The organism is Mucilaginibacter sp. 320_HR (genome assembly GCF_059691875.1).
In genome coordinates, this window is sequence record NZ_JCAWAI010000006.1 from 172,259 (window position 1) to 229,197 (window position 56,939).

At 44.2% G+C, this 56,939-nt stretch carries 58 protein-coding genes, 2 tRNA genes and 1 riboswitch (2 of these 61 running past the window's edge); of the genes, 24 read left to right on the forward strand and 36 right to left on the reverse strand.

The annotated features are described in order from the left end of the window. The 3 genes from purN to AC59GT_RS19555 all read left to right on the forward strand — a co-directional run. A protein-coding gene (purN, locus tag AC59GT_RS19545) for a phosphoribosylglycinamide formyltransferase (RefSeq protein ID WP_497239218.1) crosses the window boundary here: on the forward strand, positions 1 to 81 show its end. It extends 498 nt beyond the left edge of the window; only the last 81 of its 579 coding nucleotides appear in the window; its start codon lies off the left edge, out of view; it ends in the stop codon at positions 79 to 81. Between the two features lie 22 nt (positions 82 to 103). Next, a complete protein-coding gene (locus AC59GT_RS19550; protein WP_497239219.1) occupies positions 104 to 646 on the forward strand; it encodes a hypothetical protein in 543 nt (180 codons plus the stop codon). Positions 647 to 726: 80 nt separating this feature from the next. Then, positions 727 to 2,910, forward strand: coding sequence for a TonB-dependent receptor family protein (locus AC59GT_RS19555; protein WP_497239220.1), 2,184 nt, complete (start codon positions 727 to 729; stop codon positions 2,908 to 2,910). Between the two features lie 50 nt (positions 2,911 to 2,960). Here AC59GT_RS19555 and AC59GT_RS19560 read toward each other — a convergent pair whose 3' ends face one another. The 3 genes from AC59GT_RS19560 to AC59GT_RS19570 form a co-directional block, all read right to left on the reverse strand. Next, positions 2,961 to 3,329: a response regulator gene (locus tag AC59GT_RS19560; RefSeq protein WP_497239221.1), complete on the reverse strand. Its 369-nt coding sequence runs from the start codon at positions 3,327 to 3,329 to the stop codon at positions 2,961 to 2,963. Between the two features lie 108 nt (positions 3,330 to 3,437). Next, positions 3,438 to 3,728, reverse strand: a complete 291-nt coding sequence (locus AC59GT_RS19565; protein WP_497239222.1) for a putative quinol monooxygenase — start codon at positions 3,726 to 3,728, stop codon at positions 3,438 to 3,440. Positions 3,729 to 3,850: 122 nt separating this feature from the next. Continuing rightward, positions 3,851 to 4,435, reverse strand: coding sequence for a thymidine kinase (locus tag AC59GT_RS19570; RefSeq protein WP_497239223.1), 585 nt, complete (start codon positions 4,433 to 4,435; stop codon positions 3,851 to 3,853). Positions 4,436 to 4,513: 78 nt separating this feature from the next. Between AC59GT_RS19570 and AC59GT_RS19575 the strand changes: the two genes are divergently transcribed. Beyond that, complete coding sequence (locus AC59GT_RS19575) at positions 4,514 to 5,686, forward strand: DUF8457 domain-containing protein (protein ID WP_497239224.1); 1,173 nt, start codon at positions 4,514 to 4,516, stop codon at positions 5,684 to 5,686. A 2-nt stretch (positions 5,687 to 5,688) separates the two neighbouring features. On the opposite strand, the gene rodA is transcribed toward AC59GT_RS19575, so the two are convergent. The 6 genes from rodA to purH form a co-directional block, all read right to left on the reverse strand. Beyond that, a complete protein-coding gene (gene rodA / locus AC59GT_RS19580) occupies positions 5,689 to 6,966 on the reverse strand; it encodes a rod shape-determining protein RodA (protein ID WP_497239225.1) in 1,278 nt (425 codons plus the stop codon). Beyond that, positions 6,959 to 8,956: a penicillin-binding protein 2 gene (mrdA, locus tag AC59GT_RS19585; RefSeq protein WP_497239226.1), complete on the reverse strand. Its 1,998-nt coding sequence runs from the start codon at positions 8,954 to 8,956 to the stop codon at positions 6,959 to 6,961. Before mrdA ends, rodA begins: the two co-directional genes overlap by 8 nt. Continuing rightward, complete coding sequence (locus AC59GT_RS19590) at positions 8,953 to 9,471, reverse strand: rod shape-determining protein MreD (protein ID WP_117382744.1); 519 nt, start codon at positions 9,469 to 9,471, stop codon at positions 8,953 to 8,955. The genes mrdA and AC59GT_RS19590 overlap by 4 nt, the downstream gene beginning before the upstream one ends. Beyond that, complete coding sequence (gene mreC / locus AC59GT_RS19595) at positions 9,464 to 10,297, reverse strand: rod shape-determining protein MreC (RefSeq protein WP_497239227.1); 834 nt, start codon at positions 10,295 to 10,297, stop codon at positions 9,464 to 9,466. Before mreC ends, AC59GT_RS19590 begins: the two co-directional genes overlap by 8 nt. Positions 10,298 to 10,390: 93 nt before the next feature. Continuing rightward, on the reverse strand, positions 10,391 to 11,413 hold the full coding sequence (locus tag AC59GT_RS19600; protein ID WP_117382742.1) for a rod shape-determining protein: 1,023 nt from the start codon (positions 11,411 to 11,413) through the stop codon (positions 10,391 to 10,393). Between the two features lie 183 nt (positions 11,414 to 11,596). Further along, positions 11,597 to 13,123 (reverse strand): bifunctional phosphoribosylaminoimidazolecarboxamide formyltransferase/IMP cyclohydrolase, encoded by a 1,527-nt coding sequence (gene purH, locus AC59GT_RS19605; RefSeq protein ID WP_497239228.1) that lies wholly within the window; start codon positions 13,121 to 13,123, stop codon positions 11,597 to 11,599. Positions 13,124 to 13,295: 172 nt separating this feature from the next. Here purH and AC59GT_RS19610 point away from each other — a divergent pair, with 172 nt between their 5' ends. The 4 genes from AC59GT_RS19610 to AC59GT_RS19625 all read left to right on the forward strand — a co-directional run bounded on the left by AC59GT_RS19610 (position 13,296) and on the right by AC59GT_RS19625 (position 17,152). Next, on the forward strand, positions 13,296 to 13,724 hold the full coding sequence (locus AC59GT_RS19610; protein WP_497239229.1) for a lipocalin-like domain-containing protein: 429 nt from the start codon (positions 13,296 to 13,298) through the stop codon (positions 13,722 to 13,724). 157 nt (positions 13,725 to 13,881) lie between these two features. Beyond that, positions 13,882 to 15,300, forward strand: a complete 1,419-nt coding sequence (locus tag AC59GT_RS19615) for an alkaline phosphatase family protein (RefSeq protein ID WP_497239230.1) — start codon at positions 13,882 to 13,884, stop codon at positions 15,298 to 15,300. Positions 15,301 to 15,317: 17 nt separating this feature from the next. Then, positions 15,318 to 16,448, forward strand: a complete 1,131-nt coding sequence (locus tag AC59GT_RS19620) for a lysylphosphatidylglycerol synthase transmembrane domain-containing protein (RefSeq protein WP_497239231.1) — start codon at positions 15,318 to 15,320, stop codon at positions 16,446 to 16,448. A gap of 413 nt (positions 16,449 to 16,861) precedes the next feature. Continuing rightward, positions 16,862 to 17,152, forward strand: coding sequence for a hypothetical protein (locus AC59GT_RS19625; protein WP_497239232.1), 291 nt, complete (start codon positions 16,862 to 16,864; stop codon positions 17,150 to 17,152). Here the strand turns inward: AC59GT_RS19625 and AC59GT_RS19630 are convergent, their stop codons facing one another. From AC59GT_RS19630 to AC59GT_RS19670, 9 genes are all read right to left on the reverse strand, one after another. Next, on the reverse strand, positions 17,153 to 17,515 hold the full coding sequence (locus tag AC59GT_RS19630) for a response regulator transcription factor (protein ID WP_497239233.1): 363 nt from the start codon (positions 17,513 to 17,515) through the stop codon (positions 17,153 to 17,155). Further along, positions 17,512 to 19,062 carry a PAS domain-containing sensor histidine kinase gene (locus tag AC59GT_RS19635; protein ID WP_497239234.1) on the reverse strand — a complete coding sequence of 517 codons (1,551 nt, stop codon included), beginning with the start codon at positions 19,060 to 19,062 and terminating at the stop codon, positions 17,512 to 17,514. Before AC59GT_RS19635 ends, AC59GT_RS19630 begins: the two co-directional genes overlap by 4 nt. 517 nt (positions 19,063 to 19,579) lie before the next feature. Then, positions 19,580 to 21,319: a phospho-sugar mutase gene (locus AC59GT_RS19640; RefSeq protein ID WP_497239235.1), complete on the reverse strand. Its 1,740-nt coding sequence runs from the start codon at positions 21,317 to 21,319 to the stop codon at positions 19,580 to 19,582. Positions 21,320 to 21,514: 195 nt separating this feature from the next. Beyond that, positions 21,515 to 22,069, reverse strand: a complete 555-nt coding sequence (locus tag AC59GT_RS19645; protein ID WP_497239236.1) for a GNAT family N-acetyltransferase — start codon at positions 22,067 to 22,069, stop codon at positions 21,515 to 21,517. After that, on the reverse strand, positions 22,069 to 22,995 hold the full coding sequence (locus AC59GT_RS19650) for a hydroxypyruvate isomerase family protein (RefSeq protein ID WP_497239237.1): 927 nt from the start codon (positions 22,993 to 22,995) through the stop codon (positions 22,069 to 22,071). Before AC59GT_RS19650 ends, AC59GT_RS19645 begins: the two co-directional genes overlap by 1 nt. A 176-nt stretch (positions 22,996 to 23,171) precedes the next feature. After that, positions 23,172 to 23,654, reverse strand: coding sequence for a hypothetical protein (locus tag AC59GT_RS19655; protein WP_497239238.1), 483 nt, complete (start codon positions 23,652 to 23,654; stop codon positions 23,172 to 23,174). A 75-nt stretch (positions 23,655 to 23,729) separates the two neighbouring features. Continuing rightward, a complete protein-coding gene (locus AC59GT_RS19660; protein ID WP_497239239.1) occupies positions 23,730 to 24,269 on the reverse strand; it encodes a YciE/YciF ferroxidase family protein in 540 nt (179 codons plus the stop codon). Between the two features lie 111 nt (positions 24,270 to 24,380). Continuing rightward, on the reverse strand, positions 24,381 to 24,743 hold the full coding sequence (locus AC59GT_RS19665) for a response regulator (protein WP_497239240.1): 363 nt from the start codon (positions 24,741 to 24,743) through the stop codon (positions 24,381 to 24,383). Between the two features lie 240 nt (positions 24,744 to 24,983). Continuing rightward, positions 24,984 to 25,871: a MerR family transcriptional regulator gene (locus AC59GT_RS19670; protein WP_497239241.1), complete on the reverse strand. Its 888-nt coding sequence runs from the start codon at positions 25,869 to 25,871 to the stop codon at positions 24,984 to 24,986. Positions 25,872 to 26,052: 181 nt separating this feature from the next. Here AC59GT_RS19670 and AC59GT_RS19675 point away from each other — a divergent pair, with 181 nt between their 5' ends. Further along, positions 26,053 to 26,889, forward strand: a complete 837-nt coding sequence (locus AC59GT_RS19675) for a phytoene/squalene synthase family protein (protein WP_497239242.1) — start codon at positions 26,053 to 26,055, stop codon at positions 26,887 to 26,889. Further along, the gene (gene idi / locus AC59GT_RS19680; RefSeq protein WP_497239243.1) at positions 26,886 to 27,410 is read left to right on the forward strand and encodes an isopentenyl-diphosphate Delta-isomerase; all 525 of its coding nucleotides are present in this window, start codon (positions 26,886 to 26,888) and stop codon (positions 27,408 to 27,410) included. The genes AC59GT_RS19675 and idi overlap by 4 nt, the downstream gene beginning before the upstream one ends. 282 nt (positions 27,411 to 27,692) lie before the next feature. On the opposite strand, the gene AC59GT_RS19685 is transcribed toward idi, so the two are convergent. From AC59GT_RS19685 to AC59GT_RS19710, 6 genes are all read right to left on the reverse strand, one after another. Next, on the reverse strand, positions 27,693 to 30,344 hold the full coding sequence (locus tag AC59GT_RS19685; RefSeq protein ID WP_497239244.1) for a DUF7133 domain-containing protein: 2,652 nt from the start codon (positions 30,342 to 30,344) through the stop codon (positions 27,693 to 27,695). A 266-nt stretch (positions 30,345 to 30,610) separates the two neighbouring features. Then, positions 30,611 to 31,603 carry a two-component regulator propeller domain-containing protein gene (locus AC59GT_RS19690; protein ID WP_497239245.1) on the reverse strand — a complete coding sequence of 331 codons (993 nt, stop codon included), beginning with the start codon at positions 31,601 to 31,603 and terminating at the stop codon, positions 30,611 to 30,613. A gap of 180 nt (positions 31,604 to 31,783) precedes the next feature. Further along, positions 31,784 to 33,220 (reverse strand): phytoene desaturase family protein, encoded by a 1,437-nt coding sequence (locus tag AC59GT_RS19695; RefSeq protein ID WP_497239246.1) that lies wholly within the window; start codon positions 33,218 to 33,220, stop codon positions 31,784 to 31,786. A 92-nt stretch (positions 33,221 to 33,312) separates the two neighbouring features. Further along, complete coding sequence (locus AC59GT_RS19700) at positions 33,313 to 34,752, reverse strand: ankyrin repeat domain-containing protein (RefSeq protein WP_497239247.1); 1,440 nt, start codon at positions 34,750 to 34,752, stop codon at positions 33,313 to 33,315. 112 nt (positions 34,753 to 34,864) lie between these two features. Next, entirely contained in the window at positions 34,865 to 35,170 is a 306-nt protein-coding gene (locus AC59GT_RS19705; RefSeq protein ID WP_497239248.1) for a hypothetical protein, read from the reverse strand. 516 nt (positions 35,171 to 35,686) lie between these two features. After that, positions 35,687 to 35,759: transfer RNA gene (locus AC59GT_RS19710), tRNA-Phe, on the reverse strand. Between the two features lie 255 nt (positions 35,760 to 36,014). Here AC59GT_RS19710 and AC59GT_RS19715 point away from each other — a divergent pair. From AC59GT_RS19715 to AC59GT_RS19725, 3 genes are read left to right on the forward strand one after another with little or no spacing between them, the layout of a single operon-like run. Next, the gene (locus AC59GT_RS19715; protein WP_497239249.1) at positions 36,015 to 37,316 is read left to right on the forward strand and encodes a 4Fe-4S dicluster domain-containing protein; all 1,302 of its coding nucleotides are present in this window, start codon (positions 36,015 to 36,017) and stop codon (positions 37,314 to 37,316) included. Position 37,317: 1 nt separating this feature from the next. Further along, positions 37,318 to 37,761 (forward strand): DUF2750 domain-containing protein, encoded by a 444-nt coding sequence (locus AC59GT_RS19720; RefSeq protein ID WP_497239250.1) that lies wholly within the window; start codon positions 37,318 to 37,320, stop codon positions 37,759 to 37,761. A gap of 9 nt (positions 37,762 to 37,770) precedes the next feature. After that, entirely contained in the window at positions 37,771 to 38,565 is a 795-nt protein-coding gene (locus AC59GT_RS19725) for a (Fe-S)-binding protein (protein WP_497239251.1), read from the forward strand. A 194-nt stretch (positions 38,566 to 38,759) separates the two neighbouring features. On the opposite strand, the gene AC59GT_RS19730 is transcribed toward AC59GT_RS19725, so the two are convergent. Further along, a complete protein-coding gene (locus tag AC59GT_RS19730) occupies positions 38,760 to 39,218 on the reverse strand; it encodes a hypothetical protein (RefSeq protein WP_497239252.1) in 459 nt (152 codons plus the stop codon). Positions 39,219 to 39,288: 70 nt separating this feature from the next. Between AC59GT_RS19730 and AC59GT_RS19735 the strand changes: the two genes are divergently transcribed. From AC59GT_RS19735 to AC59GT_RS19745, 3 genes are read left to right on the forward strand one after another with little or no spacing between them, the layout of a single operon-like run. Further along, positions 39,289 to 39,774, forward strand: coding sequence for an ABC transporter ATPase (locus tag AC59GT_RS19735; RefSeq protein ID WP_497239253.1), 486 nt, complete (start codon positions 39,289 to 39,291; stop codon positions 39,772 to 39,774). A 19-nt stretch (positions 39,775 to 39,793) separates the two neighbouring features. After that, on the forward strand, positions 39,794 to 40,081 hold the full coding sequence (locus AC59GT_RS19740; protein WP_497239254.1) for a YciI family protein: 288 nt from the start codon (positions 39,794 to 39,796) through the stop codon (positions 40,079 to 40,081). Positions 40,082 to 40,129: 48 nt separating this feature from the next. After that, on the forward strand, positions 40,130 to 40,759 hold the full coding sequence (locus tag AC59GT_RS19745; protein WP_497239255.1) for a YdeI/OmpD-associated family protein: 630 nt from the start codon (positions 40,130 to 40,132) through the stop codon (positions 40,757 to 40,759). Between the two features lie 35 nt (positions 40,760 to 40,794). Here the strand turns inward: AC59GT_RS19745 and AC59GT_RS19750 are convergent, their stop codons facing one another. The 5 genes from AC59GT_RS19750 to rpsF all read right to left on the reverse strand — a co-directional run bounded on the left by AC59GT_RS19750 (position 40,795) and on the right by rpsF (position 43,345). Continuing rightward, entirely contained in the window at positions 40,795 to 41,346 is a 552-nt protein-coding gene (locus AC59GT_RS19750; protein WP_497239256.1) for a hypothetical protein, read from the reverse strand. A gap of 82 nt (positions 41,347 to 41,428) precedes the next feature. Next, entirely contained in the window at positions 41,429 to 42,172 is a 744-nt protein-coding gene (gene mtgA / locus AC59GT_RS19755) for a monofunctional biosynthetic peptidoglycan transglycosylase (RefSeq protein ID WP_497239257.1), read from the reverse strand. Between the two features lie 87 nt (positions 42,173 to 42,259). Then, positions 42,260 to 42,703 (reverse strand): 50S ribosomal protein L9, encoded by a 444-nt coding sequence (gene rplI, locus AC59GT_RS19760; protein WP_117382716.1) that lies wholly within the window; start codon positions 42,701 to 42,703, stop codon positions 42,260 to 42,262. 16 nt (positions 42,704 to 42,719) lie between these two features. After that, positions 42,720 to 42,983 (reverse strand): 30S ribosomal protein S18, encoded by a 264-nt coding sequence (gene rpsR / locus AC59GT_RS19765; RefSeq protein ID WP_067054791.1) that lies wholly within the window; start codon positions 42,981 to 42,983, stop codon positions 42,720 to 42,722. Next, on the reverse strand, positions 42,983 to 43,345 hold the full coding sequence (gene rpsF / locus AC59GT_RS19770; protein WP_117382715.1) for a 30S ribosomal protein S6: 363 nt from the start codon (positions 43,343 to 43,345) through the stop codon (positions 42,983 to 42,985). Before rpsF ends, rpsR begins: the two co-directional genes overlap by 1 nt. A 146-nt stretch (positions 43,346 to 43,491) precedes the next feature. Here rpsF and AC59GT_RS19775 point away from each other — a divergent pair, with 146 nt between their 5' ends. From AC59GT_RS19775 to AC59GT_RS19785, 3 genes are all read left to right on the forward strand, one after another. After that, positions 43,492 to 45,864, forward strand: coding sequence for a hypothetical protein (locus tag AC59GT_RS19775; RefSeq protein WP_497239258.1), 2,373 nt, complete (start codon positions 43,492 to 43,494; stop codon positions 45,862 to 45,864). 171 nt (positions 45,865 to 46,035) lie between these two features. Continuing rightward, entirely contained in the window at positions 46,036 to 46,281 is a 246-nt protein-coding gene (locus AC59GT_RS19780) for a hypothetical protein (protein WP_117382713.1), read from the forward strand. A gap of 69 nt (positions 46,282 to 46,350) precedes the next feature. Continuing rightward, positions 46,351 to 48,180 (forward strand): DNA polymerase III subunit gamma/tau, encoded by a 1,830-nt coding sequence (locus AC59GT_RS19785; protein WP_497239259.1) that lies wholly within the window; start codon positions 46,351 to 46,353, stop codon positions 48,178 to 48,180. A gap of 58 nt (positions 48,181 to 48,238) precedes the next feature. On the opposite strand, the gene AC59GT_RS19790 is transcribed toward AC59GT_RS19785, so the two are convergent. Next, the gene (locus tag AC59GT_RS19790; protein WP_497239260.1) at positions 48,239 to 48,664 is read right to left on the reverse strand and encodes a hypothetical protein; all 426 of its coding nucleotides are present in this window, start codon (positions 48,662 to 48,664) and stop codon (positions 48,239 to 48,241) included. 71 nt (positions 48,665 to 48,735) lie between these two features. Beyond that, the gene (locus tag AC59GT_RS19795) at positions 48,736 to 49,443 is read right to left on the reverse strand and encodes a hypothetical protein (RefSeq protein ID WP_497239261.1); all 708 of its coding nucleotides are present in this window, start codon (positions 49,441 to 49,443) and stop codon (positions 48,736 to 48,738) included. Between the two features lie 294 nt (positions 49,444 to 49,737). On the opposite strand from AC59GT_RS19795, the gene AC59GT_RS19800 reads away from it, so the two are divergent. Beyond that, positions 49,738 to 50,967 (forward strand): NADP-dependent isocitrate dehydrogenase, encoded by a 1,230-nt coding sequence (locus AC59GT_RS19800; protein WP_497239262.1) that lies wholly within the window; start codon positions 49,738 to 49,740, stop codon positions 50,965 to 50,967. Positions 50,968 to 51,192: 225 nt separating this feature from the next. Beyond that, positions 51,193 to 52,173: a type I phosphomannose isomerase catalytic subunit gene (locus AC59GT_RS19805; RefSeq protein ID WP_497239263.1), complete on the forward strand. Its 981-nt coding sequence runs from the start codon at positions 51,193 to 51,195 to the stop codon at positions 52,171 to 52,173. Between the two features lie 67 nt (positions 52,174 to 52,240). On the opposite strand, the gene AC59GT_RS19810 is transcribed toward AC59GT_RS19805, so the two are convergent. Both AC59GT_RS19810 and AC59GT_RS19815 read right to left on the reverse strand, forming a co-directional pair. After that, the gene (locus tag AC59GT_RS19810) at positions 52,241 to 52,675 is read right to left on the reverse strand and encodes a response regulator (RefSeq protein WP_497239264.1); all 435 of its coding nucleotides are present in this window, start codon (positions 52,673 to 52,675) and stop codon (positions 52,241 to 52,243) included. A gap of 16 nt (positions 52,676 to 52,691) precedes the next feature. Further along, entirely contained in the window at positions 52,692 to 54,176 is a 1,485-nt protein-coding gene (locus AC59GT_RS19815) for a PAS domain-containing sensor histidine kinase (RefSeq protein WP_497239265.1), read from the reverse strand. Positions 54,177 to 54,616: 440 nt separating this feature from the next. Beyond that, positions 54,617 to 54,731, forward strand: a riboswitch (SAM riboswitch). Positions 54,732 to 54,889: 158 nt separating this feature from the next. On the opposite strand from AC59GT_RS19815, the gene AC59GT_RS19820 reads away from it, so the two are divergent. Then, complete coding sequence (locus AC59GT_RS19820) at positions 54,890 to 55,525, forward strand: peroxiredoxin (RefSeq protein ID WP_497239266.1); 636 nt, start codon at positions 54,890 to 54,892, stop codon at positions 55,523 to 55,525. Positions 55,526 to 55,538: 13 nt separating this feature from the next. Beyond that, positions 55,539 to 55,609, forward strand: a tRNA-Cys gene (locus AC59GT_RS19825). Between the two features lie 62 nt (positions 55,610 to 55,671). On the opposite strand, the gene AC59GT_RS19830 is transcribed toward AC59GT_RS19825, so the two are convergent. Further along, on the reverse strand, positions 55,672 to 55,935 hold the full coding sequence (locus AC59GT_RS19830) for a hypothetical protein (RefSeq protein WP_497239267.1): 264 nt from the start codon (positions 55,933 to 55,935) through the stop codon (positions 55,672 to 55,674). A 13-nt stretch (positions 55,936 to 55,948) separates the two neighbouring features. After that, complete coding sequence (locus AC59GT_RS19835; RefSeq protein ID WP_497239268.1) at positions 55,949 to 56,278, reverse strand: class I SAM-dependent methyltransferase; 330 nt, start codon at positions 56,276 to 56,278, stop codon at positions 55,949 to 55,951. A 147-nt stretch (positions 56,279 to 56,425) separates the two neighbouring features. Here AC59GT_RS19835 and AC59GT_RS19840 point away from each other — a divergent pair, with 147 nt between their 5' ends. Continuing rightward, on the forward strand, positions 56,426 to 56,939 hold the 5' portion of the coding sequence (locus tag AC59GT_RS19840; RefSeq protein WP_497239269.1) for a carbohydrate binding family 9 domain-containing protein. 1,655 nt of this gene lie beyond the right edge of the window; 514 of the gene's 2,169 nt are visible here — the first part of the coding sequence; it begins with the start codon at positions 56,426 to 56,428; its stop codon lies off the right edge, out of view.

A 56,939-nucleotide genomic window follows, 5' to 3' on the forward strand; every position in this document is an offset into this window, starting at 1 on the left:
GTAAAGTTTAAAGGCCAGCAACTGGAACATCATCATTTCCCTAAGGTAATAGAGGGCTTACTCAAAAAAATGCGCAGTTAATCAACGGGATCATTTGAAACGTGTGCTAATAATCTTTCTGCTAGGTATTCACCTGTTTAATACGGGTGGTTATGTATTATGTCAGCATCTTCAGGAATACCAGTTGGACAAGCGGATGAATATGCTTGTAAGCCAAAACCTGTATGACCCCAATTCCCTCATAGAAGTAAAAGTTGCGCAGCACCTCCCGGGAGTAACATCCGTCTGGAGCGACTACAAAAATATAGACGGCCAATTACAATTAAAAAATGCTAGCTATAACTACGTAAAAATGAAGGTGACGCCGGACACGCTTTACCTGATGGTTATAAAAAATTATGAAAAGACCCGACTAACTGAAAAGAACATTGTTTACGCCCGACAGCTGGCCGATATCCCGCAAAATGATAAGGGCAACAATGCATTTGCGAAGAAAGCCGGAGATGTAAAATATAGCACAGTTGTTTACAGCTACCACTTAATATGTTTTAAAGGTAGTTCAAAATTATTACCAACACCTTTTTCAGTTTACCCTACTAACCCGTACTTGCCGGTTGCAGGCCAGCCTCCGGAGGCTATAATTTAATCGGTCTTAAGCAGATTCCGGTTGCGTAACAACGCACTGCTGCTACATGTATTAATTAATCTTCACTTCAATAACTTACAATGAGGCATTTAAAATTAGTGGCTTGCATTGCGCTTTTGGCTATAAGCACAATTTTTGCACGCGCACAAACAAAGCCAAATCGCGACACCATCAGGCTGGATAGCGTAATTATAAAAGAAGGGCGCAGCAAACATCTGCCCGATCAATCCGGCGTTTATCTTTTTGCCGGTAAAAAGACAAACATTATCTACCCGGATGCAGGCAAGGCAAACCTCTCCGGCAACATAGCACGTACGTTGTTTTCGCAGATTCCTGGTGTAAATGTTTGGGAAATGGACGGTGCCGGATTGCAACTAAACGTTGGGACGCGCGGTACAGACATGCACCGCTCAATAGAAGTTAACATGCGCCAAAACGGATATAATACCAATTCTGACGTATTTGGTTATCCTGAAAATCATTACAATCTGCCGTTTCAGGCAATAGGAGAGGTGCAGGTATTAAGAGGCTCATCAGCTTTGCAATTTGGTAGCCAGTTTGGCGGCATGATGAACTTTAAAATTAAAGACCCGGACAGTACTAAAGTTTTCTCACTTGAAAGTGAACAAACGGCAGGAACTAATCGATACTTCAACTCATATAATGCTGCAGGCGGCAAAGTTGATAAAGTTAGTTATTACGCTTATTACGACACCCGCAGCGGAAATGGCTGGCGCTCTAACGCTGCCTTCAACTACCGGGCTTACTACGCTAACTTAAAGTACCAGTTTAATACTAATGGTAGTATAGCGTTTCAGTTTTCGCGCTCAGATTACGTACAACAAATAGCCGGTGGATTAACAGATGCCCAGTTTAATGAGAATAGCCGCCAAAGCACCCGGTTCAGGAACTTTTTTAATCCGCTCATTAATATACCTGCCCTGCTTTTTAATTACGATTTTAGTGCAAAAACAAAGCTGGAACTAACTTCGCACTTGCTAATGGGGCAACGTAATAGCGTCCAGTTCATCGCGCCATCTAACGTGCGCGATACGGTAAATAAAGCGCTAAACAGCTATAATCCGCGGCAGGTAGACCGCGATTATTATAACAGCTTCACCACAGAAGCACGTTTATCACACCGCTATTTGCTTGGCAGTTTAAAAAGTACGCTTAGTACAGGTGTGCGGTATTCAGATACGCAAACCAAGCGCAGGCAAAAAGGACAAGGCACATCCGGAACTGATTTTGACCTGGGCCTTGTTAGTCCATACGGCATCAGCCTTCTTTTACGCACCTTTAATTATGCTGTATTTGCCGAAAATATCTTTCGAATCACGCCAAAGTTGTCGGTAATACCGGGGGCGAGATATGAAGTTATTAAGACCTCTATGGATGGCGTTATCAACAATGCTGCATTACCAGTGAGCTACAAGGGAAACCGCAATTTCCCGCTGTTTGGAACGGCGTTGCAGTACCAGCTAAGCGACAGATCTCAACTTTATGGCAACATATCGCAAGCATATAGGCCTTACTTGTATGCAGCAGTAACTCCCGCAGACCAACTCACAATTGTGGATCCTAACATGAAGGACAGCAAGGGCTATGATGCCGATGTGGGCTACCGAGGACATATTGGTACATCGTTTGCTTTTGATGTGAATGCGTTTTATGTGAGTTACAGGGATCGCGCTGGTACCCTTACCATAAAGGATGCTGTGAACTTGAATCACCTTTATTTAACAAACATTGGCAATGCTGTAGCTAAGGGCATAGAAGCCTACACCGAAATTTCACTTTTGCGCTCAGTTAACTCTAAAGCTGGAGTTGACGTAAAATTGTTTAATACGCTTGCTTATACGCACGGACGTTACACCACAGGTGCTATAAACACATCAGGCGTAAACGTCAGCCTTGTTGGTAACCAAATAGAGGGCACGCCAACATGGACAAACCGCACTGGCTTAACCTACCTTAACGGAGCAATTACCGGTACTGTATTATTTAGTTATGTAGGCAGAAACTTTAGTGATGCTAATAATACGTTATTCAATATCACCGGGGCAAGCGGTATTGTCCCGGCTTATCAATTGGTGGACTGGGCTTTCAACTACCGGTTCTTAAAGAACTACAGATTGATCATAAACGTTAATAATATCCTAAACGCAAAGTACTTTACAAGACGAATAAATATGTACCCGGGTCCTGGTATCCTGCCAGGCGATGGAATATCTTTTAATGTTGGATTGGGAGTCAAACTGTGATAATGAGGAAGGCGCCAATCGGCGCCTTCCTCATTATGATGTATATGCTACTAAGCTGTATGCTTATTTATCATTTCAACTAAAGCGCTTAGCTCAAAAGGCTTTTTGAGATAGCCATCTGCAAGACCGGCTTCTGCAATTTCTTTCACGTTACTTACCGCCGAAACAATAATTACGGGTATGTGGCTGGTTGCCGGATCAGACTTTAGCTGTTTGCTTAACTGCTGGCCGTTAGCATCACTGCGCCATTCGGTAAGCCAGTTGTCCAGCAGTACCAGGTCGGGTTTGTGCTGATCTATGTACCTGAGAATTTTTGCATTTTCGGACGATATCACCTCGTACCCGGCATCCTCAAGGGCATAGGTAACCGTATCCCTTATATCTTTGTCATCTTCAATTACCAGTATCTTCTTAGCCATAGTTTTATTCAAAGAAGTGTATCTTCTAAAAAACACGTATCAATAAATAAACGCATAACATGGGCCATTGTTTACTTCCGGAAAGCGAAAATTTACGTCATAATACCCTCAAATCAATCTTGTGAGTATTTTTACGTCGGCAGCGGTTCTCAATAAAGCATTTGACACCCGTGCAAAGTTTTTGTAATGAGGGGTTTCCATGTGCGCGGCAAGTGCCTCCTCATCTGTCCACTCTTCTTCAATAACGTATTTATAGGGCTCGTCTTTATATTGGTATAATTCGTACGCCAGGCATCCCGGTTCGTTTACTGATGCTGTAACAAGTTTCTTTAATTCGCTTTCAAATGCCAGTTCAGCATCGCTTTTACAATGCAAACAAGCAAGCAGGTTTATGCTCATAGGTGTATAGTAACGTTCTGAAGCTTTTAACGGAGATGAGCGCTTTTCGGTTGCACTGTTTTCAGATGCGTGAACGTAGGTTTGTTATTGCGCGATAAAACCCTTAAACAATCAAGTCACCTTTATCGGATATCTCCGTCAAGATTAAAGCAGTGGCGGCAACGTGGTTCGTAGCTTTCTTTTTCACCTAATAAGATCTGGCTTTCATCGGGCACGAGGCGATAAGAGTGCAGCGCCGGGCTCCCGCATTTTACACACACCGCGTGCAGCTTGGTTACCGATTCGGCAAGGGCCATAATCTCTGGCATTGTGCCAAACGGGCGACCTTTAAAATCCATGTCCAGCCCAGCCACAATCACCCTTACACCACTGTTCGCCAGCGAGCTGCAAACCTGCGGCAGATCGGCATCAAAAAACTGGGCTTCATCTATACCTACTACCTGGGTTTGGTCACTTATCTTTAATAATTCAGAAGCTTTATCTACAGGTGTTGAAGGAATAGAATTAAGGTTGTGCGATACTACAGCGCTTTTATCATAACGCGTATCGGTAACAGGGCTAAATATTTCCACCTTTACTTTGGCTATACGTGCGCGGTTTACCCTGCGGATAAGCTCTTCGGTTTTACCAGAGAACATCGACCCGCAAATTACTTCTATACTGCCCCCAACCTCGTTATTCCTTCTAAAAACCTGCTCTGTGTACAACGCTCAAAACTTTTGTGAGGGGCTAATATCAGAATTTTATAGTACTTTTGATAGGCAATTTTCCTAACATAATTGGCAATGAAGCAACAGGAAGTTTTTAAAAAAATAGGCGGGATAATACAGGAAATTAACGATCAGTACCAGTATCTGCAAGGGAGTGAGAACAACATGAACGACCTGGAACTGGAGCTTTTTGTCGCCAATACACATTTTCTGAAAGACCACGCGGAGATACTGCGGAAGCTTAACGCAATAAAAACCCCGGCAACCACAGCAAGCATAGGCAATGAGCCGAAATGGTTTGAGCCTGTGGTTCAGCCTGCCAAACCGCAACTGCCGCCGAATACAACGTTTAAACTGGATGCGCCTGCCGCTCCAAAGGAAGAAGAACCTGTACGGTATGGAATTGGCCAGCCAGAAGAACCTTCACCAACTGTTGAGTTTACCCCAGTTAATAAAGTAGCAAATGAATTAACGCAGCCTGCTGATGAACCAGTTGCAGATAGCATTGACCTGGGTGCAGCTACACCTGATGATAGTTACTCATTTGAAAGGGAAGAGCCTGAGATAATAAGACATCAATTGATACTGGATGATGAACAAGCAACAGATGAGGTGTCATCACCTGAAGATGAAGCTCTGTTAACGCCAATCACCTACGTAGATGAGCCAGAGCCTGAGGAGGTTGAAACCATTGAGCTGCCCGTTGTTGACGTAGCGGAGCCTGAGCCTGTTATTGAAGATGCTGCTGAAGAGCCCCTGACTGAAACTTTGCTGCTGCCCGAAGTTAACAAGGCAGAAACAAAACCATTTTCTGCCAGTATGGAAGAGATACAAGCAGAGCATTTCAGCAGTCAGGAGAACCAAAGAGCAAGCCAGCCTGAATTACGTAAAGAAGAGACAGACCTGAAAGAAGAGCAGATTTTGACGTTGAACCAGCGCCTGTCTGCCCAGTTAAAGGACAAAAGCCATAATACAACAGCGGCAACACCTAAGGAAGTGGTGGAGCCGTTGGCAGATATAAAGGCAGCTATTACATTAAACGACAAGCTGCTTTTTGTTAAAGACTTGTTTAAGGGTTACAATCTGGCCTATACCGAAGCTATAGAGATAGTGAACCGTTTTACTAATTACGAAGAAGCCGAACGGTTTTTGAAAAATAACTACGTTACCAAAAACGATTGGGAAAGCAAACCTGCCACTGCCGAAAAGTTTTATGCACTGCTAAGAAGGCGCTACGCCAAATCTTAGTACTAGCCGTAGATTATACCCATACGGTTGCTATCCAGTTTTAGCAGGATAAACAACAGGATAGTAAAACTCCACAGCGATGATCCGCCATAACTGATAAATGGCAATGGGATACCTATTACAGGCATTATACCTGTAGCCATAGCAATATTTATAAGCACGTGGAAGAAGATGATAGACGCTACCCCATACGCGTAAATTCGCGAGAATGGCGCACGCTGCCGCTCTGCTATAATAATAATTCGCAGCAGCAAAAACAGGTATAACCCCAACACCACTACCGATCCTGCAAACCCCCACTCTTCACCAACGGTGCAAAAAATAAAGTCGGTGCTTTGCTCGGGCACAAAGGAGAATTTGGTTTGTGTACCCTGTAAATAGCCTTTGCCCCATACCCGTCCGGAACCAATGGCTATTTTTGCCTGGTTTTGGTTGTAGCCAACACCCTTGTTATCTTTTGTTAAGCCAAGCACAACATCTATACGCTTGCGCTGGTGGGGTTTAAGCCCATGTTCGTACAACGGTTTTACTACAAAAACGAATGCAATACTAATAAGAGCACCGACAACGATCTTGAACATAAGCGGTCGATTCCGTTTAATAGTAAGCACAATGGCTACAGTAGCCGCTACTATCGCCGCTATCACATACCAGTGGTTGAACATAAGCGAAGTAATAAACAGGGTAATAAGCAGCCCAACTACGATCAGGAACAGCGGAGATAATCCTTCGCGGTACAGCACAAATATTAATGAACAAAATACAAGGGTAGAGCCATCATCAGGTTGCATTTTTATCAGCAGCATAGGAAGCAGGATAATGCCGCCTGCAATAAAAAAAGACTTAACATCAGTAACCTTAACGTTGGTAGCGCTAAGGTATCTGGCCAGAAGCAAGCAAGTAGAGAATTTGGCAAACTCCGAAGGTTGCAGCCTAAAACCACCACCCATATCTATCCATGCCTGGTTACCGCCCACGTTGTGGCCTATGGCCAGTACTAATATCAGCAGCAGTACGGTAACCACATAAAATAGAGGCGCCAGCGATGACAAAAACCTGCTCTCCAGCAGCAATATCACCGTACCTATGATTAAACCAGTTACAATAAAAATAAACTGCTTGCCATATTGCGTGTCGGTATCCAAAAAGCCGGGATTAGATTCGTCGAAAACTGCCGACCGGATATTTAACCAGCCTATAATGCACAAGGCAAGATAAAGCAGCACTGTAACCCAGTCTACGTTGGAAAAGAAGCCTCGCTGCTGGTTGTTGTTATTCATCGTCCTTTGTTTTTGGCAAAATGGCTTTTGAACTGTTTGCGGTGTCTTTTTCCAAAGGTTCTTTAGCCGGCCGCTTCAACTTTAACTTCGCCAATGAATCGAGCTTTATTCTCTTTAAGCTATCCTGCTTTATTTTTTCCTTGGGCGTAAGCTTGGGTTCTATAACGGGTAACAAGTTCTCATTCTCATAATACTCAGGGTATATGCCTGAAGAGCGTTTTGTTATAGTACCTTTAAGATATTTCTCTACAATAAAGCTGGCGATAGGTGCAGCCCATGTTGCGCCCTGCCCAGAGTTCTCCACAATAACCGCAATAGCGATCTTCGGATTATCGCGCGGAGCAAAAGCTACAAACACGGAGTTATCTTTATGGTTTTTAACCTCCACCGTACCTGTTTTACCGCACATGATAATGTCTGGTATTTTAGAGCTTGCCGCCGTACCCACCTCAACCACCTGCTGCATTCCGTTAATAGCGTATTTGAAATAGCTAGAATCTACCCCTACATAGTTCTTTAGGGTATATTCCCGCTTTATTACTTGTCTATCGCCGATAGACTTAATAAGGTGCGGTTTGTAGTAAAAGCCCCTGTTGGCAATGGTAGCTTCTATATTGGCCAGTTGCAACGGTGTGGCCAACAACTCGCCCTGTCCAATAGCAAGCGAAGTGATAGTGCTGGACCGCCATCCGCCTTTACGGTAAAGTTTGTCGTAATAGGTTGCTTTGGGTATAAGGCCCCGGCCTTCTGCCGGCATATCCAGATCAAGTTTATGGCCTATGCCAAATTTCATTACATTATTGCGCCACTCGCTGTAGCTAGTATCGGTATTCCTGCCCCCTTTACGGTTAATCAGCTTTTCAAATACCATGTTGAAGTACCCGTTGCAGGAATGTGCAATGGCAGTGCTAAGTGTAACTGCACCATGTACCTCGCCGTGGAAGCACTTTACCTTGCGGTTGCCAGCTATATAGTAGCCGCGGCACACGTAAACAGTTTGCGGGTCAATCATTCTTTCTTGCATTGCAATAAGCGCACTCAACGGCTTAAACGATGATCCCGGGGGGTAGTATGCCTGTACCGGCCGGGTGAATAAGGGTTTGTATGGGTCTTTGTAAAGTTTTGCAATGTTATTGCCACGCTCTTTGCCAACCAGCAGGTTGGGATCGTAGGTAGGTGTGCTCACGTAGCAAAGTATCTCGCCTGTAGCAGGTTCAATAGCTACAATACTGCCTACTTTGTTCTGCATCAGCTTTTCGCCAAGCTTTTGGATGCGCATGTCAAGCGAAGAGATGAGGCGTTCGCCGGCTACTGCAGCGGTATCGTAAGCGCCATTGGCATAAGAACCTTTACGTACGTTGCGCGAATCTACCAAAACGTTCTCCACACCGCGCTGGCCGCGTAACAACGACTCGTAAGAACGTTCCACACCGGTAATGCCGACATAGTCTCCGGGACTGTAATAGCCACCCGAACGTTTGATCATTGCATCTGTAACCTCACCTATATAGCCCAGGAACTGTGCAGCAGATGAATCAGGATAGGTACGTATAGATCGTGTTTGGGTATCAAACCCAGGGAACTCCGACCGGCGTTCCTGGAAATAAGCGTTTTGTTGTGCCGAAATCTCCCGCTCGAAAATAGACACCAACCTTGGCGAGTACTTTTTTGCCTTAAGCATTCTCTTGTTAAAAGTTGCTGTATCAATGTTAAGTACCTTGCAAAGTTCGGCAGTGTCGAGGTTTTTAACCAAGGCAGGCAGAACTATCATGTCGTATACAGGTTCGTTCTGCACCATGATGTGCCCGGTACGATCAAGGATAGGGCCGCGGGCCGGGAACTGTATATAACGGCGCACTACGTTCTTTTGAGCAAACAGGAAATAGCGGTCGTCTACCACCTGCATGTAAAACAGGCGGCCAAGCAGCATTAAAATAAAGGCAATAAATATACCGGCGACAATGTATCTCCGTTCGAAAAAACTATTCATTTACGTTCTTTCCTTTTATAAAATATTAATCCGGAAACCAGCATCAAAAATACAGTAAATATTGAACTCAATAAGAACCGGCTTAGTGTGTACTGGATTTCTGAAAAACGGAAAACCTCTATATTGAAAAGGAAAAAATGGTGAAATAAGGTGAGGATGAGCGCGTAGGTTAGGAACCAGCGAAAACCCATAATGCTTAACGTTGGCTCAGGTTCGTTATCAAACCCTTCTTTTTGTACGGTCAGGCTGATGAATATAATACGCACCAGGGCAAGCAACGAACAGGCAGCGGCATGCAATCCGGGTGTATCGTAAAACATATCTACCGTTAGCCCCAATATAAAGGACAATAAAAATAACAGCACATTCGGCGTTTCGAATGGAAGCAGCAGGATGAACAGAATATATAGAAACGGAGTAGACAGATCGTACAAAGCGATATTTTTGAGCAGGAACACTTGCAGAAATACAAGTGCTACAAACCGGATTAAATTGGCTATAATTACCCTAATCATCTTTTTTCTCCTGTGCCTCCAACGTGGCTTGCTCCAGGGCAAACTTGTTCTTAATTACGTATACGTATTCCAGTTTACTAAAATCTACTGATAGGTTTACTTCCATGTTAAGGAATAAGCCAGCACCTTTTGTACGCAGTTTACTAACCTTCCCAAATGGAATACCTGCCGGAAAGAGTGATAATTGTGAGGTGACAACCATTTCACCTACACGTGGCTGCGCGTTGTTAGATACGTCTGTCAATACGCCTTTATGCGGGTCAAGGTTATCCACCCATTGCACATATCCAATTTCTTTATTGGTGCCCAGCATAGCGCTAAAGCGCGAATCTTTATGCAACAGCGACTGAACAATAGATAGATGTTCCCCTACGAACGCCACTTTACCTACCACACCACCCGCGCATATTACGCCCATACCTTTTTCTATGCCGTCTTTAGCACCTTTTGCAATGGTAAGATAGTTGTTGCGCTTGTTAACAGAGTTGTTGATCACCTTAGCGTCTATATACTCGTATTGCTGTTTGTATATAGTGTCGGTTACCAGGTGTTTTGCTAAAGTATCAGCATACTTTGCTGAACGAAGTTGATTACGCAATTGGGCGTTTTCTTTCGCCAGTTGGTCATTCACCTCCCGGAGTGATAAGTATCCCTTTACTTCATCACTGCGGGCATATAGTTCACCTGTAACTTTATTGGTGCTGTTTATGAAGGTGGCCTTTTGAAAAGAGTTGTACTTGATGTAAATAATAAGCGAAGCAATCTCAAAAATGAGAAAAAGAAAGAATGCGTTGTACTTAGTGATAAATATCAGGAGGTTACGCATTTGCCTGGAAGTTTCGAGATTAGAGACAAGAGTTAGGAATCAAGAAACAAGACGTTCTTAATTCCTGACTCTTAATTCTTGTCTCTCTTTTTACTATTGCATTAAGAACTTAAAGTTACCAATATTTTTGAGGGCGGTGCCGGTACCGCGTACCACGGCACGAAGCGGGTCTTCAGCCACGTGCACAGGCAGTTTGGTTTTGGCAGCTACGCGTTTATCAAGCCCGCGCAGCAATGCGCCACCGCCGGTAAGGTAAATACCAGTTTGGTAAATATCCGCAGAAAGCTCTGGTGGAGTTATTTCCAATGCCTTTAATATCGCTTCTTCAATTTTAGAGATTGATTTGTCTAAGCAATGTGCAATTTCAGTGTACGAAACGGTGATCTGTTTTGGTACACCGGTCATCAGGTCGCGGCCTTGTACAGCAAAATCTGCTGGTGGTTCGGTAAGTTCAGGTAAGGCTGCACCTACTTCTATCTTTATTTTTTCGGCAGTACGGTCACCAATCATGATGTTGTGCTGGCGGCGGATGTACTGTACAATGTCGGAGTCAAAGTTGTCACCAGCCACACGGATGGATTGATCACAAACAATACCCGACAGGGCAATAACCGCGATCTCGGTGGTACCACCACCAATATCAATGATCATGTTACCCATTGGCTCTTCTACGTCAATACCAATACCTACAGCTGCTGCCATTGGTTCGTAAATCAGGTATACTTCTTTAGCACCTGCAATTTCGGCACTGTCACGTACGGCACGTTTTTCTACCTCGGTGATTCCAGATGGGATACATATAACCATACGTAATGACGGGAAGAACCAGCCTTTACCCTGGTTTATCATTTTTATCATCCCGCGGATCATCAGCTCTGCAGCGTTAAAGTCGGCAATTACACCATCTTTAAGCGGCCTTACCGTGCGGATGTTATCGTGGGTCTTTCCCTCCATTTGCATAGCCTGGCGGCCAATTGCAATAACCTTATTGGTGGTACGGTCAAAAGCAACTATCGACGGTTCGTCAACAACAACTTTATCGTTATGTATAATGAGGGTATTTGCGGTACCCAGGTCAATAGCTATCTCTTGTGTGAAAAAATTGAATAAACCCATGTGGCGTATGTGTCAAATAATTTGCAAAGTTAACAATAAAGTGCTCCAATATTCATGAAAATGTTCAGCGTCAGCCGAATTTCCGGCGTTAAAACTAAGTAATAGTTAATAACTCCACTTTCTTAAAATTCGTATGAATATGAGCAATTTTGCGCGATTATTAACCCGTGTTAATCAGAATAATTAGTGTTTAAAGTGACGCACACCGGTGGTTACCATTGCAATGCCTTTCTCGTTGCATTTAGCTACCGAAAGTTTATCGTTTATTGATCCGCCGGGCTGCAATACGGCTGTAATACCAGCATCAGCACCTATCTCCACACAATCCGGGAAGGGGAAGAAAGCATCTGAAGCCATCACCGCACCTTTAACATCAAACCCAAATTCTGCTGCTTTAACCAACGCCTGTTTCATGGCATCAACGCGTGAGGTCTGGCCTACGCCGCTAGCCAGCAGCTGGTTGTTTTTGGCAATAACAATGGTGTTGGATTTTGTATGCTTTACCAGCTTGTTAGCAAAATGCAGGTCTTTTAACTCCTGTTCTGTCGGTTTTACATCGGTAACGCTGGTCATTTGGTCCGGGCCCTCTACAACCAGGTCTTTATCCTGCTCTATTACGCCGTTCAATAAGGTTTTGAACTGTTTTAACGGCAGCTCCACCCGGTTGCGGATCAACACTATTCGGTTCTTTTTGGCGGTAAGAATATTTAAAGCTTCATCGGTATAGGCCGGAGCGATAAGCACCTCATAAAAGATCTTGTCAATCTCAGCCGCTGTCTCGGCGTTTATCTCATCATTAGCGATGATCACACCGCCGAATGCCGAAACAGGGTCACAGGCAAGGGCATCTACCCAGGCTTCTTTAATAAAATTGCGTGTAGCTACACCGCAGGCATTAGTGTGTTTTAAAATAGCAATGGTAGGATCGGTAAACTCATCAATAAGCGATACCGCTGCGTCAACATCTACCAGGTTGTTGTATGAAAGTTCCTTACCGTTCAGTTTGGTGAACATCGCATCCAGGTTGCCGTAAAAAGTGCCTTTCTGGTGCGGGTTCTCGCCGTAGCGCAATGTTTGACTTTTTTGAATGCTCTGCTTGAAAACAGGCATCGGTTCCGTTGCATCAAAATACTGGAAAATATGCGTGTCGTAATTTGATGATATGTTGAAGGCCTTTTGAGCAAACTTACGGCGCTGATCTATCGTGGTAGAACCATCCTGCGTTTTAAGGATATCTTCTAAAATGCCGTAATCATCTTTTGAGGCCAGAATAACAACATCTTTGTAGTTTTTTGCTGCCGCGCGGATGAGCGATATGCCGCCAATGTCTATCTTTTCAATTATGTCGTCTTGGTTTGCACCGGAGTTTACTGTTTCTTCAAACGGGTACAGGTCTACAATTACCAGGTCAATTTCCGGTATCTCATATTGTGCAAGCTGCTGCTCGTCACTGTCCAGTCCGCGTCGTGATAATATGCCGCCGAATACCTTAGGGTGCAAAGTTTTTACACGCCCGCCCAGGATAGATGGATAGGAGGTAAGGTCCTCAACTGCAATTACATCTACGCCCAAATCGCGGATGAAGGTTTCGGTACCGCCGGTAGAGTATATCTTAACGCCTAAGCGGTTAAGCTCATGAATTATCGGCTCCAGGTTGTCTTTGTAATAAACCGAGATAAGGGCATTTTTTATTTGAACGGACTGGCTCATCAGCAGGGTGTTTTTTGAGCCGCAAAGGTAAGGATTTTAGTTAATTAACGGATTGGCTAAAAGCAAAAAGTATAGGGCATTATTGTGTTAGCTGCTTGTGAAGCTTATGTTAAAGTTTTGGTGAGCTGTATCAACCACAGTGCTGAAACCGTAATCTAAAAAAACCACTCCAATGAAGACCCTGGTAAAACTTACAGCATGTTTGTTAATTGTGTTATTAGCAGCATGCACCAAAGAAAAAGTTGAAGCTGATAAACCCCTCACGGGAACCTGGCAGCTTAATGCAGCTTATACCGACCCTGGTGACGGTAGCGGTAAATACGTCCCGGTGAGTAACCCGGGTAACAACAAGCTGACGTTTAAAAGCGACGGTAAACTGGAGGTAAGCGGACTAAACAATTCGGATAACTTCCTGCTCTATTTTTCGGCATACAGTACTTACACCGTTAAAGACAACACTACGCTTGTATTCAAAAAGCAAACAGGGACCGATTCACAAAACTTCATTTATAAGATAGAAGGCGATATGTTAACATTGCTGCCAGCCGGCCCCCTGATGTGTATAGAAGGTTGCGGTATTAGGTTCATCAAGGAGGACTAAATAAGCGTTTGCTTATAAATTTAACATAATTTAGCATACTTGCCGGTTGTATGCTATAATTACCGTGCTTAACGATAAGTAAATTAATTTACCTTTGCGCAATTGTTAAAAGGGTGTTGGTGCATAGCGCCCCCACCTCCCTAAAAGGTTTAAATTGATGCAAAGTAAAAAGCGCGTACTTTTTTATCTGGTAGACGGCGCCCACGCTGAAGTGATGCCCGAGTTGTTAGAACAGGGACTGCTACCCAATATTAAAAGGATTATAGAAGAAGGTACTTACCGCAAAGCCACAACCTGTTTCCCTTCTACCACCGGCCCGGCTTACCTGCCGTTTTTAACAGGCCATTTTCCCGGCACACAGGATATAACCGGCATACGCTGGTTTGATAAAAAAGAGTTTAAGCGCACCCGCTGGAACAAAAATGCGATGCGTAGCTATTGCGGGCCGGAAGCTGCCTGGTTTAACACGGATATGCACCCTGACAAGCCAACACTGTTTGAGCTGATGGGTGAGTCGTACAACCTGTACAATATGATTACCCGCAACGTGCCTGACGAATATGATTTGGGCAAGAAGGGTAAAGGTTGGCTATACACTAAAGCGCATTTTAAGCAGATACACCACCCGGTAGATTTACAGGGCCACGACCGTATTATGCAGATGCTGGAATCCGGCAAAGACTTTGATTTTCTTTTCGCGGTGTTCCCCAGCGTGGATTGGGACTCGCACTACCACCACATACGCGACGAGCGCACCATTGAGGCATATAAAATAGTAGACCGCAGTTTAGGCACCGTACGTGCCAAGCTGGAGAGCAAAGGCATGTGGGACGATACATTGTTTGTATTAACATCTGACCACGGGCTTACCCCAACAACCAAGCACCTGGACCTGGGTGACTGGATGACCAACAACGGACTAAAATCTGTTTACTACCCGGTTATCTGGAAAAGTAATCCAAAATCGGCCGTGATGATCTCCGGCAACTCGTTCGGCAGTATTCACCTGCTGAACCATGAGGGTGACCATGTGCTGCGCGAAAGCGAAATTGTAAGTATTATGGGTGCAGACAAGCTGCAGAAGCTGCTTAACGAAGATGCGGTGGATTTTGCTATTTACCGCGGCGATGAGGAGCAAACCTTTATTGTACACAACAAAGCAGGTAAAGCTAAAATATCTGTTAAAAACGATGTATTTACTTACGAGCCGCAAACTGCAGATGTGCTGGCATACGGCGGCAAAATAGAAGCTACCGGCCACCGGGCTATACTGGAGGCTACTTTTAATACCGATTACCCGGATGCTATTTTCCAGATATACCAATTGTTCCAAAGCCGCAGGGCAGGGGATATTGTTATCAGCGCTAACATAGGTTATGACCTGCGCGAGTTTTGGGAATACCCGGAGCATATTGGTTCGCATGGTTCGCTCCGCCGCGAACATATCCATGTGCCGCTCATCTACAACCAAAAAGGCTGGAAAGAGGGCCCTGCCCGTACCGCCGACCTGTTTGATACCATCCTGAAATGGAAAGGCATTACGCCTGAAAAGTCTGAGGGTGAGCCTTTATTTTAATTTTTATATTTGCGTTAATGGCACACCCTACGGATCAGGAGACAGTACAGGCAGAACAGCCGGAATTGGTAAAAGAAAACAAGCAAAAGGCTTTACAGGCCGATAAGCAGGAAGTTACCACCGTATTTAACAAATCTGTAATCATAAAAGGTGCCTTTTGGTTTGCGCTGATCACCGTGATCACTATTGCCGGTATTTTCTTTTATAACAACACCGGCGATACGGTAAAGGCCCTGTCGCACATATCTTACAAGTATATAGCAATTTGCTTTGTAATGCTTTTTGTGGACCTGATGCTGGGCAGCTGGCGCAACCACATTTACATTCGTAAACTGGCGCCCGCGGTATCACACTGGGTAAGTTTCAGGGCAAACGTAGCCAACATGTTTATGGGTGCGGTAACACCCGCACATGGCGGCGCAGGCCCGGCCCAAATATTTGTATACACCAGCAATGGTGTAAAGTTTATTGATGCATTTGCCGTAAGCCTTATTAACATGGGCGCTACGCTTATATTTATGCCGTTAGCCGGCTTTGTTGCCATTATGCTGATGGACACCAGTTCGGTAAGTAGTTTTGTACCGCAGATGCTGCGTTTTGGGTTCACCTTCTTCCTGCTTTTTCTTACAGCTTTTATGCTGGCTTTTTGGAAACCTTTGTGGGTGGGAGCGGCTATACGTAAAATAGCACATTGGCTGGCTGCCATATTTCCCAAACGTAAAGAGAAACTGCGCAACTGGGCCGAGAATTCTTTTACCAGCATCAGCAATTATCAGCAAACATGCAGTGTTATTGTAAGGCAGCACCCGTTCCTGTTCCCGCTTAGTTTGCTTATTACCACAGTACTTTACCTCAATAAATATTGCCTGCAATGGGTTATCCTGATGGGACTGGGCGTTAATGCCAACCTGGTGCAGGTTATCGCTTTCCAGGTGATTATTCAGTTCGGTATCTATTTTGCGCCCAGCCCGGGTGGCAGCGGTTTTGCGGAGGTGCTTATCTCCAAGCTGTTCGGTACCATTATCCCGGCTACGCTGCTGCCGATATTTACGCTGCTGCAACGCTCGTTCCTGCTGTTTTTCCCGGCAATGGTTGGCGCTTACGTGGTGATAAACCTGCTGCGCAAACAAACCATGAAGAAAGCGTAGTAAAGTACATTACGTTGTATTATTTCGAACGTTATTGCGAGAGACCAAATATTTTTCTTAAAACAGAATTGACAATGCTTATGAGGAATGGGTTCGCTTTATCCACGCCCAGTGGATGTTCATTTCTTTTGACACCAAAAGAAACGAACCAAAGAAAAGTGCCGGCTACGTTACGTTCTTTTAAAGTTAGTGCTTTAGCAATGCTTGTAGTACCCGAACGTTCCTGATGCCGGCTTTTTGAGTGATTGTTACGTCACTGCGCCATTTTCAGGCATAGATCAAACTCTCATCAGAAGGTCAACCCCAGGCACGAAATCGCCAGTTTACAGCTGAATCAACGCAATGCATAAACCGCAAAATGGCTTGCTAAACAACCCCGTAAAACTACCTGATTTGATTTTTTTCCATTGAGGATGTACATACGTGCCGTAATTTGGTACTATATGTACATCATGAGCAATGATTTCCCCCGAAAAGACGAGCCTGGTGCAACCGAGGAAAGCTATATACAACGGCTGTTAAACAGCACGTACAACCAGGAGAAAATTGATGCAGAACTGGAGCAAATACGGGAGCGTTTTGTAAGAGAAGATCGGCGGATTATCTGGTTTATCAGCAGCATATTAATTATGCTGGTAATAACACTCATCATATTCCTGCTATACTTTTACGGCACCCCGGATAAGTTGCCGTTTTCTAAATAACTAGTTCAGTAAAGCCTGTACCTTATCTATCAGTTTGTCTACATCAAATGGCTTAGCCACAAACTCGCTGGCGCCTGCGTCCGCGGCAATGCGCTGTCCTTCTGTACTTGCAGATATTACAATTACCGGCATATCTTTAGTACGCGGGTTTTTTCTTAGCGTACGCAGTACCTGATCACCTGATAAAACAGGCATCCAAAGATCAAGCAATACAAGGTCTGGCTGTTCTTTTTCTATAAGGCTGTAAATGTTCAGGCTATTACGTTCAGGTATAATGATGTACCCGCTGTCTTCCAACACCATTTCCAGCATATCCAGGATGCCCTCATCGTCATCGCAGATCAATATCTTCTTATCCGTCATACCGCGCTCCTCTCGCTTACAGGCAATGTGAAGCTAAATGTAGAGCCTTTCCCCTTTTCACTTTCCACCCATAATGATCCGCCATGATTTTTGATGATCTGGTCGCATATGTACAGTCCAATGCCCATACCCGGGAAGCGCTGCTGTATATCGCTTGCGCGGTAAAAACGTTCAAATATTTTTTGCTGGTCCTCCGGGCTTATGCCCATGCCATAGTCGGTAACAGAAACTTTAAGATAGTTGCTCACAAGTGATAAATAAACCAATATTTCGTCTCGCTCCGGAGAGTACTTTATGGCGTTAGATAAAAGGTTGCTCATCACCTGTACCAGGTGCGATTCATCGCCTACAAAGTTGTTAGTGGTTTTTCCCTTAATAACAATCCGGTGCGATTTGTTTGCGGTCTGTAGTCCGTCCACCGTTTCGCGCACCATCTTATCAAAATCAAACGCCTCTTTGTGCAGCTCTATATTACCTGTTTGTATGCGCGATACATCCAGCAGTTCTTCTATAAGGTTATTGAGCCTGTCAATATAAGCGCTGGTTTTGTTTACTACACCTTTGAATTTTTCGCTGGCACCATCAGGCATCAGGCGTTCCAGCATAGAAACGTAACCCTTTATAGTAGTTAATGGGGTTTTAAGCTCATGACTGGCTATGGACAGAAAATCATCCTTGCGGCGTTCTATCGACCGACGCTCAGTTATGTCCTCAATCGCTATCAAAATACGATCTTTAAACTGACCCTCTAACTCAACCCGGTGTGCGTTAAGCAGCATTATCTTTTTGCCGATATGCGGAAAATCGTGCTCTACTTCAAACTCTATTACTGGATTATTAGTCGGCAAAATTTTCTCCAGCAATTCTTTAAACTTGGGTATGTTCCACTGCCCGTTACCAAGCTGGTATAGCTGTTGACCCTCTGTTTCTTCGCTGGAAACCTTAAAGGTACGCAGAAAGTGCTCGTTAACGCTTAATACGGTATAATCAGAATCCAATACAATCAGGCTTTCGCGTACTGTTTGCACAATACTGTCCAGGTACTCTTCACTTTCTCGTAAAAGGCGGGTGCGCTCTTCAATGCGCCTTTCCATTTTATCCTTTTCCTGCCGTAGTTCCTGTTCTACCTTCTTGCGCAGGGTGATGTCGTTTTGTACACCAATAAAGTAAGCAACTTCGCCTTGTTCGTTGTGTATGGGCGACATATACAGTTCGTTCCAGAATAGTTCTCCGTTCTTGCGGTAATTACGCACCTCTACAACGCAAGTCTCGCCGTTTGTTACTGCATCGCGCATTATTGTCCGCTCCTTTTGGTTGCGGTCGTCCATCTGCAAAAAGCGGCAGTTGTGGCCTATTATCTCCCTGCGGTCGTACCCGGTTATGCGTTCAAAAGCCTCGTTGCAATAAATTATGGGATTGTCGGGCTGCTGATTATCTGTGATGATAATACCCGATATAGATGCATTGACCGCTTTTGTGAGCAGTTCAAAATCTCTTTGTAAAGTTCCATTGGAGAACGAAAACGCTCCATCTTGTGTAATATCCAAGGTGTAATTAGTATATAAAGCAGGGCGTTACCTGCCCTTAAAGGACCTGTACTAATTAGGGGATATGCTGTGCCGCGTAAAGGCGGTGCAACATATAATCTGCTAAACTAAATAAAATGAGATAAAGTTTTTTGCTTTGTAGTGTATTTTTTTACACAAATAATGAATATTCCACAGCGGGTAGAAGATGAATAAAAGCTGTTTAACGACTGTTTAAGACTACGACAGATGGACGTAATTCTGCGGGATAGAATCTCTAAAGCTTTATTTCAGGTAGTCGGCAACGAGGTGCATTTTTACCTGTAATATCACCTATTACTTGCAAATAAAATTTTAAATAGCCGATTTTTTTCGTGTGATTTTTGAAGAACTCTGCGTTAAATTTTTTACAAAAAGTGCTTTCCGACTGCAAATTCCCGCTTTTTACGAGGGTTTACGCTAAACGGTAAGCAGGTGTTCAAAACGGTGTTCAACAAAAAAAGCTGAACACTTTTGAACACCTGCGCGCTTTATGGCACTATTCTACGCCAAGGTCGGTCATGATCTTTTTGATCTTCTCGTCGAGCTGTTTATCAGCTTCAGCATAGGCTTCTTTGCTTTCCAGTTTGCCGTTAACGCTGCAATAGAACTTAATCTTCGGCTCGGTACCAGATGGGCGTGCCGAAATGATGCTGCCGTCCTCTGTAATAAACTGCAGCACGTCTGATAATGGCAGATCGATTGGTTTGGTGGTATTGCTGGTAAGGTCGGTTTCTACACGCTTTTCGTAATCTTTAAGCGTAATCACCTTAGATCCACCCAATTCACTTGGCGGGTTATTGCGGAATTTCTCCATCATCGCCACGATCTCTTCGGCACCTGTTTTACCCTTTTTGGTTAAAGAGATCAGTTTTTCTTTATAGAAGCCATACTCTATATAGGTTTCCAGCATGGCATCAAACAAACTGCTGCCTTTATCTTTGTAAAAGGCGGTCATCTCAGAGATGAAAGCTGCCGATACTATAGCATCCTTATCGCGAACCAGCTCGCCTACGAGGTAACCGTAGCTTTCTTCGCCGCCGCCGATAAAGGTTTTCTGGCCCTGGTACTTGGTTATCAATTCACCTATGTATTTAAAGCCGGTAAGCGTGTTGTAGAATGTAACGCCTTTAGCCTTAGCTATCTGCTCTATAAGGTTGGTGGTTACAATGGTTTTAACAATGTATTCGTTACCTGTAAGTTTGCCTTTTTCTTGCCATGCGGTGAGCAGGTAGTTAATAAGCAAACTTCCGGTTTGGTTACCATTAAAAAGGATAAACTCGCCTTTGTTGTTCTTAACCGCAATACCAACACGGTCTGCGTCCGGGTCGGTTGCCAGTACAAGGTCAGCATCAGTTTCCTGAGCTTTCTTTATGGCGAGAGTTAGGGCTTCTTTTTCCTCCGGGTTCGGATAAACCACGGTAGGGAAGTTACCATCAGGAGTGGTTTGCTCATCAACTAAAATAACGTTCTCAAATCCGAACAGTTGTAGTGCTTTAGGCACTAAGGTTATACCTGTACCGTGGATAGGAGAGTACACGATCTTCAAGTCCTTTTGGCGTTTAATTGCGTCCGGCGAAACAGAAAGCTTCACTATGCCATCAAGATACAGTTGGTCTATCTCTTCACCAATTTCTTCAATATTGGCATCAACACGATTAAACTTAACGTCATCTACGCTCTTGATTGCTGCAACTTCATCCATCACGGCTTTATCGTGCGGAGCAACGTACTGGCCGCCGTCGTCACCGTAAGCTTTGTAGCCGTTATACTCTTTAGGGTTATGAGAAGCCGTAAGCATCACACCACTCTTACATCCAAAATGGCGTACCGCGAATGATAACTCCGGCGTTGGCCTTAAAGCGTTGAAAAAGTAAACATGAATATCATTAGCAGAGAAAACCTCAGCGGTAATACCCGCAAACAGGTCAGAATTGTTGCGGCTATCATGCGCTATGGCCACCTTGATCTTTTCGCCGGGATAGGTTTTTTTGAGGTAATTTGCCAGGCCTTGCGTTGCCGAGCCTATTGTGTATTTGTTTATGCGGTTAGTACCAGGGCCCATTATACCACGTAAGCCGCCCGTGCCAAATTCAAGGTCGCGGTAAAAAGAATCCGTTAGTTCGGTATAGGCTTTGTCGTCCAGCATTTTTTGAATTTGCTGTTTTACGTCGGCATCATAGTTTCCTTCAAGCCATGAATTGACTTTCTGGAGGATGGTTGGGTCTAGTTCCTGCATAGTGGTATTTGTATTTTTCGGTTATTAAAGTTGTGAAATCAAATATGATAATAAAAATGTATTTAATAAGCAACGAGGTACATTCCTCAGTGCCAATAAACATATGGTTTACTAAATAACCTGCAAGGCCATTTTGTTTATCTATTTGTTAATTAATTAGCGGGCAAAATTCAGCTAACGATGGTTGCTGTATTCTCAGTAATTGTGTTGCATATGGTAATGCTGCCCTCCTAAGAGGCGTTTTTTGCCGCAAATAGTAAAGCCCATGCTTGTATAAAGCTTTTGAGCTTTATGATTATCAACATCTGCCAGTAAACCTACAACAGCATGGCCGTTGGCAGCTGCTTTTTCAAATGTGCTTTTGAGCAACTCTTTTGCTATCCCTAGTCCCTGGTATTGCGGATATACTGCAAGGCAATCAATGTAGAACTCACCGGCAGACGTTTCATCTTCAGGTGTGCCCTCAAAGCCCAGTGTTCCGCGTATATAATCAAGAAAGCGGCTGCGGAGCACATCCAATTGTGCGCCGTCATACCCAATGATCATCCCTCTTATTGTATCTTCTTCTGTATCAACTAAAATGTTCTCGTAGCTATACTGGTTTAACGGTTCTCTTATAAAACGCTCAAAAAGCGCTCGTATAGCGTCGGCATCATCTGTATTAGCAAACTTTGCTGCCAGCGGACCCATCGCCAAAATTATCAAAGGGGCAATCTGCGGAGCGTCATCGGGTTGGGCTTGTCGTATCATTATAAGAAGCTGTCTGCCTCACGGTAAGCCTGTATCAGCGCGAGCTCGCCAGCTTTGCCTTTCCCGGCAATACCATGTTCCATGCCTACTACCCCTTTGTAACCTTTGTTGTAGATGTGCTTAAATATATTTTTATAGTTTATTTCACCAGTACCGGGTTCGTTGCGGCCGGGGTTATCGCCAACCTGGTAGTAGCCAATTTCATCGAATGCCCAGTCAAGGGTAGTGAGTATATTGCCCTGGTTACGCTGTACGTGGTACATGTCATACAATATTTTGCAGGATGGGCTGCCTACGGCTTTACATATCTCGAATCCCTGGTCCGGCGTGCGCAGAAAAAGATTTGGATTATCGCTTAGAGGCTCCAATACCATAACAATGCCGTGAGGCTCTAAAATAGCGACTCCTTTTTTGATGGCTTCAATAACATTACCCATTTGTATTCCTATGGGCAGGTTTCGCTGGAAATCGCCAGGAACAACTGTTACTAATTTGCTGTTAATTCGCTTGGCTACTTCTACGGCCTGTTTACACGACTTAATAAAGTTATCTACCTGGTCGCTTTTACCCGTAGCCAGCATATTACCATCGTTACTCAAGCCGGGCTGCACAAACACGCCCATTGCCATGCCTAATTTTGCCAGGGTATCGCCTATCTTCTTTTGCTGTTCTACCGGCCGACCAGACATTCCGTTGTCTTCAATCGCCCTGAAACCCTGGTCGTACGCAAATTTTATCTGATTAATAAAGTCATCACCTGCATGGTTTTTAAACATGCCATCGTGAATGCCGTAATTTAAATTGAACGGTTTGCCGGCCATAATATCTTCAGCCGGTTTGCTGACGGCATTTGCTTTTACAGCATTGCCTGCAAGCAGCGATGCACCTGCCATGAGCGAGCTTTGCATGAAGTTTCTGCGTTTCATGTTTGGTAAGTTTGGTACGGCAATATAGGCGGAATAGATGAGCCGTCCAAAGTGTGCCTTACTTACCTGTTTCCATATGAGGAGCTTTCGACGTATCGCCACTTGGCAGCTCGCGAACCGATAACTTCTTGGAAAGCGGTTAGCTAATGCGCCTGAAAAGGTTTTCTGCAGTAGTGCTACCTATCAGTTTTTGCCGAGGCAGCCTGTTTGCGTTTACTATCTCTAATAAGCTGGTAAGTAAGTGTAGCGAATATGGCAAAGACTACATGTGCAGGTATACGTTGCTGGTAATATTTGTTGTAGTTTATCCATGGTGCCAGCGGGTGTGCTTTAAACGTTCCTTTCCATATCAGCGCACCGGCAATGCCGCTTATACCGCCAATAATCAGAGCTGTTTTGAGGTCGGCTTTAATTTTCCCTGCCTCCCAGAGCTCCACGTATATGGCCGCGAAAACAACCCCCATAGCGTAATGAGCGCCCCAACCGGCAATGGTTAGCCACTTTTTATCCAGCGTAGGCACAAGCCTTTTTACCATGGTTTGTAGATGGTCGGGCTCGCGAAAGTTTTCACCTGTAAAATAGGAGTGAAGCGCACTGTAGGCGGTCATGAAGTTGGTACCCATAAAGGCCGACAACAAAGTTTTTTTTAGCTGATCCATGTGTTCACTTGTTTAAAGTAAAAATGCCGGAGCGCTAAAAATGTTTGTTTACAAGAGTAGTAGAGCTGGAATTTCCTAGGCACCCGTGCTGGACACGATATATTTGGAGCCAATAAGCAGCAATAGCGTACGGTCGGCTTTTGCTTCGTCGTAATTTTCTCTAAGCAGTTGTTTTATCTGTTTGTTCCTGAGCTTAACGGCAGCCATTTGCAAAACCTGGAACGACGCCATTTCCAGGCTCTCTATATTTTGAAGATAGAACACGATAGACATATCGCGCAGTTCATTTTCTTTAGCATGTTTTTTTATGTCTTCAAAAGCATCGTCAACAAGGCCGGCAAGCCCGCCGCAATTTGCATTATTAGGGCTGGAGTCCAGCAACTCATAAATAACTTCCATGCGTGCCATTTGCCGTTCTACATCCTCTATAGTTTCACGAACGGCTATCTTAAGATCTGCAAAGTGAGCTTCCTCTTTAATAGTAGGCAGATGGTTCACCAGGTGTGCTTTTGCAGAATAAATTTTATCGAGGTGGGAGAGGAAAAATCCCCGTAATTTTTTTGAGCCGAGGCTTATTTTCTTTCTTGGTTCGGGCTTATTTGTATCGTTGCTCATGTGACCGGCTTATACTATGTTGTATGTAGGTGAATTATCTGTTTATTAAAAAAGTAATTGCTTTTTATGTGGCAATTTTTACGGTAAAACGCAAAATGAAGTTTGAAAATTTTACAGAAGGTGCTTATTTACCTGCATTGTCATTTTGAAGATATCAAACGGCTTTGGTATGAAACCGTCTGCACCGCATTGTTTAGCTAACGAAGCAAGGTCGTGCTCACCCGAAACAAGTATAACCGGCAACTTTAAATCTGGATAGAGCGACTTTATTTCGGCACATATTTGCAGCCCGTTTTTAGTGCTGCCTTTTATCCTTACATCTAGCAATACAATGTCCGGGTGGATAACAGATATATGATCCGCTGCCTCGCTGGTATTTGAAACTACCACATCATACCCTTCATCCTGGAACACTATATTAAGTATTTCCAAAATATCCTCATCATCGTCAATTATAAGTATCCGTTTCGCCATCTCGTTTAATTCTCTCAAGCATTACAAATACCATTCCGTAAAGGCTTGATAAACATTAATTAAGCTTTAATTTCGTTATAAGATATTAGATTATCGTTCTAATTTTTAATGGTTATAATTTTAAGCTCACAACTTTAAGCTCATTTAAAAATGTATGCTTAAAACCTGCGTTTTGTTTAATTTTAAGTACAATGCGTTAGACAAAGTAAAGCACTTTAACTTTAAGTTGCAATAGTGTTGTTATGCTGCGGATTTTTGAAGTAAAGAAACCAGATCGGCAACTGAATAAAAGTCTTTCCCAAAGTCGCTTATCTCCCCTGTAATCAATCTTCCGGTAAAATATACCGGGATGCCAGGCAGGGCTTTTCTTAGTAGGTGTGCATAGTCCGGCAGCGATAAAGCATTAAGAGATGTGGTCATGCCGGTAACAACCACATTTGGCTTACAGGTTTCTGCAACAAGCGGCAGGCTTTCCAGCGGAACGGATTGGCCGAGGTAAATTGTACGGTACCCGCGTATTTTAAACGCGTAGTTGTAAAACAGCAAACCAATCTCGTGAAGCTCGTTTTCGGGTAAAAGCAACAGTACCAGCTCCGCTGCCCGGGCGTCGCTTGTCTTGATAGCATCCGTAGCGGCTATTATCTTCTGCCTGATCAGGTTAGAAAAAAAATGTTCCTGCGCGGGGTTAATTGATCCCGTTTGCCACATAACCCCTATTTTCTCGAAAAAAGGGAATATAACGTTGATGAACGCTTTCTCGAACCCCATCTTTAGTAAGATGCTCATGAACGCATGATTGAACATTGCCTCGTTCATTTCTATCAGGCTCAGTAAAAGGTTCTCCTGCACAGCTTCCGTTCCGTCACCAGTTAAAGTAACAGTGGACATGTGGCCGGCTATATCCGCATCAGACATGCCGGCTATAGCAGAGATCTTGTAGCCGTTCTTATTCAGCAAACTGATGTTAAGGATATGCCGTAAGTCGTCGTTGGAGTAAAACCGGATGTTGGCGTTTGTACGGCTGGGCTTAATTATATCGTAACGCTTCTCCCATATGCGGATAGTATGGGCCTTAATACCGGAAAGTTTCTCCAGGTCACGAATAGAATAGCGGGCGGTAGTGCTCATTAGGCGGTAGATCCGTACAGGTGGTTTGCTGTTGCTAAATTAAATTAAAAATTTAAACAATGTTCTTTTATGCAAAAGTAAATTGAACTATTTTGTTTAACTTTTTACAAAAAACATTAAACAAAATATTATGTTTGTAAAGCAGGCTCAACTTAAAACAGAAGGGTTTACTAAATAATATATGAAAGCGCTCTTTGACCAGATAAGTACAACCTGCAGTAAGCTGGTTACACGTACTTACAGCACATCTTTTTCGCTCGGAATAAGGCTGCTTGACAAACGCCTGCAAACCCCTATTTATAATATCTACGCCTTCGTTCGCTTTGCCGACGAAATTGTTGATTCATTTCACGGCTATCCTAAAGCAGCACTGCTGAAAGATTTCCGTTCGCAAACTTACGCGGCACTTGAAATGGGTGTTAGCTTGAACCCTGTGCTGAATAGCTTTCAGCATACCGTACGCAAATACGGTATAGACCAGGTGCTGATAGATACCTTTTTGGATAGCATGGAAATGGACCTTAACCAGCAAACCTATTCTCGCCGGTTGTATGAACAATATATACTAGGTTCGGCAGAAGTAGTGGGTTTGATGTGCCTGCGCGTATTCTGCGAGAATGACAACGAGCTTTACGAACGTTTGAAGATACCGGCCATGAAACTGGGTGCTGCTTTCCAGAAAGTGAATTTTTTACGTGATATTAAAGCCGATTCTCTGGATCTGGGACGGATGTACTTTCCGGGTTTACAGATCAACAGCTTCGACCGAAAGCATAAGAGATTAATAGAAGAAGAGATAGAAGCAGATTTTGAACAAGCGCTTGTTGGAATACGCGGACTGCCTAAAACAGCACGCAAGGGCGTTTACCTTGCATATACCTACTACTGGGTGCTTTTTAACAAGATAAGAAGGTTAGAGCCCGCGCACGTGATGAGTGCAAGGGTGCGGGTGTCTGACAGGTATAAGTTTGGATTGCTGTTAAGAGCGCTGATACTACCCCAGGTAAAACTATTATGATGCAGGAATATGACCAGGTAATACTGGTGGACAGTGAAGACCGGGAAACCGGTGTAATGGAAAAGATGGAAGCGCACCGAAAGGGCTTGCTGCACCGGGCGTTCTCTGTAATTGTATTTAACGACGAAGGGCAGATGCTGTTGCAGCAGCGTGCGTTAAGTAAATACCACTCTGCCGGGTTATGGTCAAACACCTGCTGCAGCCACCCTCGCCCCGGAGAAGAAACACATGCCGCTGCAAGGCGGCGGCTGTTTGAAGAGATGGGGTTTGTTTGTCCCCTTGAAAAGGTATTTACTTTTACCTATCGTGCCGGATTGGAAAACGGGCTCACCGAACACGAAATAGATCATGTATACCTCGGAAATTATAATGGTATACCTGAAATTAATGCGGAAGAAGCTGATGCGTGGCGCTACGCCGACTTAGAAGAGCTAACAGCAGATGCTGCCGCAAACCCCGACCATTACACTTACTGGTTTAAAGTACTGCTAAAAGAACTTACCGTACGCGATTTGATCTAACCGTAATGTTTTTAGCAAGGGGTACCGTTAGTGTACTGTTTATACAAAAATTTGCTGTCCCAAACTGTCCCAAAGCCGGTGTTTATGGCATAGTTTGTAAAATGAGAGGATTTCAATATAACAGCCTGTCATAAAGACTTATAGATCTTTTTATTAAAGCTTTTGTACTGTCCCGCACTGTCCCGCTTGGATTGGGTAATCCGTTCGAAAACAAATAGATAACGTTTTTAGGTGTCCCGGGTGTCCCGCTTAAAGAGCGGGACACCTTAGAACAATGTTATCCTAGTTTTTCTGTTGAGAAAGGAAGGTCACGAGGGATGCAAACTCTTCGTACGATAGTGCATTTGCCAACCCTGTTGGCATCATGGACGTCTTCATCTCTTTACGTGAAATAACATCCGACTTTTTGATGGTGTAAACATTACCACCTATATCGCGCATTACCATCTTCTGAGCCGAATCTTCGGTAACAAAGCCGGTATAGCTCTTATTGCCTTTAGCAGTCACCATTACGGTAGCAAACCCTTGTGATATGGATGCGTTTGGCTTTAATATCGATTCGGCTATTTGCTGGCGGGTCATGATAGAGCCTATCTGGCCCATAAACGGCCCTTTAGGTTTTTGCGCCCTGCTAAGGTTGTGGCACGCAATACAGCCCTGTTGAGCAAACAATGCCTTGCCTTTTATCGGGTCACCCTTTATCTTAGCTAAAGCGAGCATTATATCTTCTATGGACGATTTACCTATTTGCCCTTTTTTATTCCTGATCTTGTCTAAGTCAACCTTTACTTCCTTGGAAGCTAATACTTTTTCTTCGCCGCCAAACGCCGGGATACCCATTTGATTGCGTGCATTCAGGTCAGCAAAAAATGTTTTTCCTGCAGCATCAGACTTGGCGCGAACCGCTGTAAGGAAGGTTTTTATCTTAGGCGACGAATCCCATAGCACGGCATTGTAATACGGGCCATGTGAATCGGGCCGGGTACTCCACCACCATGAACCATCATAGTCTTTTTCTTTCCTGTACAGCCTGCCGAGTGTTGTAAGTATTTGCTTCTTAACTTTCTCGTTTTTAACACGTGCATAAGCCGATATTAAGCCGCTTACTGCTTTATCGTCGTGCATGTACCGCAAGGCCCAAAGCGCAAGCGTGTTGTTTTCTGTTCCGATAGCATTTACGCAGGCGTTTACCGCGTTGAGGCTTACGAGTGCCCTTACCGCTAAATGAGCAGGCACTATTGCGGAGTTTGGCTTAGCATGTGGGCCTTCTGCTTCTTTGCCGGGTGCTACAAAACTTGCAGGTACTTTAGTTTGCATTAGCGCCTGTGCAATTTCAGGTCTGTTGAGCCTGCCAAGGCCAATGATAGCTGCCGCCTGTACCCGTGCAGATGTATCCTTAAGGCCATTTATAAAAGGCTCAGTTGGTACATCTCGGAGAGACGCTTTTCTGTCGCTTAGCGCGCGCAGTGCAAACTCTTTCATTTTAACGTCGCTTGTCAACTTCACAAGCGACGGAATGCCTTGAACACCGGCAATCTGGGCGTAGGTATACAATGCTGCCACACGCCCGTAAAGCGGCTGATTAGCTTGTTGTGCAATATTTAAACACGCTTTAGCAGCTTCATCTGCCGGGCGAGTTAATAGTTCCTGTGAGGCGTTTATCCTGGCAACCGCGCTGCTTGAGGTAAGCATGCGCGCCAGGTCCTGAATCGAAGCCGCTTTTAGGTTTGGAAAGGATTTGTACGTCCAGCCTGTTGGTACAGCCCGTAAAACGTATCCTTTATCCGGTGCACCCTCGTACCCTGCGCCATCCCAGGCAGATAGGTATAATCTTCCGGAGCCGTCCACGTCAAGGTCAGTTATCTGCGACAGGTCAATAAAGTTTTCTTCTTTTTGAGTAAAGCTGGCACCGCTTGGCGTAACCCGGTGTATGAATAATTCATTTCTTCCCCAGTCTGCCATCATGGGCACGTGGTTGTATTTTGCCGGCCATGTATCTTCATCCATAAAAAGGCACCCAGTTCCGGAGCCACCGCCAAGGTCTGCCAGGGCGGGGATAATTTCATCAGTGAAATGCTGGAATAACAGCGGGTAGCCATATTCTGCAGATTGTATATGATGAGAGAACCTGATGTTCCATCCGCCGCCATCATTGGTGTTATCGCGGGTGAATATGTTCATGTAAGGGTCAATAGCAACATCATATATGTTCCGGGTACCGTGGCTGTAAATCTCCATTTCGGTACCGTTGGGCCGTACACGTACTATACCGCCACCCAGCATAGTAAGCTTTTTTCCGCTGCGGTCAATAGCATCGTGAAAGCCAAAATCGCCTACAGCAATGTATATCCAGCCATCTATGCCTAGCCTTATGCCATTGGTGGCATGGTCGGTACCGCGTTCTGCCAGCATGTTAGGGTTGCTGATGTGTTCTATTAACGGCTTAGAAGGTCCGTCAGCTACGCCGTCTTTGTCCTTGTCTTCAAACACCACCAGGTCCATGCCAGTAGCAGTGTGAGTTTCGGGAGAGAAGATGGTGTGCAGTACATAAACTTTATCTCCGATGATCTGGATGCCCCGGGGATTGTCAACTTTGGCAAACTCGGTATGGCTGTCCAGCTTTCCGTCGTTATCTTTATCTACAAGCCGCAGGATACGCCCTTTGCCCGGCGCTTTTCCAAGCGAGCCCATCATATCTACACCCACATAAACTTCGCCTGTTGCTGCAGTAGCTAAACAAGCTGGACTGGGGGTAAGGTCGGGCCCGGTAAATGGGGTAACCGTTAAACCATCTGGCCAGTTGGCCTTAACGGGAAACTTGCCCTGATTTTCCTTTTTGGCTGATGTATTACTTACCGGCGTACGATCACCTAAAAAGGTAATTACGCTCAGGAAAGTGGAAATAAAAAGTAGTGTAAAAGAGAATTTAAACATGAGATTATTGGCGTTTTAACAAACAGAACAGCAATAATAATTATAAAAAAAGTATATCTTTTATAAATGTAGAATGCCTGCTGTACAGCTTCTTTGCTGTTTGGTGAAGTTTTGCCTCACATGTTAATTTCAGGGGGGGGATTCTTTTTTAGCGGCGGGGGTAAAATGAGAATTGCCGTCGAAATGCGCTTTTCTGCGCCTTTTTTGGTAACATCTTTTTTACATATGCCAGGCACTGAATACCCTAAACTCCCTGTCCTGTTAACTTACATCTTTGGATTGTAAACCGCTACGCCACCGTAATAAGTGCCCAACCACTTACGGCCATCATTATCTAAAGCCGTAGAGAGGATAGGGGAGTCCGTCCCGGGCAGGGAAATCAAAGGCGCTTTTTTATCGCCAAAGCGGGAGAACGTTGCGCCGCCAACCCAAACTGCGTCATTATGCACAACCATTGTCCTTAAACCTTGTGCCTGCTCTGGACGGGTAAGTTCATCCCAGCTGGTGCCGTTAAACTTAATGGCTGCCTTTACTACGGTGCCGCCGAGTACGGCAACAGGATTGCTGTCGCTTCCTATCTCGATATCAAAGGGAATGGCCGAGGTATAACCCATTTGGTCGAGGCGGTAGCTGGTCCAATGGCCATTGGCGTATTTTTTAATTAGGCCGATAAACGAAAAGTCATTGAACACTCCGGCCCACAAGTTGCCATCCCGATCAGTAGTTATTGAATACTTTACGTTGTATTCTGCGATAAACTCCCACTTATTATTACTTATTTTAACAAACCCTTCATCTGTTGCTATCCATGTAGTGTTATGCGCTGCATCGTACGTAATGCACTTTATATTATTGATTGGGAGAATGCTGTTTGACATTGTGTAAACCGACCATTGTTTGTTATGCAAGCGGGCAAGCCCGTTATCGGTTCCTACCCATACGGAGCCGTCGTTCTCTACAGCCACAGCCTGGATCATATCTGACGGCAGCGGCGAATTAGCGTTGTTATAAGTGCTCCATTGGTCGCCGGTTAAACTGGCAAGACCGCCGGCAGTGGCTATCCATTTTACGTTGTCTTTACTTACGGTAATAGCATTCACCTGGTCGTTAGGCAACGCAGAATTTGTAGTGCTGTAGGTAACCCATTCCGGATAGGTGGTGGGCGTTGGTGCAGGTGCTGGTTTTTGAGGCGTGTCTTTTTTGCATGAAGACGAAAGGTAGATCAGGACGACAAGTGAGAAAAGAGAAAAATGTTTCATTGTAAAACGGTAAAGTACGGTGTAGACTACGCACGCCAAATAAATGTTGCGACAGAAAACCTAATTTTTTGTTGTTGAAGTCACGATGGAGTATATACTGTTGCCGGTATATTAAAAAGTGTGGTTTTTGCAGATTTTGGTTCACCAAACCGGCCTAAAGCATCCTTTTAGATGCGTTTTTTAGCTGATGTTCCAGATATCTTTCAGCGCGCGCCTAGCGGCATGGTACCCGCACATGCCGTGTACACCGCCGCCGGGTGGAGTGGAGGAGGAGCAGATGTACAGCCCCTTTGCAGACGTTTTGTAAGGCGATGCCCTTAAGACAGGTCTGGTGAACAACTGGGTAATGTCCAGCACCCCGCCATTTATATCCCCGCCAATGTAGTTAGGGTTATGCTCCTCCATCTGAGCAGTATCAAAGGTGTGCCGGGCAAGTATCCGCTCCTTAAAGCCTGGCGCAAAGCGTTCCACCTGGTTTTCTATAACAGTGGTCATGTCCTTTTTAGAGCCATTTGGCACGTGGCAGTAAGCCCAGCCGGTATGTTTGCCGGCGGGTGCCCGTGTGCTGTCGAACAGGCTTTGCTGGGCGAGCAGTATATACGGCTGTTCAGAATGCTGTCGTTTGAAAGGTGCCCGTTCAGATGCAGCAATCTCCTCAAAAGTGCCGCCGATATGTACAGTACCCGCTTTCCGGCATTCCGGGGCCGTAAACGGAATTGGTGCATCCAGCGCCCAGTCAACCTTAAAAACACCATCTCCGTAACGGAAGCGGTTGAGTTGCCATTTATACAACGACGAAAATCTATGGCCTGCTATCTGCAGTAACTGTTTCGGTGTGATATCGAACAGAACGGCGTGAGACGATGGAAGCTGCTGGAGAGATGTAACGTAAGTTCCGGTTTCTATTACGCCACCAAGGGATATGAAGTAATTGTTGAGCGCGCTTGCTATGCTTTGTGAGCCGCCTTTGGGTATTACCCATCCGTCTAAATGTGCGTTGGCCATTAACACCAACGCGATTGCTGACGTGGCTATATTACTTAAAGGCTGTATAGCATGAGCGGCCATACCTGCAAAAAGGCCTTTGGCTTCCATCGTTTTAAACTTTCCTTGAAGCCATGTAGCAGGCTGTATGGCAGAAAGCCCGAATTTCGCCAGCTTAAGCGGATGTTTAGGAAAGCCTAATGGACCTAAAAGCTCGGGTGCCAGGTAGGGCCAGTTTTTGGTAACAGGTCCCATCAGGTCCAGGTAGTTCTGGCGGTCTGCCCCAAGCCGGCTTGCTGTTTCTTCTATCGACCGGGAAATCGAAGCTGCAGTTCCATTGTCGAACGGATGAGCCGCGTCTATTTCCGGATAGATCCACTCCAATCCAAACCTATCTAGTGGTAACGTCTTAAAAAATGGTGATCTCGCCGCCAAAGGGTGTATGGCTGAACAGATGTCGTGTTTAAATGCTGGTAAGGTAAGTTCCGCTGTGCGCAGACCGCCGCCAACGGTGTCTTTCGCTTCAATCACCAGTACTCTTAACCCGTTTTGTTGCAACAGTATAGCAGCGGCAAGCCCGTTAGGCCCCGAGCCAACCACCACTGCATCGTAATCTCGCTTTTCTGACACCATCTACCTGCACAAAAATAAGCTATAAAAACGTGATTGCAATTGGTTAGGCTTTACACGCGTTTAAAGCCCTGTGTTAATTATGCATTGTCCATCTATATCATTAATTGTTTAACTACAGCTTCGTTATTATTTTGGACAGCTACCTCCATGGCAGATTGGCCAGCGTTATTCACGCGTTCCATAGTCGATCTGTCTTTTTCCAGTATTAAGGAGACTATTAGCTTGCCTGACATATGATTGGGGTTGCCGGCCGCATAAATGAGAGCATTGTACCCTGCCTGATCTACATAGCTAACGTCTGCATCACGATCAAGCAACAGTTCGGCTATACCATACTTGGTTTCGTTACCACGATCAGCAAATGACATTAAAGGTGTTTTTCCAGATTGATTTGGCTGGTTAACGTCGGTTCCTGCATCTATCAGCTCTTCGGCGATAGTAGTATTTAGATCGGCCATGTAATCAGTCGATCCGCACACTAAATTTAGTGCAGTATTCCCCTCATTATCAGCAGCAGCATTTACATTTAGCCCACTAGCCAGCATAACCTGTAACATCTTAACAACATCTCGGTTAACCTGGCTCATACCACGTCCCATATTTATCATTGCTTTGGTGAGTAAATAGTAAATCGCAGTTTGACCGTTCCCGGTCTTGAAGTTCACGTCAGCTCCACCTTCAACTAATAATGTTACCAGCGGTTCTGATGGATACTCACAAGCCAGCATGAGCGGCGTCCGTCCCCATTGGTCGGCTATTTCGTCCAAATCTACCCCTGCTTTAATTAACGCCTCTACTGCGGTCACATCACGGTTAAGAACCGCTTCATGGATGGTCATGCCGCCGGTAGCTACATCACTTTCATTACCCGAAATTAAAGCGGCTACTTCTTTTACACCGCTGCGCTGTGCGTACGTTAGCGGCGTAGTGCCAAAAACATCTTTATCTTCCAGATCTATCCCGCCTTTTTCAATCAGTATTCGCACGGTTTTCATCACAGCAGGTATAGCTCCTTTAATATCTTTCCGGTTAGCCAATTTGTCGCAAATGGTATGCAACAGGTTCATGCCTCCCGACTCAACCACGTTCATCTTGATACCAGCTTCGCCCATGGCCTCCAGAAACGGATACATGTAGAGTAATCCTGCTTCAAAATAGGCGAGTTTACCCGAATCATTTTTCTTTTTAGGGTTAACACCAGCATCCAGCAGCGCCTGTGCTGTATTATGAATTTTTATTGCTGTTTCTTCCAGATGAGGATCGTCAAAGTCAAACCTGGCATTTGTTAGCGCATGCAAAGCCGTATTGCCGTAACTATCAGCTGAAGGCGTCAAGCCGGCTTCTTTCAAAAAACGAATGATTTCTGCATCAGCAAAACCAGCGGCAAGGTGATAGAGGTTCTCGCCATAGTCGTTAACAACGCTAAGATCTGGCAACTGCTTCAACAAACTTAATATATCCACCTTGTCACCCGCGGCGGCAAACATATTTCGCTGGTAAGCTTCTTTAACTTCATCAAATTGTTTACTCATGGGCCAGGCGTGCTAAATGAATCGGCTCCTGTGATTGTGTCCTGTAGAAAAAGTGCTTTTTTAATCGCATGTCACCGAACATTGAACGTTTAAATTTGACAAAAGAACGCGATCAGCTACTTTGTTTACTTTTAATTTCTGTAAGCTTTGCCAATAGTGGTCCTTTATGTTGGAGGGTAAAGGCAACAAATTTATCCTCTTTTACAGCCAACCTTACCACCATAGGCAAAAATGGATAAACCTTGCGGGCAAGCACTTCAATAGTCTCATTATTTTGCGCAGCAGCTAACGCTTTATCTGCATAAGGCTCTATTTTGGGCCAATGCTCCTTTATGGCGGGTTCTAAGGCGCCCATTATTTTATTAGATAGGTCGCTGTTTTCAGCACCGCTATCTTTACCTTGAAGAGATGATAACATGATATTTATTTTTTAGTTACAGGTTTCTATTTTAACATTAACTTGGTGTTTAAGTTTCACAGCCAAATATTTCCTCCCTATTAAAAATTAGTCTACATCTACAATAGTTAGTTAAACTGCCATCAACTGTAGTAATCATTATAAGAGATTAGCGTGGTTCTGCCGTCGTGAAGCTTTGAGCCATACTCTGGTCACACCTGCATCTACGGTGTCCCTAATAATTGAGCATATAATTTATAGCACTACGCAAATGGCATATGGTTTTCAGGTCAGGAGAACGGGCATTAGGGCTTATAAAGCATTAATGGAGACGCCAGAAGACCATTTTACACAAATTACTAATGTGAATTGAATGGTTTATGGGGCAGTAGCTTACCGGAAAACGAAATTATACTTGCAGATGGTATCAACTTATTACGTGTTTGAATTTAGCAACTGGAAGCTAAGAGGTGATTGGGATTGCGACTAACTTGATAACAAAAAAGCCTCTCAGATTTCTCTAAGAGGCTTTTGGTGTGGTATCAGCTGGAATCGAACCAGCGACACAAGGATTTTCAGTCCTTTGCTCTACCAACTGAGCTATGATACCGTCCCGATTGGGATTGCAAATGTAGCGTTTTTTTTATTCCGCAAAAGTTTTTTTTCATTTTATAGATGATCAACGTACTGCTTTAATGCGTTTAAGTTGTGTTTCAATCGGTTACATTTCTAAAGATTAGTAAAAAAAATTCTAAAGCATTTAGGCAAGCCGTCTTTAAAACAACTAACCAAATTTTACCTTTACAAGAAGAAGCACGAGCATCTGGTATTTTAGATATAAAATTACTATGCTTGCATAATAAATATGATTGGTCAGATTATTTTCATTCTTGTTTTACTCGCGGCCGTTTACCTGTTTGCCAGGAACGTAGCAAAAGTGCGGCGTAATATTTTGCTGGGCAGAGACGTTGATCGCAGCGACAAGCCGGCAGAACGCTGGAAAGTGATGGCCAAGGTAGCGCTTGGTCAATCAAAAATGACAAAGCGGCCATTGGCTGCAGTGCTGCATTTTTTTGTTTACGTCGGCTTTATCATCATCAACCTGGAAGTGCTGGAGATTATGATTGACGGTGTTTTTGGCGCTCACCGTGTATTTTCAAGACCGCTTGGCAGCCTGTATGGATTGTTAATAGGCGGGTTTGAGGTTTTGGCTTTGCTGGTGTTGTTAGCCTGCGTGGTATTCCTGGCTCGTCGTAATATTCTACGTTTAAAACGCTTCACCGGCACAGAGATGACCAGTTGGCCCAAGAGCGATGCCAATTACATATTGATCACAGAAATACTGCTGATGGCAGCTTTCCTGACCATGAATGCTGCCGATTATAAACTTCAGGCAATGCATTTCGGGCACTATGTGCAGGCAGGAAGCTTCCCGGTTAGCTCGTTTATAGCGCCGCTGTTGCCGTCGGCATCGGCAACATTAGTGGTTTTAGAACGTGCCTGCTGGTGGTTTCACATTGTAGGTATCCTGGCGTTCCTGAACTACCTGCCATACTCCAAACACTTTCATATCCTTTTGGCGTTTCCGAATACCTATTATTCAAAGCTGGAACCTAAGGGAGAGTTTACCAATATGGCATCAGTAACAGGAGAGGTAAAAGCCATGCTTGATCCTTCCTTTGTTCCCGAGGCCTCGGCAGAGGTCACCCGGTTTGGCGCAAAAGACGTTACGGACCTTACCTGGAAAAACTTAATGGAAGCTTACACCTGTACCGAGTGCGGCAGGTGTACATCGGTGTGCCCGGCAAATATTACAGGTAAGCTGCTGTCTCCTCGCAAAATAATGATGGACACCCGCGATAGGGTAGCTGAAATCGGGAAGAATATAGATAAACACGGGAAAGATTATACAGACGAAAACGTGCTGCTTGATAACTACATCACACGTGAGGAGTTATGGGCTTGTACTACCTGCAACGCGTGCGTAGAGGCTTGTCCGGTTAACATCAACCCGCTGGAGATTATTACGGAGATGCGGCGCTATATAGTTATGGAAGAATCGCAGGCACCGGGAAGTTTAAACAATATGTTCGGGAATATGGAAAACAACGGTGCTCCATGGAAGTATAGCCCTGCTGACCGCCTGAACTGGGTAGATAAGAATTGATATGTTGCAAAACGATATAGCGATAGAAGACAAGTACCGGCTTTTTGTAGAAAAGGTTTCGGCCTCAAAGGCGGTGTGGGCATTGCAAAGCAAAGGCGGGTGGGCCAACTCCCATTCTAATGAGGACGAGGAAATAACCGTCGTTCCGTTTTGGTCGGAGAGGGCGTATGCTAAAGCATGTGCACGAGACGAATGGAAGGGATATGCTCCTGCAGAGGTATCACTGGCGGAGTTTTTGGAAAGCTGGTGTGTAGAAATGGCCGAGAGCCATGCCCTGGCCGGTGTGAACTGGGACGCGAATATGTTTGGGGCCGAAAGCCAGCCCCTGCAACTTGCATTGGATGTGCTGAACAGGCTTAAGGCCATAAACTCGGCAATTAAGTTTAGAAACTATACCAGCATCGACGATTTTATTGAAGACATAAGCGAAGCGGACGACGAATAAGCGCAGATAATGACAACTGAACTGATAATACCTACCATGGCCGAAATGGCTGCCCAAGGTAAAGAGCCCGAGATACTGTTTTGGGTTGGCTGCGCGGGGAGCTTTGATGAGCGTGCGCAGAAGATAACCCGCGACATTTGCAAGATACTGCAGCATGTGGGGATAAGCTTCGCGGTGTTGGGAACTGAGGAAAGCTGTACCGGCGATCCCGCTAAACGGGCCGGCAATGAGTTCCTGTTCCAGATGCAGGCCATGATGAACATACAGGTGCTGGATGGCTATAACATCAAAAAGATTGTTACGGGTTGCCCGCACTGCTTCAATACCATCCGTAACGAATACCCCGGTCTCGGAGGCAACTATGAGGTAATACACCATAGCCAGCTTATCCAGCAGCTGATTGATGAAGGTAAGCTTAAAGCCGAAGGCGGCGAGAGCTTTAAAGGCCGCAAGATAACCTTTCACGACCCTTGCTACCTGGGCCGGGGTAACAACATTTACGAGGCACCACGCAAAGCGCTGGAGATACTGGATGCGGAGCTTGTAGAGATGAAGCGCTGCAAAAGCAACGGGTTATGCTGCGGTGCCGGTGGTGCGCAAATGTTTAAGGAACCCGAACCCGGCAAAAAAGACATTAACGATGAGCGGATGCTTGATGTGATAGAAGCAAAGGCAGATGTAATTGCATCGGGTTGCCCTTTTTGTATGACCATGCTTACCGACGGCGTAAAACACATGGAAAAAGAACACGATATTAAGGTGCTTGATATTGCCGAGCTAACCGTACGCGCCAACGGGTTGTAACAGGTGTAACACTACGGGGTGTTACACCTGTTACAGTTTTTTGGGTCGAAAAACAGTTAAGTAACAGATAGTCAACACCCAAGCTAAAAACCGTGTTACAGTTTTTGGAACCATGTTACAGTTTTTAGCAAATTTTCAGGTGGTGATACACTGTGTATTGAGCCGATTGATTGGTTAAAACAGCGCCTTCCACGCTATAAACTTTTACCCTTCAAGGCTTCCAGCGCTTGTTTAAGGCTGTCCAGCCGCCCGGCAGAAAGTTTCCTTACCGGCATAATAAGCATGGTGGCCATCGAGTCTATGTCGCCTTTGGGATCGTTGTAGGTTTGGTAGATAATGTCGTCTGCACGGGTATGAAAACGCAGGGTATCGTTAACCGCTCCGGGCACATAGTCCATTTCTGCAAAACGCTGCAGATTAAAGGAATAATATTCCTGTTTACCCTGTTGATAAGTTTTTCTGAGCCGCATAAAATGGTCGGCAGTGAGCATTATTTCCCACTTCTTTACCCTGGCTTCGGCAAGCGGGTCCACGCTCTCGCTGAGTGCGTGGTTCGCCCATGTTATCCAATCCTGTTCTGCGTTAAATGCCTTAAAACTGCACAATAGGGCAGTTATTCCTAAAATAAGAACAATCTTACGCGCTTTGCTCACTCTGGTAGAATTGATGGTTGCCTGACAACAAATTTAAGTTTCAAGTTAATAAAATGGCTAAATTCGCAGCATGGATTTTTCTTCACACTCCCGGGTTTGGATCTACCAATCGGACCGTAAACTTACCGACGCAGAAGTGATTGACGCGCAGGTATTGCTGGACAATTTTACCCGCGACTGGACGGCTCATAACAACCAGCTAAAAGCAAAAGGGGAGGTAAAGTATAACCGTTTTTTTATTCTTGTGGTTGATGAAAGCCAGGCGGGTGCAAGCGGCTGTTCCATCGATAAGTCGGTAAGGTTTATGAAAGAGGTGGAACAGCATTTTGGCATCAACCTGTTTGACAGATTCAACCTGGCTTACCGCTCCGGCAGCGAGGTGTTGTCCGTTCCGCGCAAACAATTTGAAGCGCTGCTGAAAGAAGGCGTTATTACCCGCGATACGATCGTTTACAACAACCTGGCTCAAAACCTCACAGAACTGCAAACCAAATGGGAGGTGCCTTTTAAGGATAGCTGGCATATACAGTTATTTAAGGACCTTGTAACAGCCTAGTGCTTCTTAAATGTTTAACATGTTCATCATCAATCTCCAATATATTGTACCACTTGAACAGCTGGACAAGCATATGGCCGAACATGTAGCTTATCTAAATAAATACTACGCTGCCGATGTTTTCATCATGAGCGGCAGAAAGGTGCCCCGTACAGGCGGCATTATCATCGCACAGGCAGATTCTGAGGAGATACTGTGGAAGATCATAGAACAGGACCCATTTCACCAACACGGCCTTGCGGACTTTACAGTTACTGAGTTCCTGGCGTCCCAATCGCATCCCGCGCTAAAAAGCTTGCTGCGTTAATAGCCGACTTCTGTTTTGCTTTTTTACCAGACAGTATTATATTGCGGTATGCAACAGTATGATAGCCGCGTGGACGCTTATATAGAGAAGTCTGCCGAATTTGCCAAACCCATTCTTAAACACCTGCGCGAGATAGTGCACAATGCGTCTCCGGAGATTACGGAAACCATCAAGTGGAGTGCTCCATTTTTTGAGTACAAAGGCGTGCTTTGTTTTATGATGGCGTTTAAGCAACATGCGGGCTTTGGTTTTTGGAAGGCGGAGCAACTACCCGATCCGCACCAGATACTATATACAGAAGGTGGCGAAGCTGCCGGGAGCATAGGGAAGCTAACCAGTATTGCAGACATACCGGATGCCGACATCCTGGTGTGGTACATTAAACAGGCTATGGCGCAAAAAGACGCGGCAGGGCCGGTAAAAGCAAAACCAGCTGCTAAAAAGGTAACATCGCCAAAGCAGGCTAACGCAACTTTAGACACACCAGATTATTTAGCCGAACTGTTCATCTCCAATCCCGAAGCCAAGGCGTATTTCGATAAGTTCAGCCCTTCACAAAAGAAAGAATACATTACCTGGTTTGAAGATGCCAAAACCACCGCCACGCGCGACAAGCGCTTAAAAGAAGGGATAGAGTGGATGAATGAGGGCAAAACCAGGAACTGGAAATACAAGTAATGAAAGTCCGCACGAAAGTATAAAAACCCTAAGGGTTATTTGCTGACGTTAAATGAGCCAATTACGGTATGTAAAGTACCGTCATTATCATTTTTAGCCAATATGCGGAAATACCCTTTTACAAGATAACCGTTGTTATCCTTACGAACAATAACAGCCTTTACCTTCCCACTGCTGTCATCCGTGAGCCTGAAATCGTTATAAATAAGCCAAAGCAGGTCATCAGCAAATTCTCCGGCCCTGGCGGCGCTAAAGTTTAGTTTGAACGTTACTTCCGGCGAGATCTGATCTGCTAGTACCATGGTATAGCCGGTTGTTGCCGAGCCGTTGTTGGGGGTAATGTCTGCAGTGGGTTCTGTTAACATTACATTTTCTCCATCGTCTATCTTAAACACTATTGTATTTAGTGCGCCAACCGGTACGGTATAAAAACTGTCCGGTCCTGCGTCGGGTATAGCTGTTGTGTCCGGCTTTACAACCTCCGGCGGCTTTTCCGCAATGGGGTAAACGGGCGCATCCAGCTTACAACTGCTGGCGGCAATTGCAACAAAAGCTATCATGCTCAGAACGTGAAGAAAACGTCCCATTGGTGGTTAAATTGGTAGATAAACTAAATATACAGTTTATCTGCTAATTAAAACCAATTTTCTGATGAATTAAGATTTTACACTAGAATTCCAGCGGGCCCAACCGTCGCATGTTTTGCCTGATAAGGTACTGCCGGTGTTTAAGATAACGTGTGGGCTTTGTAGCCGACCACTTAAGCGGGCTTGGGAAAATTACCGCTATAGCTGCAGCCTGCCGTGTGGTAAGCCGGGATGCCGGTTTATGAAAGTAGGCCTGGGATGCAGCCTCAATGCCGTAAATGCCATCGCCCATTTCTATTACGTTGAGGTAAACCTCCATTACCCGTTTCTTACTCCAGAAGGTCTCAATCAGAACAGTGAACCAGGCTTCAAATCCTTTGCGGATTATGGACCTGCCCGGCCATAAGAAAACGTTTTTGGCAGTTTGCTGTGTAATGGTACTGCCGCCTATCAGCTTTTTGCTGTTGGCGTTCTTTTTAATGGCTCTCTGGATAGCTTTAAAGTCGAAGCCGTGGTTCTCCAGGAAGGTTTGGTCCTCAGCAGCAACAGCGGCACGTTTCATAGGGTCGGCTATGCTGTCAAACTCCACCCAATCTTTATCAATCTTCCAGTCCTTGCCGTCCGCCTTACGCTCGAAACCACGCTGCACCATTAACCAGGTGAACGGCGGGTTAACAAAGCGGAACAGCAGCACCCCAAATAAACTGAGCGCCACAAATGAAATAACAACCAGTTTTACAATCCGGAAGATGAGCCGGAGCAAGCCGCCCTTAAACAGGCTTTTAGAGGTATTCTTTCCGGATGCGTTAGTGCTTCGTTTTTTCACGCGCCAAAGGTAATTATTGTAAACAAAAAAGGTGTTGCGATAAAACACAACACCTTTTTATTTTGGTATTCTTTAAAGATGGGTAACTTATTCAGCTACTACTTCAAAAGGAACCTGAACCTTAACTTCTTTATGCAGGTTTACGTTTGCAACGTACTCGCCAACAAATTTTGGCTCCTGGTCAAAAGTGATACGGCGACGGTCAACTTCAAAACCTTCTTTCTTAAGGGCATCAGCCACCTGGATGGTGTTGATAGCACCGAAGATTTTGCCGCTTTCGCCTGCTTTAGCGCCAATGGTAAGTTTTACACCTTCCAGTTTAGCAGCAATAGCATCAGCATCCTTACGGATCTTGTCTTGTTTAAATTGAGCCTGTTTCAGGTTTTCTGCCAATACTTTACGTGCAGATTCTGTGGCTAATATGGCATAACCCTTAGGGATAAGGAAATTACGGCCATAACCTGGTTTAACGTTCACTACGTCGTCTTTATCACCCAGGTTTTTTACATCTTGTTTTAAAATAACTTCCATTTTGTAAACCTCCTGTTTATTTTAAAGAATCGGTAACGTAAGGTAATAAACCAATGTGGCGCGCACGCTTAACAGCCTGAGCAACTTTACGCTGGAACTTTAATGAAGTACCTGTTAAACGGCGTGGTAATACTTTACCCTGGTCGTTAATAAACTTCAATAAAAAGTTTGCGTCTTTGTAATCAATGTACTTGATACCGTTCTTTTTAAAACGGCAGTATTTTTTACGGTTATCCTCCACCTTAGGAGCGGTAACGTATTTAATTTGGTCGTTTGCCATTAGTTTGCTTCCTCCACTTTTGCAGATTTCTTGTTAAAAGCACCGCTGCGTTTTTTGTCGTTGTAAGCAATGGCGTGTTTGTCCAAAGCAATGGTAAGGAAACGCAAAACGCGCTCATCGCGACGTAATTCTACCTCCAATTTGTTAATTAAATCACCTGGAGCCCTGAATTCAGTTAAGTGATAGTACCCTGTAGTCTTCTTTTGAATAGGGTACGCTAGTTTTCTCAAACCCCAATTATCCTCCTGGACAATTTCGGCTCCGCCGTCTGTTAAAACTTTGGTGTATTTGGCAATAGCCTCACCAGCAGTTTCGGTAGACAGCAACGGGGTTAGAACGATCACAATTTCGTACTGTTGCATTTTTACTTTGTTTTTTAATTTACCCGCTATTACGGGGCTGCAAATATAGCCATAATAACCTTAATAACAAATACTTCAAATACCGTTATTTAACGGGTTGATGCTTATTCCTGATTGTTGTAAGTTGGTCATCTAAACCACTTATCATGAACACCCCTCATACTCACAACAATCTGTGGCTTAGGTACCTATATGTGCCAGCCATCTTTACGCTCATTTTTAGCTCCTCATTTGCTCAGCGCGCTTCCAGAAAGGCTGCATTGAAGGCTGCAAAGCCTATAGTGGTTAAGCCCACGGTGCAAATTAGTAATAACGGCCGTATAGTGTATTTTACCATTGGAAACGTGGAAAGGTTAGGCGATAGCCTGGCCGTGAAGACTATCTATATCCCTTTGGATATTAACGGCCCTGCACCCGCTAAAGATGTTGTAGTTACTCTTAAGTTAATTAATGAATTTACCACGGCCAGGCCGGTGTTTGATAACAGGAACACCACCAAAGATATTGTAATAGAAAAGGAACTATTTAACGGTAAAGCGCATACCATTAATCAGGGCGTATTAATAAAGTTTAACCTTCAGCCCGCGATAAGCGGAGAAGCCAATATACGTATTGGTAAAGGCGGAAATAATGTGCGCCTGAATTTTGATTATATAAGGTCTGCTGCAGATATACAGGTTAAAACTAATGTTAAGACGGATGAAAAAAGTGACATACCACAAACCCCCTTATCTAAACCGGCTGTAGCTTTGGTTTCCGGCAGTACCGACGTGAATTTAGATACACTTTTGAGCCCGAATATCACCTTTCACAAGTACGCCAAAGTAAAATTACGACTGAACAGGTCTGAAGGAAAGGACACCCTCATAAAATTCGACCTTTTCCCTGCAGGAACGCTTGAAAACATAAAGTTAGCAGGTACAGATGCCGGGCACGCTACACTTAAGTTGTACAAACACGACTGGGACGACACTAAGGAAGTTGAAATTGAGCGGGATGTAAGGATAGACCTTGAACAGGCAGCTGCGCTTTCCGGCGTACAGTTGATAGATATATATCTGCCTGATGGCAAAGTAAAGCACGCCCTGAAAATAAATCCGTATACATCTAAAAAGAAGGTTGTTTATAAACCGATAGCCGCCGGTGGTGCGGAGATAGTTCCGGGTGCTATAGCAAACATAGAACGCCGGTACGGATCGGTTATAAGCGCGCTTGATACAGTAGCCGTGCGGGTGAAATTTAACGGCCCCTATAACCCTGAGGCAAATCAACTATTGTTTGGGTTTGCTGATACGGCGCTTAATAAAACCTACCAGATAATTGAAAACCCCATAACCGTGACAAGGGAAGAGTGGGTGCAGGGAAGTAAAAAAAAGCCTGATTTTGAAGCTGAGCTAAAAACTGAGATGATGAAAGACGGAAAGGACGAATCGTCTGCAAGCACCGAGTCAAAAATTCAAGCTGGCAAAATGACGGAGGGTATACTTGTGCCCTTACATATCCGCACCATAAAAGCTACAGATACTTTAAACACCGTTAGAGATGTTGACCTCGTAATAAAAGGCCAGACACAGATATTGCGGGGCAGCCAGCGTTTGAAAGTTATAGTACCCGACCGAACTTTTTGGGCAGAAGTAGGAACCAACTTTGATTTGTTGGATAACATTAAAACCAACAATTTTTACGCAGCAATTTTCGGGCATATGAAAGATGTGGCGACATTATGGAGTAAAAAACACCCAAACAACATCAGTTTTGTTGGCGGTGTGTACGAGTCGCAATCGGTAAGCCAGAGCTCTTCTTTGTCAAGCGGTTTTACCTACCGGGATGGCAGCTCCAATATACTGGATAGTTTGAAAAAAGGGTATCCCTACTACACAGATACCGGCCGCATACAATCAACAACAAATGTTAAAAGTATAGGTCTGATGTTTTCACCACAGATAAGGTTAAATGGCAAAAGGATGAATGAAGACGGTTTTCATTGGTCGATATCTACTTATTTCGAATTGCTTTGGCAACGCATTACCTCTACAATAGACTATAGTAAAACTGCCCGTAATATAGTTGCGTATGATAGCACCCTGACTGCACTAAACGGCCGTACATTTAAAGAAAGGCGTTTTGATTTTGACAGCAGATCGCACTACATAGGTGCCGGCTTGTCAACCTACATAAAGGAAAGTGATTACACCCTTTATTTGAACGGGATACTTGGTACAACAAATCAGGGTTTTACAATAGTAAACCCGTCACGGATAGGCAATTCAACACAATTTAAAAAGTTGTATGACCTTCCTGATGGCTATTTGGACTTTTTGAACGCCCGCGAACCAAAACACCGGTGGAACGCATTTTATGTTATACAATACCGCCTTACCGAAGTTGCTTTTGGGCTTACTTTCAGCGGGGAAGTTCGAGGGCTGCTGCTAAAAGGCGCAAAGCCGGTAGTAACATTGGCACTCAGCAAAAAATTCGATCTTACAGCATTGCTTAAACCGTTGCTGGCACCATTCTGATACAAATTAAGGTACTAACTTGACCTACAGCCTGCTATAAAACCATAGCGGGCTGTTGCTTTTGTACCTGGCAGTGCTAAAAGCATTTTAATCAAAAACATCACAAATAATTAACGTTAACATTCAAACACATCTTTACTTTCGGTTGTCTTCTAACTAAACACATTTGTTATGCAATTCTCAGAAAGCAGGTACTACGAAACAAGCGATTCGGGTTTTATGTATGATACCCTTTTTTTACAGGCACCGGACGAAGATGAAGAAATAGTTGATGGTGACTGGGATGATGAGGAGGATGAAGATTTTGACGACCAGATGGAGTCTACAAACGATCTTCACGAGATACAGGTAGACGACGACCTGGGCGAGCCTGATCCTGAAGATGACGATCATTTACCGGAAGAGGAGTTGCAGTAGTTGTTTGCAAATTATCCACACATGCTTTTTATGTTTTAGGCAAAGCATTTTCTTGCTACCTTTATACCTGTGGATAATTTCATTGTTTCGGCACGCAAATACCGCCCGGCTACTTTTGAAACGGTTGTTGGTCAGCAACATATAACCAACACGCTAAAAAATGCTATTAAGAGCAACCAGCTTGCTCAGGCATTTTTATTCTGCGGGCCGCGTGGTGTAGGTAAAACAACCTGCGCCCGTATTCTTGCTAAAACTATTAACTGTACCAACTTACAGCCAAACGGCGAAGCATGCAGCGAGTGCGACAGCTGCCGCGCTTTTCAGAACGGCAACTCCTTTAATATACATGAACTGGATGCGGCATCAAACAACTCGGTTGATGATATCCGCAGCCTGATAGAGCAGGTACGCATACCGCCACAAGGTGCGCGCTACAAGGTTTACATTATTGATGAGGTGCACATGCTTTCGCAGGCGGCATTTAATGCTTTCCTGAAAACACTGGAAGAACCGCCTAACTATGCCATCTTTATCCTGGCAACTACCGAAAAACATAAGATACTGCCTACCATCTTATCCCGTTGCCAGATATTTGACTTCAACCGTATTAGGGTTGAAGATATGGCTAATCACCTGGCCGGCATTGCAATAAAAGAGAATATTAGCTACGAGGCCGATGGCTTACATATTATAGCACAAAAAGCCGACGGAGGATTAAGGGATGCCTTATCCATGTTTGACCAGATCGTGAGCTTCTCCGGCGGAAATGTTACATATCGCTCAGTAATCGACAACCTCAACATCCTTGATTACGACTACTACTTTAGCCTTACAGATAAGCTGCTTGCAGAAGATAATGCCGCAACGCTGCTGTTATTTGATGAGATATTAGGGAAAGGGTTTGATGGCGCGCATTTTATCTCCGGCTTGTCCGAGCACTTGCGTAACCTGCTGGTTGGGAAAGATACGGCTACCATTAAATTGTTGGAAGTAAGCGAAACCATAAAGGCCCGCTACCTGCAGCAATCGCAAACTGCATCCACCTCTTTCCTGTTGTCAGCATTAAATATTGCTAACCAGTGCGAGATCACCTACAAACAAAGTAAGAACCAACGTTTACAGGTTGAGTTAGCACTTTTGAAGATGTGCCATTTGCTGTCAGTGTTTAATCTGGCAACATCGTCAATGCCGCAGGCAGCCGCTGCTCCGCAAGGAGAGTTAAAAAAAAAACCTGATACCGCTGTAAATCCACCTGAGCCGCCAGCGGCAAAGCAGGACGAAGTGCCAGTTCTTCGCGATACGCCGGTAGCCTATACAGCAACCCCGGCGCAAGCACCACCCGTACAAGCAGCACCTATTGCCCCTCCTGCTAAAGAGGAGCCTGTTGCCGAAAAAATAAAGACTGCCTTTATACCTAATGTGCACACATCCGCTACCTCGGTGAAAATACCCTCGTTAAAAGATCTGGGTAAACAGGTAGAGGAGGCAATGGCAGAGGAGGAAGACCCTTATCTGAAGGGTACTGACAAAGCTGCTTTTACCATGGATGCTTTCCTCCAGGCATGGACCAATTATGGAGCAAAGCTAAAGGCTGAGGGCAAGCCGGTGGGTTTGTACACCATATTCACAGCAGTAACACCACAGCCTAAAGGGAACGAGCGGTTTGAAGTTTTGCTGTCAACCCGCGTGCAGGAGAACGCCTTCAGGGACGAGCGGCCGTACATCATGAATTACCTGCGTACGACTTTAAAAAACTTTGATATTGAAGTAGAGGCGAGGGTAGAGGAAGGATCAATCGTCAGGAAGCCGTATACATCTATAGAAAAGTTTCAGCATATGGCAGCCAAGAACCCCAAGCTTATTGATCTTAAAAACAAATTCAACCTGGATTTCGATTAAAAAAAGAAAGGACAGCCGTTAGGCTATCCCTGTCTTCTTATAAAGGGTCTGCATTACCTTATATCTTAGGCGTATCGTTTATAGGATAGCCTTCTTCATCCAGATCGTCCCGGTCATCTTCCGGTGTGTGTGCCAGTTTAGCATCTAGCGGATCCAATTCAACTATTTTGCCACCGTCTATATGCATGCCAAGGCTGTCTGCATCAGTCTCGATTGAACGTGTTGCATCATATTCGCCTTTGGTATCGTATGGGTTTGCTTCGTCGTAGGTGGAATTAAAGTCGTCGCCGTTTGGTATGGCCGTATCGTAAGGATCAGGGTGGTCATAATCCGGGTCGTCACCTTTTACATCGTATTCAAAGCTGTTTTCGGCTTCGTTAAAATTCAGGTCGTCCAAACTAGCGGTATCTTCACCGTTGTTGGCCAGGTCAGCATCCCTGTAGTCAGGATCTACCTTATCGAAATCGTCGTTATCAGGTATCATAGGTGTTTAATTAAATACGTTAAGTATACATTAAAAACCCTGCCAAACTTACCCTTGTTGTGGCAATTTAGTTAATAATGTATTTGCTTGCTGTAAGAGGTAACGCCGCCAATTGCAAACTTTAGGCCTATACTGTACTGTACCAGCTTGTCTTTGCTTTTTCCGGCAGTAAACCCATCCATATTATCGCCAAAAGATGAATTGTACTGCATTGCCAGATCTATTTTAAATGACGGCTGATCGTACTTGTTAAAGAATTTGAGCTCATAACCAACCCTTATCGGAATAAAAAGCTCTTTGGCTTTATCTTCGCCACCGGTGAAAAAGCCGGGTGTAATCACCGATTCACGGTTGATCTGTGTAATGTCATTAATCATATAGCCTAAACCGGCAGAAACATACAGGTTCTTGAGCCCGTTCATTAAACCACTGCGGGAGTAATCAATCAACTCGCCCGCCTGCAACTGTGCCCTAAAAACCAATGCTGTATATTTATTTTTAAAATACCTGCCAGATTTGCTGGTATCGCTACCACCCTCCAGCTTGCCGGCCTGTACTTCAACTATATAGTTTAGGTATGGCGTATGGTTGTAATTAAAACTAATGCTTACAGATGGTGTGTTCTTTATAGTTTCGGCATCCCCGTAAACACGGTTAATGTTAGCGCCAAGGCCAAAATCGTATTGTGCATAATCGTAGCCTATTTGCGCCTTTGCCATAAACGTAATAGCGGTGAGCAAAAAAGTAAAGAATATCGTTTTAGTAAAAAGCTTAATCATACTTACAATAGCGATGCGTTGGTTATGGCTAACGGTTATTTAATTCAAAGTAACACCAAAATTTCAATATTTAATGCCGGCTTAAATTATTTGCGGCCGTAAAATACACTAATTATTTTATTGTTTAATTATTAAGCTACCGCAAACTTACAAGTGCAAACCCGGGTACATGCCTGTTTGTTGACAGCAAACCATTATATTTTTTGAAAATTATGTGAATTGGTTGAAAAACATCAAATGAAATTTTATGTAAGTTTGAAACCGTTTAATATGAAAAAATAACCCAAATCAGGTATGTCAAAAATTAAAGTAGAAAACCCGGTAGTTGAGCTGGACGGGGATGAAATGACCCGAATCATATGGAAGTTTATTAAAGATAAATTAATTGTTCCTTATCTTGATGTAGATATAAAGTACTATGACCTGGGTATTGAATACCGTGACGAAACTGATGATCAGGTAACTATAGATGCTGCTAACGCTATAAGGCAATATGGTGTGGGTATTAAATGCGCTACCATTACGCCAGATGAAGCGCGTGTAGAAGAATTTGGCTTGAAACAAATGTGGAAATCGCCTAACGGAACCATCCGTAACATACTTGATGGTACTGTTTTCCGCGAGCCTATTGTAATGAACAACGTACCGCGTTTGGTACCTAACTGGACAGCGCCTATTTGCATTGGCCGCCACGCTTTTGGCGACCAGTACCGCGCTACAGATTTTGTTACCAAAGGTAAAGGTAAGTTAACTGTAAAGTTCACGCCAGAGGATGGCGGCCCTGAGCAGTCTTTTGAAGTATTTAACTTTAAAGGTGACGGCGTAGCGCTTACCATGTATAACACCGACGAATCTATTATCGGTTTTGCTCACGCTTGCTTTAACCAGGCACTGATGAAAGGCTGGCCGTTATACCTGTCTACCAAAAACACCATCCTTAAAAAATATGATGGTCGTTTTAAAGACATCTTTGAAGAGATATATCAAAAAGACTACAAGCAAAAGTTTGCTGAAGCAGGTATTGTATACGAGCACCGCTTGATTGACGACATGGTTGCATCTGCCCTTAAATGGAATGGTAACTTTGTTTGGGCTTGTAAGAACTATGATGGCGACGTACAATCTGACACCGTTGCACAAGGTTTTGGCTCACTAGGGTTAATGACCTCTACACTGGTTACACCAGACGGAACCGTTATGGAAGCTGAAGCAGCACATGGTACCGTTACCCGCCACTACCGCGAGCACCAGGCTGGCCGCCCAACATCTACCAACCCAATCGCGTCTATATTTGCATGGACCCGTGGTTTAGAGTTCCGCGGTAAACTGGACGGTAACCAGGAACTGATTGATTTTTGCCACGCTTTAGAAGAGGTTTGTATAGAAACCGTAGAAAGTGGCAAAATGACCAAGGATTTGGCTATTACCATTAAACCAAAGGTTGAGCACGGTACCGATTACCTGTACACCGAGGAGTTTTTGGAAGCCATTGACGAAAACTTAAAAAAGAAGTTGGGTAAGTAATACTTAACAATATAATAAAAGCCCATTCTGATCAGGATGGGCTTTTTTATTGATTGTGCTTTTATTCAGTTGGTACCGAAAGCCTCCGTACGTTTACATCAGCAGCTATAAAACGTTTCAATAAAAGTTTGGTTAGCGTAACAGCAACGCTTATTTTAGCCGCACAAACTAAGGCAATACCTGTACTTAGTTTTTTGTTGATTTACCTTTCTAAAACATCATATCATGTCTGCATTGTATCCGTTAAAATTTAAGACCATATTTAAAGATAAAATATGGGGAGGCCATAAAATTGAAACTTACCTGCATAAAAATATAGGCGACCTGCCTAATTGCGGCGAAACCTGGGAAATATCGGGGGTAAGTTCAGACGTCTCTGTTGTGGAAAGCGGCGCGCTGCAAGGCCAGTCATTAGATAAACTGCTGCAACAATACAAAGCAGAGCTGGTAGGAGAGAAGGTATATAACCACTTTGGTGATACATTTCCGCTGCTGGTAAAGTTTATTGATGCCAATGATGACCTGTCTGTACAGGTACACCCAAATGACGAATTGGCCAAGAAACGCCACAATTCCTTTGGGAAAACAGAGATGTGGTACGTTATAGAGGCCGACCCGGGCTCCTCACTTATCGCGGGTTTTAACCGCGAAATGACGGAACAGGAATACGTTGAAGCACTTAATAGCGGGCATATTATGGATATACTGAACCGTGAAGATGTAAGCGCGGGAGATGTGTTCTTTTTACCTGCCGGCCGTGTGCACACAATAGGTAAAGGCCTGCTTATTGCCGAAATACAGCAAACATCAGACATTACTTACCGCATATACGATTTTGATCGCGTAGATGATAAAGGGCAAAAACGTGAGCTGCACACCCAGGAAGCACTTGCTGCAATAGATTACAAGCATTATCCCGAATATAAAACGCAATATACCCCTGAGCAGAACGAGACCGTTGAACTGGTGAAGTGCCCGTACTTTACCACCAATGTTCTTGACTTTACGCACGCTACCACGAAGGACTATTCAAACCTCGATTCTTTTGTGATACATGTTTGCGTTGAAGGTGAATACACCATTAAGCATAACAGCGAAGCCTACAATGTAAAAATGGGCGAGTGTATTTTATTGCCTAAAACCATTAACAACGTAGCATTAGAAACTACTGCAGGATTCAAAATACTAGAAAGCTATATTGAGTAGATAGTAATATACTTCTAAAATGTTATTTAAGGAAGACGCGGTAATTCGCGTCTTTTTTATTGAGATACTAACCTATTTGCTGAAAGCCGAAACCGGGATCTATGGAGTTGAAGATGTCCTTCATGTAAGCCTCGTCTATAGGCTTAAGGATGTAATCTTTAATTACAGAATTATTTTTTGCACGAATAATATCATCTATGTCAATTGATGAGCTGATAGCGTAAACCGGGATTTTTTTGCCCAAACGAGCTTTAATTTCCTCGTAGTTGCAGGTAAATTCCCAGCCGTTCATTACCGGCATGTTAATGTCGACAAATATTACGTCGGGTAAAGTGTGGGTGTTAACGGGGTCTTTCAGGTAGTCAATAGCTTCTTTGCCATTGCTAAAATCAAGCGTATCAGCGTGTATACCCTTAATTTGCACCAGCTTTTTAAAGCCGTAAACAAAAATTTCATCGTCATCAATAATACAGGCAGTCATTCTTTTTCTTTCATCACTCATTATACAGTAGTATCTTTTACGATAACTTTACTGTAAATTTAGTGCCAACATCAACGGTACTCTCTACGTCTATACTCCCGCCCAGTGCTTCTACCTGGTTGCGTGTCATGAAAAGGCCTATGCCTTTGGCATCTTTATTATTATGGAAGGTGCGGTACATACCAAATAATTGGTCGCCGTAGCGCTGCATATCTATACCCACACCATTATCTTCAAAAACGAGGTAGATGTGTTCTTGCTCTTTGTAAGTATAACAGGTAATAACCGGTTGCCGCTGCAGGTGGCGGTACTTAATTGCATTGGTAAGTAAATTTTGGAAGATGCTTTCCAGATAGGCGGGTATATAGCTTATCTCTTGCGCGCCGCTAAAATCAGTGTTAAGTTGTACGTTCGTAGCCTTTATGTTAGTGTCCAAAGCCGCCACAACATTGTTAAAGATGTTTTGGAAGGCTACCGTTTTACGCTCTTTGCCTATCTCCGATTGTATTTTGACGATCTCATCCAAATGACCCATGGTAGCGGTCAGGCTGTGGCTGATGGTTTTTATATGTGAAAAAATCTCTTCCTTATCTGCTTCGGCTGTGCTTTCTTCAAAAAGGTTAACCATGAATTTGAGATTGCCCGCATGCGAACGAAGGTTGTGCGAAACAATGTAGGCGAAGTTTTGCAAACGTTTATTTTGATCGTCCAGCAGGTTGATAGACGATTGCATACTTAAGCCTCGTCGTTTAATTATATCAATGTCCTGGAAAATGCCACGCACCTTGACGCATTTGCCATCATCGTCAATTATCGGCTCACCTTTTGCCCTAACCCAAATAACGTTATTTTTAGCCGTGCGAAACAGCATCTCTTGATCGTAAGGTTTGCAGTGTTTTATAGCATCGTCAATCGCCTTGGTAATTACAGGCTGGTACTGTGGTTCAAAAAAGCTGATTGCCTCGTCAAAGGTCATATTAACGTCGCCGTATAGCTGATATATTTCAAATATTTCGGGAGACATATAAAGGCTCATTGTTGATACATCTATTTCCCAACCGCCAATTCTGGCAATGCGGCTGGTTTCAGAGTACAAGAACTCTGCTTTTTTAGCTTTTAACTCGGTAAGTTTGTGATGGTCAATGTAGCTGAGTACTCCGTATATAAACCTGCCGTCGTCGCCATCGTACTTCAAAGCCGTACTTTCAAACCACTGGTACCCCCGGTGCCTTGTAAGCAAACGGACTTGTGCTACGGGCGCAGGCCCCGGCCCCGAATAATGGGTGGCCTTTATAAAGGCAGCCTTGTCCTCGTGGTAAAGAAGATTGTCGTAAAAGTTTTTGTAGGAGCACTCTATATCGCCGGGTTTGTAGCCAAGTAAAGTGTAAAACCCGGCAGACCACCGCGCCTTTTGCGTAACCTGATCATACTGCCAGATACCGGTGTTTACATTGTTTATTAAACGGGCAAGGCGTGCAGCACTTTCTTCAGAAAAATTATCTGTTACCGTATTGCTCATCATTTAACCCGTTTCTTCTCTTTTATTAAATACCTTATTAAACATATAGGTACAATTTTGGTACCTGTACAACGCTGTTGTTTAATAATTGTCTATATTTTTAATTTATTTAACTTTTGGTAGATAATATTTCCTTGCTAATGTATAAATTAATTCGCAGCATTATTTCATATTTAACATTATACCTACAGTTATATTTAAAAGTATTAAATTATTACTGCGTTATACGTCGTAACACGTAAAAGAGTTGTGGCATCAATAACTGTCATGATATGGACCTTAGCAAAAGGAATTAATTGTTATTCATTATTTCACCAAATGTTGTGAGAATAAATTTTTTATTTGTTTGTCAGGCACTTAGATGAAAAAAGTATAAAATTTATAAAGTCTATAGGAATTATAGATTTTATATCTATATTTGTATCGATATCGTTCTTTAAATATACTTATCCAGAAAGACAGAGGGAAAGGCCCTATGATGTCTTAGCAACCTGTACCGGTATTATACCAGTGTAAGGTGCTAATTCCTGCTCCGAACTAAACGGGGACAGATAAGCTGATTTAACAGAAAACAGAACGTTTGTAAAAGCGTCCTTTTGGCTTGTATTTAGCGCCTCATCAACACTCTTCCGGGATAATTTTATTGGTTAAACGTTTGCAATTTGCATAGCTTTATTGCAGCAAACCGATACTTAAAACTTAATAAAATTAAAAACATGAGCTTACGCATTGGCGACGACGCCCCAAATTTTAAAGCAAAAACATCAAACGGAGAGATAGATTTCTACGAATACCTGGGCGACAGCTGGGGTGTGCTGTTCTCGCACCCGGCGGATTATACGCCTGTTTGTACAACTGAACTTGGTAAAACCGCATCGTTAAAAGATGAGTTTGACAAGCGCAATGTAAAGGTGATAGCATTGAGTACAGACAACGTGGAATCGCACAAAGGGTGGATAAACGACATAAACGAAACCCAGGGCGTTGAGGTTACATTTCCTATAATAGGAGATGAGAGCAGAGAGATATCACAGGCATATGATATGATACACCCAAACGCTTCTCTTACCGCAACAGTACGCTCGCTGTTTGTAATAGGGCCTGATAAAAAGATAAAGCTGATCATCAGCTACCCGGCATCAACAGGACGTAATTTCCAGGAGATTTTAAGGGTAATCGATTCGCTGCAGCTGACCGCGTACCACAGCGTTGCAACTCCGGCCGATTGGAATGACGGTGAAGATGTGGTAGTGCTGCCATCCATAAAAACAGAAGACATACCGGCTAAGTTCCCTAAGGGGCATAAGGTGATAAAACCTTATCTCAGGACAACTCCGCAGCCTAACAAATAAGGCTGAAAGATAAAGTCGTGTGGCCGAGAGGATAGGTGAGGGTCTGCAAAACCTTATACGGTAGTTCGAATCTACCCACGACGTCTGATTTAAAGTGTTCTTATAGTTTTCAGGAGCGACCAGCTGAAGAGCCGGTCGCTTTTTTATTAAAGTTTATGCACGCACCAGGTAGTCATGCAACGGAGGTTTTGCACGTTGGTGGTTTTTATGGGCTCAAACAACTCACCGTTTAACTCACGGGTATAGTTCAGCAATATCTGGTGGTTTACCAGGAACCTTTCTGATCCGTCAGGAAGAAGGTAGTGGTTGTTGCCCAAAGGCAAGACTTTATCTTCAATACCTATGTCAGAGGCCAGGCGGGCAAAGAAATAACCACCCGGTTTAAGCACCCGCCACATGGAGGTGACCATCGCATCAAAGTGTTCAATTTTTTGAGCAAAGTGCAGTACTGCTGATGACCAAGTCGAAAGATGCACCAGCAAAGGGCAGGTCTTCCGCAGGTGCTACCAAAAAGTTTGCTGAAGGCAGCTTTGGTGCAAGCACCGCAGCCATATCGCGCACCTGTGCCACCGCATCGGGGTTAGGGTCTACTCCAAATAGGTTATAACCATTCTGCAGGAAATAGACCAGATTACGGCCACCGCCGCAACCTGAATCTAATATGGTTTGACAATTGCTAAAGGTGCCTTTTAACAGCTGATCGAACAGGTAAATATCGATATTGCCAAACTGTTGTTGTAGGGTGTCTTGCATGCGCTAAATATAGGGATAACAAGATTGCAGGTTACACAATAGGCTTTAAACTTCTTGATCATTTTTAAAAAGAAAGCTTATTTTCCTTAAAATTATCAATATACTTGTTACCGAGTACCCCGATCATCCAAATACCAATAAGCCCCTGTGTCTACACTAAAATTTACGTTGCTGCTAGGCTGCTGCCTGCTTGCATTAACTTCTTATGCACAGAAGAAAAACATCAATTATCGTTACCAGATACACCGCAGCGCATCTAAAATTAAGATAGATGGCCTGTTGGATGAGCCAGGCTGGCAATCTGCTGACACCACCAGCGACTTTGCTATGGTATTGCCAATGGATACCAGCCGGGCCAATGTACGCACCACCGTGCGGATGACCTATGACGATGATAACCTTTACATATCTGCCGTTTGTTATCAGCCTACATCGGGGTATATGGTGGAGTCGCTGAAGCGTGACTTTAACTTTGGTAAGAACGACAACTTTATTTTCTTTCTCGACCCTTTTGATGCCCGTACAGATGGTTTTAGCTTTGGCGCCAATGCAGCCGGTGCACAATGGGATGGAACTATGTATGAAGGCAGTAAGGTAGACCTGAGTTGGGACAACAAGTGGTATTCTGTAGTGAAGAACTACCCGGACCGGTACGTTTTTG

Excerpts from the sequence above, each read along its gene's own strand:
- AC59GT_RS19630 (WP_497239233.1), bottom strand. The coding sequence starts at position 17,515 with ATGACGGATAAGAAGATATTGATCTGCGATGACGATGAGGGCATCCTG.
- AC59GT_RS19800 (WP_497239262.1), top strand. The coding sequence starts at position 49,738 with ATGTCAAAAATTAAAGTAGAAAACCCGGTAGTTGAGCTGGACGGGGAT.
- AC59GT_RS19660 (WP_497239239.1), bottom strand. The coding sequence starts at position 24,269 with ATGAGCAACGATACAAATAAGCCCGAACCAAGAAAGAAAATAAGCCTC.
- AC59GT_RS19720 (WP_497239250.1), top strand. The coding sequence starts at position 37,318 with ATGTTGCAAAACGATATAGCGATAGAAGACAAGTACCGGCTTTTTGTA.
- AC59GT_RS19615 (WP_497239230.1), top strand. The coding sequence starts at position 13,882 with ATGCAAAGTAAAAAGCGCGTACTTTTTTATCTGGTAGACGGCGCCCAC.
- AC59GT_RS19565 (WP_497239222.1), bottom strand. The coding sequence starts at position 3,728 with ATGAGCATAAACCTGCTTGCTTGTTTGCATTGTAAAAGCGATGCTGAA.
- AC59GT_RS19790 (WP_497239260.1), bottom strand. The coding sequence starts at position 48,664 with ATGATACCTGATAACGACGATTTCGATAAGGTAGATCCTGACTACAGG.
- AC59GT_RS19740 (WP_497239254.1), top strand. The coding sequence starts at position 39,794 with ATGTTCATCATCAATCTCCAATATATTGTACCACTTGAACAGCTGGAC.
- AC59GT_RS19610 (WP_497239229.1), top strand. The coding sequence starts at position 13,296 with ATGAAGACCCTGGTAAAACTTACAGCATGTTTGTTAATTGTGTTATTA.
- rodA (WP_497239225.1), bottom strand. The coding sequence starts at position 6,966 with ATGAATAACAACAACCAGCAGCGAGGCTTCTTTTCCAACGTAGACTGG.
- mrdA (WP_497239226.1), bottom strand. The coding sequence starts at position 8,956 with ATGAATAGTTTTTTCGAACGGAGATACATTGTCGCCGGTATATTTATT.
- AC59GT_RS19555 (WP_497239220.1), top strand. The coding sequence starts at position 727 with ATGAGGCATTTAAAATTAGTGGCTTGCATTGCGCTTTTGGCTATAAGC.
- AC59GT_RS19650 (WP_497239237.1), bottom strand. The coding sequence starts at position 22,995 with ATGAAACGCAGAAACTTCATGCAAAGCTCGCTCATGGCAGGTGCATCG.
- AC59GT_RS19775 (WP_497239258.1), top strand. The coding sequence starts at position 43,492 with ATGAACACCCCTCATACTCACAACAATCTGTGGCTTAGGTACCTATAT.
- AC59GT_RS19795 (WP_497239261.1), bottom strand. The coding sequence starts at position 49,443 with ATGATTAAGCTTTTTACTAAAACGATATTCTTTACTTTTTTGCTCACC.
- AC59GT_RS19670 (WP_497239241.1), bottom strand. The coding sequence starts at position 25,871 with ATGAGCACTACCGCCCGCTATTCTATTCGTGACCTGGAGAAACTTTCC.
- mreC (WP_497239227.1), bottom strand. The coding sequence starts at position 10,297 with ATGCGTAACCTCCTGATATTTATCACTAAGTACAACGCATTCTTTCTT.
- AC59GT_RS19830 (WP_497239267.1), bottom strand. The coding sequence starts at position 55,935 with ATGGTCACCTCCATGTGGCGGGTGCTTAAACCGGGTGGTTATTTCTTT.
- AC59GT_RS19745 (WP_497239255.1), top strand. The coding sequence starts at position 40,130 with ATGCAACAGTATGATAGCCGCGTGGACGCTTATATAGAGAAGTCTGCC.
- AC59GT_RS19590 (WP_117382744.1), bottom strand. The coding sequence starts at position 9,471 with ATGATTAGGGTAATTATAGCCAATTTAATCCGGTTTGTAGCACTTGTA.
- AC59GT_RS19815 (WP_497239265.1), bottom strand. The coding sequence starts at position 54,176 with ATGATGAGCAATACGGTAACAGATAATTTTTCTGAAGAAAGTGCTGCA.
- AC59GT_RS19600 (WP_117382742.1), bottom strand. The coding sequence starts at position 11,413 with ATGGGTTTATTCAATTTTTTCACACAAGAGATAGCTATTGACCTGGGT.
- AC59GT_RS19560 (WP_497239221.1), bottom strand. The coding sequence starts at position 3,329 with ATGGCTAAGAAGATACTGGTAATTGAAGATGACAAAGATATAAGGGAT.
- AC59GT_RS19780 (WP_117382713.1), top strand. The coding sequence starts at position 46,036 with ATGCAATTCTCAGAAAGCAGGTACTACGAAACAAGCGATTCGGGTTTT.
- AC59GT_RS19810 (WP_497239264.1), bottom strand. The coding sequence starts at position 52,675 with ATGAGTGATGAAAGAAAAAGAATGACTGCCTGTATTATTGATGACGAT.
- AC59GT_RS19705 (WP_497239248.1), bottom strand. The coding sequence starts at position 35,170 with ATGTTATCATCTCTTCAAGGTAAAGATAGCGGTGCTGAAAACAGCGAC.
- rpsR (WP_067054791.1), bottom strand. The coding sequence starts at position 42,983 with ATGGCAAACGACCAAATTAAATACGTTACCGCTCCTAAGGTGGAGGAT.
- AC59GT_RS19715 (WP_497239249.1), top strand. The coding sequence starts at position 36,015 with ATGATTGGTCAGATTATTTTCATTCTTGTTTTACTCGCGGCCGTTTAC.
- AC59GT_RS19735 (WP_497239253.1), top strand. The coding sequence starts at position 39,289 with ATGGATTTTTCTTCACACTCCCGGGTTTGGATCTACCAATCGGACCGT.
- AC59GT_RS19640 (WP_497239235.1), bottom strand. The coding sequence starts at position 21,319 with ATGCAGGAACTAGACCCAACCATCCTCCAGAAAGTCAATTCATGGCTT.
- AC59GT_RS19625 (WP_497239232.1), top strand. The coding sequence starts at position 16,862 with ATGTACATACGTGCCGTAATTTGGTACTATATGTACATCATGAGCAAT.
- AC59GT_RS19820 (WP_497239266.1), top strand. The coding sequence starts at position 54,890 with ATGAGCTTACGCATTGGCGACGACGCCCCAAATTTTAAAGCAAAAACA.
- AC59GT_RS19665 (WP_497239240.1), bottom strand. The coding sequence starts at position 24,743 with ATGGCGAAACGGATACTTATAATTGACGATGATGAGGATATTTTGGAA.
- AC59GT_RS19835 (WP_497239268.1), bottom strand. The coding sequence starts at position 56,278 with ATGCAAGACACCCTACAACAACAGTTTGGCAATATCGATATTTACCTG.
- AC59GT_RS19725 (WP_497239251.1), top strand. The coding sequence starts at position 37,771 with ATGACAACTGAACTGATAATACCTACCATGGCCGAAATGGCTGCCCAA.
- rplI (WP_117382716.1), bottom strand. The coding sequence starts at position 42,703 with ATGGAAGTTATTTTAAAACAAGATGTAAAAAACCTGGGTGATAAAGAC.
- AC59GT_RS19620 (WP_497239231.1), top strand. The coding sequence starts at position 15,318 with ATGGCACACCCTACGGATCAGGAGACAGTACAGGCAGAACAGCCGGAA.
- AC59GT_RS19655 (WP_497239238.1), bottom strand. The coding sequence starts at position 23,654 with ATGGATCAGCTAAAAAAAACTTTGTTGTCGGCCTTTATGGGTACCAAC.
- AC59GT_RS19675 (WP_497239242.1), top strand. The coding sequence starts at position 26,053 with ATGAAAGCGCTCTTTGACCAGATAAGTACAACCTGCAGTAAGCTGGTT.
- rpsF (WP_117382715.1), bottom strand. The coding sequence starts at position 43,345 with ATGCAACAGTACGAAATTGTGATCGTTCTAACCCCGTTGCTGTCTACC.
- AC59GT_RS19575 (WP_497239224.1), top strand. The coding sequence starts at position 4,514 with ATGAAGCAACAGGAAGTTTTTAAAAAAATAGGCGGGATAATACAGGAA.
- AC59GT_RS19690 (WP_497239245.1), bottom strand. The coding sequence starts at position 31,603 with ATGAAACATTTTTCTCTTTTCTCACTTGTCGTCCTGATCTACCTTTCG.
- AC59GT_RS19700 (WP_497239247.1), bottom strand. The coding sequence starts at position 34,752 with ATGAGTAAACAATTTGATGAAGTTAAAGAAGCTTACCAGCGAAATATG.
- AC59GT_RS19695 (WP_497239246.1), bottom strand. The coding sequence starts at position 33,220 with ATGGTGTCAGAAAAGCGAGATTACGATGCAGTGGTGGTTGGCTCGGGG.
- AC59GT_RS19805 (WP_497239263.1), top strand. The coding sequence starts at position 51,193 with ATGTCTGCATTGTATCCGTTAAAATTTAAGACCATATTTAAAGATAAA.
- AC59GT_RS19645 (WP_497239236.1), bottom strand. The coding sequence starts at position 22,069 with ATGATACGACAAGCCCAACCCGATGACGCTCCGCAGATTGCCCCTTTG.
- AC59GT_RS19750 (WP_497239256.1), bottom strand. The coding sequence starts at position 41,346 with ATGGGACGTTTTCTTCACGTTCTGAGCATGATAGCTTTTGTTGCAATT.
- AC59GT_RS19685 (WP_497239244.1), bottom strand. The coding sequence starts at position 30,344 with ATGTTTAAATTCTCTTTTACACTACTTTTTATTTCCACTTTCCTGAGC.
- idi (WP_497239243.1), top strand. The coding sequence starts at position 26,886 with ATGATGCAGGAATATGACCAGGTAATACTGGTGGACAGTGAAGACCGG.
- purH (WP_497239228.1), bottom strand. The coding sequence starts at position 13,123 with ATGAGCCAGTCCGTTCAAATAAAAAATGCCCTTATCTCGGTTTATTAC.